Raw genomic sequence first — 56,952 nt, 5'->3', positions numbered from 1 at the left:
GGCCATTCCGTCCACCGCATCACCCGCCAGTTCGAGCGCAACTTCGTCGGTCGGCTCGTGCGCGCCTCCAGCCCGCAGGGCCGGTTCGCCGATGGTGCGGCCGACCTCGACGGGCGGCGGATGGTCGACGCCCGCGCCGTGGGCAAGCAGATGTTCCTCGGGTTCGAGGGCGACCGGTGGCTCAGGGTCCACCTCGGCATGTACGGCGCGTGGGACTTCGCGGGCGACATCCTGCTGGATGCCACGATCGCGTCGGCGAACGGACGCATGGGCCAGACCAACCAGACGGGCACCTTCCTCGAGGGCCCGAACCCCGACGCGGTCGTGTTCGACACCGCGGGCGAGAACTCGGTCACCTCGATCGGCGCGCCCCGCCGGACGAGGCTGCGCATGTCGGAGTCGGAGAAGGAGGGCTCGGCGCTCGAGACCTTCCCGCCCGAGCCCATCGGGCAGGTGCGCGTGCGCCTGCTCACCGACACCGTCGTCGCCGACCTCCGCGGCCCCACCGCCTGCGAGGTGCTCGACCCCACGCAGGTCGAGCAGGTGGTCGGCAAGCTCGGACCCGACCCGCTCCTCGACGCCGGCCCCGACGCCGAGGAGCGCTTCACGAGCGTCGTCCGCCGCAAGCCGACGCCCATCGGCCTGCTGCTCATGGACCAGAACGTCGTCTCCGGCATCGGCAACGTCTACCGCGCCGAGCTGCTGTTCCGCGCCCGCCTGAACCCGCACACGCCGGGCCGACTCGTGCCCGAGGAGACCGTCCGGGAGCTCTGGCACGACTGGGCCCGGCTCCTCCGCATCGGCGTCGAGACGGGCCAGATGATGACGATGGACGGCCTCGAGGGCTTGGCGTGGCGCGCCGCCATGGCCAACCGCGACGACCGCCACTGGGTGTACAAGCGCGAGGGCCTGCCCTGCCGCGTGTGCGGCACGAACATCGTGCTCGAGGAGATGGGCGCCCGGAAGCTGTACTGGTGCCCGAACTGCCAGGCGTAGGAGCGGAACCCGCATGAGACAGAACCCGAGCTTCACCCTCGCGAGCGAGGACGGCGTCAAGCGCCTCGTGCGCGAGCACCCGTGGGCGAGCATCGTGTCGATGACGGATGCCGCGGGGCTCGTCGCCTCCCACTACCCGGTGCTCCTCGACGAGACCGCAGAGGGCATCGTGCTGCTCACCCACGTCGGCCGCCCCGACGAGGTCGTCCACGAGCTCGGCCGGCACGAGGTGCTCGTCATCATCCAGGGGCCGCACGGGTACATCTCGCCCGGCTGGTACGACGCGAACCCGGCCGTGCCGACCTGGAACTTCGTCACCGCGCACCTGCACGGCACCCCCGAGCTGCTCGAGCCCGACGAGAACCTCCGCGTGCTCGACGCCCTCGTCGACCACTTCGAACAGCGCATGCCCGAGCCGCGCGGAATGCGATCGACCCCCGAGAACGCCGCGTACGCCGAGCGCATCGCCGCGGGCACGGTCGGCCTCCGCATTCCGATCACGCGGTTCGTCGCCAAGAACAAGATGAGCCAGAACCGGCCCGACGAGACCGTCGACCGCATCATCGCGGAGCTCGAGCACGACGGACCGTACGCGAGTCCCGCGCTCGCCGCGGAGATGCGGCGCACGCACGAGGTGCTTCGAGCGGCCCGCGCAGCGCGCGCCGATGCGTCGGGCGCCGACGCGTCGGCTTCCGCAGCGGGGGAGCGCGCATGACCGGGGCGGTTGCCGCGGCGCGCCGCTCCGCACCGGAGGCACTCGTGCTCGCCGGCGGACGCCTGCCCGGCGAGGCGCTGCCCGTCGACGTCCACCTGGACGGCGGCCTCGTTCGCACGGTCGCGCCTGCGGGCAGCATGGCGCCCGCGCCCGGAGCCCGGCGCCTCGAACTCGCCGGTCGCTGGGTCGTCCCCGGCCTGTGGGACCGTCACGTGCACCTCTCGCAGTGGGCGATGGTGTCGCGGCGGCTCGACCTCGGCGACGTCGGGTCGGCGGCCGAGGCGGTCGCGCGCGTCGCGGCATCCGTCACCGGCGGAGCCGACGAGGTCGTGGGCTTCGGCTACCGCGACGGGCTCTGGCCCGACGCGCCGACGATCGACGCGCTCGACGCGGTCTCGGGCGACGTGCCGGTCGTGCTCGTGTCGGCCGACCTGCACTCGTGCTGGGTGAACCGCGCCGCGGCGCGGCGGCACGGGCTCGCCGAGGCGGCGGGGGAGAGCGGGGTGCTCCGCGAGGACGACTGCTTCCGGCTGGTGCGCGAACTCGACGACCTCCCCGACGACGTGCTCGACGCGTGGGTCGATGAGGCGTCGCGCGCGGCCGCCGCGCGGGGCGTGGTCGGCGTGGTCGACCTCGAGATGCGCTGGAACAGCGACGACTGGGCTCGCCGCGCGGCGCGCGGCGCCGACGCCCTCCGTGTGCGGTTCGGCGTCTACACGCGCGACCTGGACCGCGCCGCGGCCGAGGGCCTCCGCACCGGCGACGAGGTCGCCGGAACCGCCGGGCTCGTCCGCGTCGGCCCGTACAAGGTGATCACCGACGGCTCGCTGAACACGCGCACCGCGTGGTGCGTCGACCCGTACCCCGGGCTCGGGCCCGACGAGCACCCGTACGGCCTCGTGAACGTGCCCTACGACGAGCTCGTCCCGCACCTGGGCCACGCCGATCGCATCGGGCTCGCACCCGCGGTCCACGCCATCGGCGACCGGGCGAACGAACGCGCGCTCGACGCGCTCGAGGCCGTGCGGCCCGGCGGATGGCGCGGGCGCGCGTCGATCGAGCACGCGCAGCTGCTCCGCCGCGACGACCTGGCCCGCTTCGCCGCGCTCGGCATCGTCGCGAGCGTGCAGCCCGAGCACGCGATGGACGACCGCGATGTCGCCGACGTCTACTGGGCCGGGCGCACCGACCGCGCCTTCATGCTGCGCGACCTCGCCGCGGCGGGCGTCGACCTCGCGCTCGGCTCCGACGCGCCCGTGGCACCCCTCGACCCGTGGATCGCGATCGCCGCCGCCGTCGGCCGCTCGCGCGCGGGGCGCGAGCCGTGGCATCCGGAGCAGGCCCTCGACGCGCGCGCCGCGCTCGCCGCCTCGACCGACGGCGTCGGCGCCGAGGTGCGCGAGGGCATGGTGGCCGACCTCGCCGTCGTCGAGCGCGATCCGCTCGCGGCATCCGTCGACGACCTGCGGGGGATGCCGGTGGCGCTCACGCTGCTCGGCGGACGCGCCACGCACGACGCGCTCTGACCCACCGGCGGGCGAGCCCGCCTCCGGTCCACCCCCGCGCAGGCGGGGGCGAACCCCCGTGCCGATCCGGGTGGCCGTCGGCTGGGGAGGGCGCGCGTCGCCCGCGAGGCTCGAAGCATGATCCACCGGACCGCCCACCATCCCCGACCGGACCGCGCACGATCGCGGCCGCGACGGCCGCGCGCGCTCGCCGTGACGGCCGCCTCGATCGTGGTCGGCGCGGGCGTCGCGCTCGCCTTCGCGGGCTGCGGGCTCGTCGGCCCGACCCCCGTCTCCACGATCGGGGAGGTCGACTTCGACACCCCGCTGCCCGTGCCGCCGATCGCCGAGTCGACCGTCGCCGCCGACGGCACGCGCGTGTTCTCGCTCGAGGCCCGCGCCGGCACGACCGAGTTCGCGCCCGGCGTGCCGAGCGAGACCTGGGGCTTCGACGGTGCGCACCTCGGTCCCACGATCATCGCCGAGCGCGGCGAGCGGATCCGCGTGGACGTCGCCAACGCGCTCGACGAGCCCACGACCGTGCACTGGCACGGCATGCACCTGCCCGCCGCGATGGACGGCGGACCGCACCAGATGGTCGACCCCGGCGAGACCTGGTCGCCCGAGTGGGAGGTCGACCAGGAGGCGGCGACGCTCTGGTACCACCCGCACCCGCACGGCGAGACGGAGCAGCACGTCGCACGCGGCCTCGCGGGCATGCTCCTCGTCCGCGACGACGTCGAGGCGGCGCTGCCGCTGCCGCGCGAGTACGGCGTCGACGACCTGCCCGTCATCGTGCAGGACGCCGCGTTCACCGATGACGGCCGGCTCGAGTCGTCCGCCCGCGGCTTCGCGGGCCGCATGGGCGACGAACTCGTCGTGAACGGCGCCCGCGCGCCGTTCACGGACGTCGACGACGAGCTCGTGCGGCTCCGCCTCCTCAACGCCTCGACCGCGCGCACGTACGCCTTCGGGTGGGAGGACGGGCGGACGATCGACGTCATCGCGACCGACGGCGGGCTGCTCGAGGCATCCGTCGCCCTCGACCGCGTCGTGCTCTCGCCCGGTGAGCGCGCCGAGGTGCTCGTGCGGATGACACCCGGCGAGGAGCTGCGACTGCACTCGGTGATGACCCCCGAGGCGGCAGGCCTGAAGCCGCCCATCGCCGCGATGAACGGCGCGACCGACGCGTTCGACGTGCTCGAACTGCGCGCGGCCGAGACGCTCGACCCCGCGCCCGACCTGCCCGAGCGGCTCCGCGAGCTGCCGGAGGTCGCCGAGGGCGACGTCGCGACGACGCGCACCTTCCGGCTCGACGGGTTCGAGATCAACGGCGGCACCATGCGCATGGACCACGTCGACGAGACCGTCACGGTCGACACCACCGAACGCTGGATCGTCGAGAACGCCGGCGAGATGCCGCACAGCTTCCACGTGCACGACGTGCAGTTCCGCATCGCGGCGATCGACGCCGCGCCGCCGCCCGCCGAGTTCGCCGGGTGGAAGGACACGATCCTCGCCCGTCCCGGGAGCCGCTACGAGCTGATCCTCCGGTTCGAGGACCACGCCGACCCGGACACGCCCTACATGTACCACTGCCACCTGCTGCAGCACGAAGACCAGGGGATGATGGGCCAGTTCGTGGTCGTCGCACCCGGTCAGCGTGCGACGATGACCGAGGAGACGAACGACCATGACCACGCTCACTGACCCCGCTGCGACCGGCCCCACCGTGCCGGCGACGACGACGGATGCCGCGCCGCGGCGCCGCGGATACGGCCGCCTCTGGGCGGGCCTGCCCCGCGAACTCGGCTACCTGCTCCTCGGATTCCCCGTCGCGCTCGTCGCCTTCGTGACGCTCGTGACCCTCTTCTCGACGGGCGTGAGCCTGCTCGTGGTCGTCGTCGGACTCGTCATCGTCGTCGCCTCGCTCTACACCGCCCGCGGGTTCGGCATGTTCGAACTCGTGCGCCTCGGCTGGGCGGGGCGGCCCGCCATCCGCCGCCCCCAATGGGACGCCGCTGCACCCGTCGGTGAGGGGCCGTGGCGGGCGTTCTTCGCCCCGTTCGTCGACGGCCACTACTGGCTGTACCTGCTGCACGGCATGGTCGTCGCGCCGATCGTGTCGCTCTTCAGCTGGGTCGTGACCGTCGTGTGGCTCTCGATCGCGCTCGGCGGCGTGACGTACTGGATCTGGGCCCTCTTCCTCCCGCAGGATTCGCGCGACGTGTGGCCGGTCGAGTGGTTCCTCGACCGGGTCTGGCCCGGCGGTTCCGCGGCGGTCGCCCTCGACCCGCTCGCGATCGAGGTCATCGCGCAGTTCGCGCTCGGCCTCGCGTTCCTGCTCACGCTGCCGCTCGTGACGGCCGGGCTCACGTGGATGCACGACGGCATCGGGCGGGGCATGCTCGGCGCATGGCGCTCGGAGGCGCTCGAACGCCAGGTGCAGCACCTCGCCGCCTCCCGCGGCGCCGCGGTGCAGGCCGAGGATGCCGCGCTCCGTCGCCTCGAGCGCGACATCCACGACGGCCCGCAGCAGCGGCTCGTGCGCCTGCAGATGGACCTCGCGGCCATCGAGCGCAAGCTCGACGCCGATCCCGATGCCGCGAAGGGCCTGCTGTCCGAGGCGCGCGACCAGGCCCGCGACACGCTCGACGAACTCCGGGCGCTCTCCCGCGGCTTCGCGCCGCCGCTGCTGCAGGACCGCGGGCTCGCGAGCGCACTCGAATCGCTCGCCGCACGCAGCCCGGTGCCGGTCGAATTCGAATGGCTGCTTCCGACGGATGCTGCCCTTCCGGCCGCCATCGAGCGCAACGCCTACTTCATCGCCGCCGAGCTCCTGACGAACGCGGCCAAGCACTCGGGCGCGAGCGCCATCCGGCTGCGCGTCTCCCAGCGCGACACGGGTGTGGCCGGGTTCTGGCTCGACCTCTGGGTGACCGACAACGGCCACGGGGGAGCGGTCGCACTGCCGGGCCATGGCCTGGCCGGCCTCGACGAGCGCGTGCGCGGGCTCGGCGGCGTGCTGGTCGTCGAGAGCCCGGCCGAGGGCCCCACGGTGATCGGCGCCCACTTCCCGTTCACGCCCGCCGATAGGGTGGGCGCGTGAGCGAGACCGCACCGCCCGCCCCGCCGATCCGCGTGGTCCTCGCGGAGGACTCGATGCTCCTCCGCGAGGGCCTCGTGCGGCTCTTCGACGAGGCGGGGTTCGAGACCGTCGGCGCCTACGGCGACGCCGAGGCGCTGCTCGACGACCTCGAAGCGGCGGCACCGGATGTCGCGGTGCTCGACGTGCGCATGCCGCCGACCTTCCGCGACGAGGGGGTGCGCGCGGCCATCGAGCTCCGTCGCCGTCGCCCGGGCACCGGGGTGCTGCTCCTCAGCCAGTACGTCGAGGGCACCTACGCGCACGAGCTCCTGTCGTCGGCCGACGGCGGCATGGGCTACCTGCTGAAGGACCGCGTCGCCTCGCTCGACGACCTGCAGGATGCGGTGCTCCGCATCCGCGACGGGGGCACGGTGCTCGACCCGCAGGTCGTGCGCGAGCTGCTCGCCCGTCGCGGCGATCCACTCGCCTCGCTCACGCCGCGCGAGCGCGAGGTGCTCGAACTCATGGCCGAGGGGCGCACGAACGCGGGCATCGCATCGCAGCTGTTCATCGGCGTGGGTGCCGTCGAGAAGAACGTCACCGCGATCTTCCAGAAGCTCGGCCTCGAGGACTCCGGCACCGATCACCGGCGCGTGCTCGCGGTGCTCGCCTGGCTGCGGCGCTGATCCATCGGGCGCCGACGCCCGTCATCCGCCGCCCGTCGTCCGCAGCGGCTCGTGGAGTTCGAAGAGCGCGCGGTACCCGCGGAAGCCGACCACCATCCAGATGATGAGCGACCCCGCCCCGGTGATCACCCCGAGCGTGATCGCCAGCCAGATCGCGCCGCCGAGGCCCAGGACGACCCCACCTGCGAACAGGCCCAGCACCGCGCCCTCGACCACGGAGATGATCATCGCCGAACTCGCCAGGATCTGCCCGGGACGCGGGCCGAATGCGTAGTACGTGCGGAGGCTGCCGGCCTCGTCGTCATCGGCCGAGGAGATGAAGTAGGGCGCGAGGCCGGGATCGAGGTCGAGGTACGCGCCACGCAGGCGATTCATCGCCACGACGTACATGAGGTCGTCGAGCGACGCGTTGAATGCGCGCTTCTGCGTGATGAGGCCGAGCAGCGCGAGCAGCAGCAGCACCCCGAGGGCGGCCACGCCGAACCAGCCGCGGAACTGCGTGGCGTTGCCGAGCACGCCGAGCGTCACCAGGCCCGCCGACACGAGCGTCAGGAAGATCGCGATGCGCGTGAGCACCTCGCTCTGCGTCGTGCTGCGGGAGGCCAGCAGGCTCCAGTGCTCGGTCGCGAGCATCTGCGCGCGGAGCGACTTCTGTGCGTCGGTCAACCCGGCCGTCGCCGGCGAGCCCGCCTCCGGCTCGGGAGACGGCTCGGGCCCGGGTGCGTCCGCCATGTCGGCATTCTGCACCCGGGCCCGTCATGCCGCTTTCCTTCGCGGCGGAGTTTCGGCGCTCGCGCGTCGCCTACTTCACGCTGACGTGCGCAGCCAGGAACCAGCGGTCCTTGTCGAGTCCCTGCCGGATGGCGATCGCCACGTCCTGGCTGGCCGGGTCGAGCTCCTCGAGCCCTTCGATCGCGGCGTTCACGCGTGCCGTGGCGACGTCGATCTGGGCGACGACGTCGGCGATCGTGTCGTCGGACTGCTTGAAGCCGGCCTTGGGATTCGTCGCCTCCGACTTCGAGGCGATCGTCGCCATGCGAGCGTCGATCGGCAGTCCGAGCGCGACGACGCGCTCCGCCGCGAGGTCGGCCCACTCCTGCGCGTGGTCGACGACCGTGTCGAGGAACTCGTGCACCTCGAGGAAGTCGCGGCCCCGCACGTTCCAGTGCGCCTGCTTGCCGTTGATCGCCAGCACGGTGAGCTCGTGCACGAGCGGGGTGAAGAACTGGGAGACGCCCGAGGCGACCTCGGGGTCGGCGCCGCTCATCGGCGCGGCGGACTTCGATGCGGTCTTCGAGTCGGTCATGTGGTCCCCTTCCACTGGTTCCATACGGATGCCACGGTAGGGCCAACACGCGCCGGTGTCGCGGGATTCCCCGCGGACTCGCAGGGGCTTGACTCGGAGGGGATGACGGGAATCGAACCCGCACCATCAGTTTGGAAGACTGAGGCTCTACCATTGAGCTACATCCCCGAGCGCCCGCACGCGGGCACCCGATCATCGTACACGTCGGCAGGCCCGAGGTCGTGCACGAGGGTCCTCGGCTGCGTCCGCCGGAGCCCCGGAACCGTCCGCCGATCAGCGCAGTGCGGCGATGCTCCGCAGCACGCCTCGGGCCAGGCGCATCTGCCGCTCGTACGTGGCGGCGATCGCGATCAGCAGTGCGCCGGCGATCCCGAGCCACAGCCACCACCAGACCGCCTCGTACAGGCGCGTGATCCAGGGCCAGAGCTGCGCCACGGCGTGGACGAGGAGCACGCCGCCGCCCAGGAGCAACGGCGCCTGGAGCCGGAGCACCGCGCCGGCGACGACGACCACGACCGCGGCCACCCCGAGCGCGACGAGGCGCCAGAGCACGGGATCGGTCCAGTCGGCGATGAGCGCGGGGACGAGCAGCACCGCAAGCCCCGGGCCGAGGGTCGACCAGCTGCCGTGGTCGGGCGAACGACGGAGTCGGATGGCCCCGGCGGTGACGAGGGTCGCGCCGATCGGCACGGTCACCAGGTCGAACGGATCGACCGCGCCGGATCCGATCGCGAGTCCGCCGGCCATGACGGCCACGGCCAGGCTGGTCCACCCGAGGACAGGTCCGGCGAACGGACGCGCTCGGACGGCCGTGCTGAGGACGTGCGCGGCCCCGATGATGACGAGAAGCACCAAGGCTCGCGCATCGGCATCGACGCCGCCGGCAATGGCCAGCGTGGTCGGCGCCGCCGCCGCCGCGAGGGACGCCGCGAGCGTCGCCTCGGCGACGACGGTCGGCTGGGTCCGGTCCCGGACCCACAGCAGGCTCGCCACGAGTCCGATGACCAGGGCGATCACCGGCCAGAACTCGACCGGCAGGTCGCCGGGGCGGCCGGTGGCGATCGCGGACCCTCGGACGAGCGCCGCGCCCGTCGCGGCAACCCATCCGGTGCCGACGACGAGGATGCGGATGGGGACGCCGCGCTCGAGGTCGGGGGTGAAGCTCCCGGCGATCACGAGCACGGCGCCCGTCGCGACGAGCACGAGCGTTCGCAGCTCGGACTCGCCCGCCAGGGCGACGCTCGGCAGCACGGCGACGGCTGCCGCTGCGGCGAGGAGCGCGGTCCGCCCCGCGGCGGTCGAGTCGGGGACGGAACGCCGCCAGATGAGCAGTCCCGCGGACACCAGCAGGCCTGCAGCGAGCGGGAGCGTGTACGACTCGACGTCCTCCATGCCGCGATCGCCCATCCACGCCCAGACGGTCCCGACGCCGAGCACGAGCGATCCCCACGACGCGTGCACCGCGGACGAACGGCCCGCGATCGGATCGCCGAACAGCGTGGCGATGAGCACCGGCACCGGGGTCAGCAGGAGGAGGACGAGCCAGGTCCCCTCGGATGGGACGGCGCCCGACACGCCGACGAGGGCCGCGATCAGCCCGAGTGCACCTGTGGAGGCGGCCCAGATCCACCTGACCAAGGCGACCCCGGGCAGCGTGACGAGCGCGACGCCGGCCGCCGCGATGACGGCGGCGGCGAGCCCGATGGCGACGTTCCCGCTCTCGAGCTCCACGCTGATGCCGGCGCCGGCGAACACCATGGCGAGGGGGACGCCGGCGGCGAACAGCGCGCTCATGGGGCGCAGCGCCGAGCGCACCCAGACGAGGCCGACGACGACGAGTGCGCTGGCGGGCGCCCAGCCCCACGGGGTGAAGAACGTCACGGCGAGCCAGCTCGTGCCGAGCATTGCGCCGGCGAACAACGCGGCGCCGGCGGTCAGGCGATCGTCGTCCGAGAGCCGGCGCGCGGCGGCGAGGCCCCCGAGCGCGAGCGTCGCGACGACGGCGACCAGGAACGCCGGTGCGTTCCACGGCGGCGGGATCACCAGGCCGGATGCCTCCGCCCAACTCGGCAACGCCACGGTGGCGATCAACGCCACGAGCGATGCGGCGATCACGTGCAGGACCCGGCTCGCCGATGCGGCCGCTCGTGCGATGCGGTCGGCGAGCACGCGCCCCGCGATCGAGAGCACGAGAACGGATGCCACGGCCCACCACCAGACGCCGGTCGAGGCGTGACCGACCAGCCACGCCGACGCGGCCGCCGGGATGCCACCGGCGGCGAGCACGACGATCGCGCCCGGCCGGCGCCGCACCGCGGGGGTCGCAGCCGCCGCGAGGGCGACCGCGGCGACCACCAGGAGGCCGAGCGTCGTCAGGGCGATGGTCGGCAAGACCACCGCAGCGGCGAGTGCGGTCGCGAGCCCGGATGCGATCGCCCACGCCCCGAAGCGGAACAGGCGCTCCGTCAGCGCGAGGACGACCACCAGCGCGAGGGTCGCGATCCCGAGCGCGAGCACCGCACCCCAGGCCTCGCCGGGCAGGTCCCGCGGCGCGGTGGCGCCCAGCTCCCACACCCCGACGACCTCGGCGCTCAGTCGACCGAGTCCGCTCAACGCGACGATGATCGCGGGGAGCGTCGCGACGACCCCGACCGCGGAAGCGGTGAAAAGTGCGGGGAATGCGTCGCGACGCACCGCGCGGATCCTCGTCGCTGCCGCGAGGGCGCAGGCGACGATCGCCACGAGCAGTGGCGCGAGCCAGACGGATGTCGCGGGCTCCCGGTCGAGGGCGACGCCGAGGACGAACGCGAGCGGCACGCTCAGGCCGATGGCGACGGAGGAGAGCACGCGCCATCCGCTGGGGCCGGCCTCGGACGCCGGCAGCGAAGCGAGGACGACGACCCAGACGCCGGCGACCGCGAGGAACGCCCACATCGTCCCGAACTGGACCGAGGGGAGCGCCCACGCGGCGGCCGCGAGGGCGATCCCACCGCCGGCGAAGCCGAAGGTGCGCACGATGGTCTGCTCGGCCTCGGGTCGGATGAACCGGGATGCCGCGCCGACCAGGGCGAGCGCCATCCCGCCGAGCCACAGTCCCGTGAGGACCTCGTCGTCGGGTGCGACGGCGAAGGCGCCGATGAACACGCCGGCCGGAGCGAGCGCCGACGCGGCGAGCCTCGGCAGACGCAGGCGACTGAGCACCCCGGCGCCGGCGAGGACCGCCGCGACGACGAGCAGCGCCACGCCCCAGTAGGCCGCGGCATCGACGCGGTCGGCCCCGAAGAGGCCGTTCGCCTGGATGATCCAGGCATCGAGGACGAGCAGGACCACGCCCACTGCCGACACGCCCTCGGCGGTACCCGGGAGCCGTCGCGCACGGAGGAACCACGCGAGGACCAGGACGATCACGCTCACCACCGCGGTGATGAGCGAGCGCATCTCGAGGTTTGCGACGACGAACGCGAAGAAGAGGAAGACCATCGCGGCGACCGAGAGCAGCACCACGCCGAGCGTGAGCAGCAGCAGCTGGACCCCGGAGCGGTGAGGAGCCGCCGGAGCCGTCGCGATCGGTTCCGGAGCGAGGTCAGAGCCGTCGGGAAGCGGGCTCGCAGGCGGCAGCGGCGGGGGTGTCGGCACCCCCGTCGGAGGGACCCCGGCCACGGACGGTCCGGCCGATGCCGCCGGGGCCACGCTCACCTGCGACGGCGCGGTCACCGGAGGCGGCGCGATCGGCACCTCGATCGAGGACACGGCGCCCGTCGCCAGGGTCGCCGCGGTCGGCACCGCCTGCTCCGCCCGCATCCGCGTGATGAGCGACTGCCGATCGGACTCCGCGTCGCGGACGCGCACGCCGGCGGCGAGCAGGTCGGCCGCCGCCGCGACGTCGAGCCGGAGCCCGCAGACGGAGCAGGTGGCGCCGAGGAGGCGCGAGAAGCAGGCGGGGCAGAGCGTCGTGTCGGTGAGCTGGCCGGGATCGCCCGGCCATCGACGCAGGTCGGGCGCGGCGGGGCGCGACGGGTCGGTCATGGGCACACTCTGGCACCGCGAGGGAACCGGGCACCATAGGGGAGGGCACTGAGCGTGTTCTCCACAGGTCTCTCGGGCGGGTCGGACCGACGCTTCGGGTGCACCACGGCTCGTGCAGTAGACTTTCCCGGGTCCAATCCGCGCTTCGTCGTGCTTCGGCGTGCCGACGCGCAGGACCGGCGAGTCAAGCCGGCGACTCGGGGCGTAGCTCAGCTTGGCTAGAGCGCCCGCTTTGGGAGCGGGAGGTCGCAGGTTCGAATCCTGTCGCCCCGACGAGTCGCATCGGCTCGACCACGTACTTCCACCAAACAGGAGAAACTTCCCCATGCCGACCACTTCGGTTGAGAAGCTGAGCCCGACGCGCGCCAAGCTCACCATCTCGGTGACGCCCGAGGAGCTGAAGCCCAGCATCGCCCACGCCTACGAGCACATCGCCGAGCAGATCAACGTTCCCGGCTTCCGGAAGGGCAAGGTCCCCGCGCCCGTCATCGACCAGCGCGTCGGCAAGGCCGCCGTCCTCGAGCACGCGGTCAACGAGGGTCTCGACAGCTTCTACCGCGCCGCCGTCACCGAGCACGAGCTGCGTCCGCTCGGCCGCCCCTCGGCCGACATCGTCGAGTGGCCGAACGAGAAGGACTTCTCGGGCGACCTGCTCCTGTCGATCGAGGTCGACGTCCGCCCCGAGATCGAGCTGCCCGAGTACGCGGGCCTCGAGCTGACCGTCGACTCGGTCGAGGTCGCCGACGACGAGGTCGCCGAGGAGCTCGAGCGCCTCCGCAGCCGCTTCGGCACCCTGATCACCGTCGACCGGCCGGCCAAGACGGGCGACTTCGTCACGCTCGACCTCGTCGCGAAGATCGACGAGGCCGAGGTCGACACGGCCAGCGGCGTGTCCTACGAACTCGGCTCGGGCGAACTGCTCGAGGGCATCGACGACGCGCTCGACTCGCTGACCGCGGGCGAGACCACCACCTTCTCGTCGAAGCTGCTCGGCGGCGACCACGAGGGCGAGACCGCCGAGATCACCGTCACCGTCACCGCGGTGAAGGAGCGCGAGCTCCCCGAGGCCGACGACGACTTCGCGCAGATCGCGAGTGAGTTCGACACGCTCGACGAGCTGACCGCCAGCCTCAAGGACCAGGTCGCGAAGAACAAGTCGTTCGGCCAGGGCACCCAGGCCCGCGACCTCCTCGTCGACAAGCTCCTCGAGCTCGTCGAGGTCCCGGTCGCCGACAGCGTCATCGAGGACGAGGTGCACCGCCACCTCGAGTCCGAGGGTCGCCTGGAGGACGACGAGCACCGCGCCGAGGTCACCGAGGCCAGCACCAAGGCCTTCAAGACCCAGATCGTCCTCGACGCGATCGCCGAGGCCGAGAAGGTCCAGGTCAGCCAGGAGGAGCTCACGCAGTACCTCGTCCAGGGCGCCGCGCAGTACGGCATGGACCCGAACGAGTTCGTGCAGATCCTGAGCCAGAACGGCCAGATCCCCGCCATGGTCGGCGAGGTCGCGCGCAACAAGGCGCTCGCGATCGCGCTCGGCAAGGCGAAGGTGGCGGATGCCTCGGGCAACGCGGTCGACCTGTCCGAGTTCACCGCGGTCGCGGGCGATGACGAGCCCGCCGAGGAGGCGCCCGCCGAGGAGGCGCCCGCCGAGGAGAAGAAGCCGGCGCGCAAGCGCACCACCAAGAAGGCCGACGCGGAGTAGTCGACGGCCGAGAGGAGCGGGGTCGGGCAGCCATGCCCGACCCCGTCGTCGTCTCCCGCGCGGGTCGGGGCGAGCGAGGGCACGAGGAGGGACGTTGGACGACTGGCAGCGCCGCGTCGACGAGATCTGGGACGCGGCATCCGAGCTGGGGGAGCACGAGGTGATCGTGCGGATCGACGCACTCGTCGCCGAGCTCCCCGATCACGACCCGCGGGGACCGTTCGAGGCCGCGGGCGCCCGCGACTCGGCTGGCCTCGAGGAGGAGGCCGAATCGCGCTACCGGCGCTCGCTCGAACTCGGGCTGTCGGGCCGCGCCCGTGTCGAGGCGCACATCCAGCTCGCCTCGACGATCCGCAACCTCGGCCGCCCGGGCGAGTCCCTCGCCCTGCTCGACGAGGTCGCCGGCGACGCGGGCGACCTCGTCGACGCGGTGGCCGCCTTCCGCGCCCTGGCGCTCGCATCGATCGGCGAAGCGGATGCCGCGGCATCCGTCGCCCTCGTCGCACTCGCGCCGCACCTGACGCAGTACCGTCGCGCGGTCGACGCCTACGCGCGCGAACTCGTGCCGCCGCCGGGCGACGCGCCGCGGACCGGCACCTGACGCACCTCGCCGCGGCGCGGCATCCGCCGACGGCGAACAGCCCGGTTCGCGCGTGTTGCACCGGATAGATTCGAGATCAACGAAGCAACGGAACGGAGCGAAATCCATGGCCGAACCGACACTGCAGCCCAGTGTGTTCGATCGACTGCTGAAGGACCGCATCATCTGGCTCGGCTCCGAGGTGCGCGACGACAACGCGAACGAGATCGCCGCGAAGCTGCTGCTCCTCGCCGCCGAGGACCCGAAGAAGGACATCTACCTCTACATCAACTCGCCCGGCGGCTCGATCACGGCGGGCATGGCGATCTACGACACCATGCAGTTCGTCCCGAACGACATCGTCACGGTCGGCATCGGCATGGCGGCCTCGATGGGGCAGCTGCTCCTCACGGCCGGAACGAAGGGCAAGCGCTACATCACCCCGAACGCGCGCGTGCTGCTGCACCAGCCGCACGGCGGCTTCGGCGGCACCGCGAGCGACATCCAGACGCAGGCGCAGCTCATCCTCGACATGAAGAAGCGGCTCGCCGAGATCACGGCGGCGCAGACCGGCAAGACCGTCGAGCAGATCAACCGCGACGGCGACCGCGACCGCTGGTTCAGTGCGCAGGAGGCGCTCGAGTACGGCTTCGTCGACCACATCCGCGAGTCGGCGCTCGACGTCTCGGGCGGCGGCGGGACCGACCAGGCTGCGTAGGAAGAGAGAGACAGTGAGCATGAACATCCCCGCCTTCGGCGGCACCGCCTTCTCGGGTGGCCGGCAGGCCCCGGGCTCGCGCTACATCCTGCCGAGCTTCGAGGAGCGCACGGCCTACGGCTACAAGCGCCAGGACCCCTACGCGAAGCTGTTCGAGGACCGCATCATCTTCCTCGGCGTGCAGGTCGACGACGCGTCGGCCGACGACATCATGGCGCAGCTGCTGGTGCTCGAGTCGATGGACCCCGACCGCGACATCATGATGTACATCAACTCGCCCGGCGGCTCCTTCACGGCCATGACGGCGATCTACGACACGATGCAGTACATCCGGCCGCAGATCCAGACCGTCGTACTCGGCCAGGCCGCCTCGGCCGCTGCCGTGATCGCCGCCGCCGGCACGCCGGGGCGTCGCCTCGCACTGCCGAACGCGCGCGTGCTGATCCACCAGCCGGCGATGGGCGAGGCCGGCCACGGCCAGGCGTCCGACATCGAGATCCAGGCGGCCGAGATCCTGCGCATGCGCACCTGGCTCGAGGAGACGCTGTCGCGTCACTCGAACCGCACTATGGAGCAGGTCAACTCCGACATCGACCGCGACAAGATCCTTTCGGCCGAAGAGGCCCGCGAGTACGGGCTCATCGACCAGGTGCTCTCGTCGCGGAAGACGCTGCCGGCGCTCAGCCGATAGCTCGGGATTGCTCACGAGGGGCGGGTGCACGACGCATCCGCCCCTCGTCATGTCGTTTCCGCCAAACCGCGGCGGATCGGCCCCGAGCGGCCCGCGTCGGGCTAGGCTCGGAACAGACTCGGTTCGAGGGAGGAAGCGATGGCACGCATCGGGGAGAGTGCTGACCTCTTGAAGTGCTCCTTCTGCGGGAAGAGCCAGAAGCAGGTGCAGCAGCTCATCGCCGGTCCGGGCGTGTACATCTGCGACGAGTGCGTCGAGCTCTGCAACGAGATCATCGAGGAGCGCCTCGCCGAGGCCGGTGAGCCCGAGTCCGGCGAGTTCGAGCTTCCGAAGCCGAAGGAGATCTTCGGCTTCCTCGAGGAGTACGTGATCGGGCAGGATGCCGCCAAGCGCGCCCTCGCCGTCGCCGTCTACAACCACTACAAGCGCGTTCGCGCGAAGGCGGCGATCACGCCCGCCGACCGCGCTCACGACGACGTCGAGATCGCGAAGTCGAACATACTGCTCATCGGCCCCACCGGCTGCGGCAAGACCTACCTCGCGCAGACGCTCGCGAAGCAGTTGAACGTGCCGTTCGCGGTGGCGGATGCCACGGCGCTCACCGAGGCCGGCTACGTCGGCGAGGACGTCGAGAACATCCTCCTGAAGCTCATCCAGGCCGCCGACTACGACGTCAAGCGCGCCGAGACCGGCATCATCTACATCGACGAGGTCGACAAGATCGCCCGCAAGGCCGAGAACCCGTCGATCACGCGCGACGTGTCGGGCGAGGGCGTGCAGCAGGCGCTCCTGAAGATCCTCGAGGGCACGGTCGCCTCCGTGCCGCCCCAGGGCGGGCGCAAGCATCCGCACCAGGAGTTCATCCAGATCGACACCACGAACGTCCTCTTCATCGTGGCGGGCGCATTCGCCGGCCTGGAGGAGATCATCTCCTCGCGCGCGGGCAAGCGCGGCATCGGCTTCGGCGCCCCGCTGCATTCCAAGCAAGACGAGGCCGAGCTCTTCAGCGAGGTCCTTCCCGAAGACCTGCACAAGTTCGGGCTCATCCCCGAGTTCATCGGCCGACTTCCCGTCGTCGCGACCGTGACGCCGCTCGACCGCGCGGCGCTCATGGAGATCCTCACCGAGCCGCGCAATGCGCTCGTCAAGCAGTACCAGCGCATGTTCGAGCTCGACGGCGTGCAGCTCGACTTCGACCACGCCGCGCTCGAGGCGATCGCCGACCTCGCGGTGCTCCGCCAGACGGGCGCGCGCGGCCTTCGCGCGATCATGGAGGAGGTGCTCGGGCCGATCATGTTCGAGGTGCCCTCCTCGACCGGCGTCGCCCGCGTGGTCGTGACCAAGGAGACCGTCATCGACAACGCCGCGCCGACGATCGTACCGTCGAAGCCGCGCAGGGCCGAGAAGTCGGCCTGATCGACGTTCCGCCGGCCCGGGCTGCCAGCCTCTCCGGCCGGGATTCTCGCCGTGTCGGCGCGACCCGGTTCAATCGAACACGCGCAGCACGTGCCAGTGCGAGCCGTCGTGGCCCACGTCGAACATGTGGGTCTCGCCGTCGGAACTCGTGGCCTGGAAGCGCCAGCCGGTGATCTCGAGCGGGGCGCGCCCCGGGCCGGCGTGGTCGCCCGCGAAGGGGAGCCACCAGTCGGCCGGACCCACGAGGGGCGTCGGCATGTCGTCGACGCGATAGCGCCGGGCCCGCCAGACGAGGCGCTCCGGTGCGCCCGAGGCGCCGGTCCACACTTCCACCGGTTCCACCGTCTGCGGCATCCCGACCTCCGAGATTCGAAACTCTGTTCGAATGCTACCAGCCTGCGGGGCATGGCGGAACGGGTGCGAGCGGCTCGCACGCAGGCACGGCAAGGTGTCGCGAACCGCGCTCGGTGTCCGCGCCCGGTGTCGCGCCGGTCTCGTGCGACTACGCCAGGTCGTCGTCGCTGCGGGCGCCGAAGACGATCTCGTCCCAGCTCGGCATCGCCGCGCGCCCCTTCTTCTGCCGGGCGGGCTGGCTCGGCTTGCCGCCGCCGCCCCACAGCGCCCTCGCGGCCGCCCCGGCTCGCTGCTGCGCCTCGTCGGCCTCGTCTGCGGCGTCGGCCCCGGTGGGTCGGTCGGGCGCGGGGGTCGAGGCGGAGGGCTCCTCCGGATGAGTCGGCGCCACCGGGGACGGTGTCGTCGCGACCCGCTCGGCACCCGGCCCCACCTCGCGCTCGCCGCGACGGCGACGCAGTGCCTCGAGCAGGTCGGCCGTCTCGCCCGTGGGCGGAGCCGGCTCGTCCGCACGCTTGATCGCCGCGCGCGCGACCGCCGGGCTCGACGCGGCGGCAGTCGACGACGCAGAGCCGTTCGGTGCGGCACCCGGCCGCGCGACCGCGAGTTCGGGCTGCGGAGCGGTGTCGTCGTCGGCCGTGTCGGCGACGTCGAAGGTGAACGCCCCGCTGTCGAAGCGGGCGGCGTCATCCGTTGCGGAGACCGCGCGCAGCCGCGGAATCATCCCCCCGCGGACCTCGCCGTGCTTCGACAGCGTCGTCGCGTCGGCGTTCTGGGGATGCAGCGCCTGCTTCCGAGGTTCGAACGACCACCGGGCGTCGTGGTCGATGCCGTCGGCCGTGAACTCGAGCTTGACCATCCATCCGCGCTCGTCGTCCTTCCAGCTGGCCCAGCGTTCGCCGTGCGCACCGAGCCCGGCGAGCCGCTCGCGCACCATCGTGCCGAACGACGTCGGCTCGTCGCCCTCCGCGACCTCGGCGTGGGTCGGGACGGCGAGCGCCGAGGTCACCATGTGTTCGCGCTCCGCGATCACGGGACCCTCGAAACGCCGGATGAATTCGACGGAGGCGCCCGTGAGCTCGGCGACCTCGTCGGCCGAGAGACCGGACCGGATGTGCGCCTGCACCTCCCGCGGGGAGAGCTTCGGCCCGGTGCGTGTCTCGGGGACGGCCTGGCGGATGCGCGACTGCAGCACCTCGTCGACTTCGATCCGGAATCGCGCGCCGTCGTCGGAGGCCGCGATGAGGGCGCCGCTCTCGACCCCGATCACCTTGAGTTCCTGCATGGCGAGAAGCCCTTCCGTGCCCTTGATCTCCGCCCAAGGATGCCACGGCGCCCCGGCCTGCGCTGGGAATACGCCGGGCGTGCCGTGAGTTGTGCATTCCACCGGTTCGGACGGCCGACGGATGGTTTGCTTACGCACTTGATTTCGTGCAGACTATGGCCGCCGAATCCTCGGCAATGGAAAAAGGATGGGAATGGCAACGGATTACGACGCGCCGCGGAAGACCGACGACGACTCCGAGTCGATCGAGGCCCTCAAGGAGCGCGTGCCCGACAAGATGTCGGGAAGCGTCGACGTCGAGGACGCCGACAACCCCGGCAGCTTCGACCTGGCGGGAGCCGACCTGTCCGACGTCGAACTCGACGTCGTCGTGCTGCCGCCGCAGGCGGATGAGTTCACCTGCGTCAGCTGCTTCCTCGTGAAGCACCGCTCGCAGATCGACCACGAGACCAAGCTCGGGCCGATCTGCCTGGAGTGCGCCGCCTAGGCAGGCTCCCCACCGACACGAGGCCGTCGCGATCCGTTGATCGCGGCGGCCATTTCGTGCGGATGCCGCGTCGAGAGCAGCCAGTACGGTGCCGGGTCGGCGGCATCCTCGATCGGAACCCGCACGACGTCGCGGATCCAGCCGCGGATCACGAGGAACGCGCGCGCGTCGAGGCCGGTGCCGCGCTCGGTCCGGGCGGCCTCGCCCTCGGCGGGGACCGCCTCACCCGTGAGCTCGAGCGGAACCTCGGCGCGACCCGCGCGGAGCCGGCCGTCGGCCACCTCGATCACCGGCGAGGTGAGCGTCAGCGACCCCGCGACCGCGACGTAGAGGATCACGCCCGTGACGATGCCGGCGGGCAGCGAGACCGGGGCGAGCACGAGGATGCTCGCCGGGACGAGCAGGAGGCTGGTGAGGTAGATCCAGGGCGTCGGCCAGAGCCGTTCGCGGTAGTCGGGCATGGACCTATCAGACCAGACTTCTGCACTACCCTCGAACGGTGACCGATTCCGTCGATGTGCTGATCACGGCCGACCACGTCCCCGCCTACGCCCATCCGGGCGACGCCGGGGCCGACCTCCAGGCCGCCGAGTCCGTGGTGCTCGAGCCGGGGGAGCGCGCCACCGTGGGCACCGGCGTGGCGATCGCACTGCCCGACGGCTACGTCGCCTTCGTGGTCCCGCGATCGGGCCTCGCGTTCAAGCACGGCATCACGATCGTGAACGCGCCTGGCACGGTGGACGCGGGCTACCGAGGCGAGATCAGGGTCGCACTGCTGAACACCGACGCCCGCGAGGCGTACCGGATCGAGGCCGGCGACCGGATCGCGCAGCTGGTGGTCATGCCGGTGAGCCGAGCGCGGTTCGTCGAGGTCGAGAAGCTGCCCGGGAGCCTTCGCGGCGAGGGAGGATTCGGATCCACCGGATTCGGGGCGAACCAGTCAGGAGCACACGCGTGAGCGACATCGAGAACATCGACGACATCCCCGTCGACCACCCCAAGTCCGCGCCGGAGGACCGGGCGACGAACGGCCCCCTGGACGAGTCCGAGGCCAACCCGGTCCGCCCGTACGTCGACCTCGGCGGCGTGAAGGTCCTTCCCCGCGAGGGGCTCCACCTCCGGCTCGAGGTCGAGGAGGGCACCAAGCGCGTGGTCGCGGTCGGCCTCGACTACGCCAACTCGACCCTGCAGGTCCAGCCGTTCTCGGCACCGAGGTCGAGCGGCCTCTGGCACGAGATCCGCGGCCAGATCGCCGACCAGATCGCGCGCCAGGGCGGCACCACGCAGGTGCGCGAGGGCACGTTCGGCCCCGAGCTGCTCGCCCAGATCCCCGTCACCACGGCCGACGGGCAGGCCGGCCAGATGCGACTCGCGCGCTTCATCGGCGTCGACGGTCCCCGCTGGTTCCTGCGCGGCGTGATCGCCGGCGAGGCGGCGGCCGACCCGACCGCCGCGGCGAAGGTGGAGGACCTGTTCCGCTCGATCGTCGTGGTGCGCGGCAACACGCCCATGCCGCCGCGCGACCTCATCCCGCTGCGCATGCCCGCACCGTCCTCGGGTGGTCCGTCCGCGTGAGCGACGACCACGCTGCCGATCGCACGGACCGGGATCGCGCCGGCGAGGTCGCCGGTGCCCCGAACGGCGACTCGGACGACGCGGCCGCCGAGTTCGGCCGCCAGGTCGCGGCGGCCGCCGAGAAGTCCGGCCTCGGGCGGATCGCGCGCGACGAGACGCTGACCCCCGCCGACCTCGTGGGGGCGCTGGGAGGCATCCGCGGTCTCGCGGAGGCGATCCTCCCCGGCCTCGTCTTCCTGGTCGTCTTCACGTTCACGCGCGAGCTCGGCTGGGCCCTCGGGGCCTCGCTCGGCCTCGCCGTGGTGTTCACCGCGCTGCGCCTGTTCACGCGAAGCCAGCCGACGCAGGCGATCGCCGGGCTCATCGGCGTCGCGGCATCCGCTGCGCTCTCGCTCTGGACGGGCCGGGCGGAAGACAACTACGTCATCGGCTTCTACACGAACGCGGCCTACGCCGTCGCGATCCTCTTCTCCCTCCTCGTCCGCTGGCCGCTCGTCGGGCTCGTCGTCGGCTTCCTCATGGGCGACGGGACCGCCTGGCGCCAGGATCGACGGAAGTACCGGGCGATGCAGTTCCTGACCGTCGTGTGGCTCGGCATGTTCGTCGCGCGCCTGCTGGTGCAGGTGCCGTTCTACTACGCGGGAAACGTCGAGGCGCTCGGTGCGACGCGACTGCTCATGGGCGTGCCGCTGTACGCGCTGCTGCTCGTGTTCTCGTGGCTGGTCGTGCGCGCGGTCTACCCCGCGAAGCGCGCCGCCGAGTGATACAGTTATCTCGACATCAAGATAAATCACGGGTGCGGCCGGCGACCTGTCGGCCGGTGACGCGGTTGGGCTAGCCTTGCTGGGGCGGCTCCCGGCGACGCATGTCGGGTGGCGCCTGGAACGGCCGGAACCGCGGCATCCGCGAAGGAGAGGACATCGTGTCTGCAGTGAACAGTTTCGGGGCGAAGGACACGCTCCAGGTCGGGGACACCTCCTATGAGATCTTCCGGATCGACACCGTCCCCGGGTACGAGAAGCTCCCGTTCAGCCTGAAGGTGCTCCTCGAGAACCTGCTCCGCACCGAGGACGGCGCGAACGTCACGAAGGAGCAGATCGAGGCGCTCGGCTCGTGGGTCCCGACCGCCGAGCCCGACACCGAGATCCAGTTCACGCCGGCACGCGTGGTCATGCAGGACTTCACGGGCGTGCCCTGCATCGTCGACCTCGCCACCATGCGCGAGGCGGTCACCGCCCTCGGCGGCGACCCGAACCGGATCAACCCGCTCTCGCCCGCCGAGATGGTCATCGACCACTCGGTCATCGCCGACCTCTTCGGCACCGAGAACGCGCTCGAGCGCAACGTCGAGATCGAGTACGAGCGCAACGGCGAGCGCTACCAGTTCCTCCGCTGGGGGCAGACCGCGTTCGACGACTTCAAGGTCGTCCCGCCCGGCACCGGCATCGTGCACCAGGTCAACATCGAGCACCTCGCCAAGGTCATCTACGACCGCACCGTCGACGGCGTGCTCCGCGCGTACCCCGACACGTGCGTCGGCACCGACTCGCACACCACGATGGTCAACGGCCTCGGCGTGCTCGGCTGGGGCGTCGGCGGCATCGAGGCCGAGGCCGCGATGCTCGGCCAGCCCGTGTCGATGCTCATCCCGCGGGTCGTCGGCTTCAAGCTGAGCGGCGAGATCCCCGCCGGCGTCACGGCGACCGACGTCGTGCTGACGATCACCGACATGCTCCGCAAGCACGGCGTCGTCGGCAAGTTCGTCGAGTTCTACGGCGAGGGCGTCGCATCCGTCCCGCTCGCGAACCGCGCCACCATCGGCAACATGAGCCCCGAGTTCGGCTCGACCGCGGCGATCTTCCCGATCGACGACGTGACGCTGGAGTACCTCCGACTCACCGGTCGCGACGAGCAGACCGTCGCGCTCGTGGAGCAGTACGCGAAGCTCCAGTCGCTCTGGCACGACGCGGCGAACGAGCCGTCGTACAGCGAGTACCTCGAGCTCGACCTCTCGACCGTCGTCCCGTCGATCGCCGGCCCGAAGCGTCCGCAGGACCGCATCCTCCTCTCCAACGCGAAGGAGCAGTTCAACGCCGACCTCACGAACTACGCCGACGCCGACCACGACCTCGTCGACCTGACGATCTCCGAGTCCTTCCCGGCATCCGACCCGCCCGGCTTCACCCCCGAAGACGAGCACAGCCACCACGAGCACCACCACCACTCGCACGCGCCGCACACGGTCTCGAAGCCCACGCCGGTGACCCTGGCCGACGGCCCGACGTTCACGCTGAACCACGGCTCGGTCGCGCTCGCGGCGATCACCTCGTGCACCAACACCTCGAACCCGTCGGTCATGATCGCGGCCGGCCTCCTCGCGAAGAACGCGCTCGACAAGGGCCTGAAGTCGAAGCCGTGGGTCAAGACCACGCTCGGCCCGGGCTCGAAGGTCGTCACCGACTACTACGAGAAGTCGGGCCTCGACAAGGCGCTCGAGGGCCTCGGCTTCTACACCGTCGGCTACGGCTGCACGATCTGCATCGGCAACTCGGGTCCGCTGATCGAGGAGGTCTCCTCGGCGATCAACGAGAACGACCTCGCCGTCACGGCGGTCCTCTCGGGCAACCGCAACTTCGAGGGTCGCATCAGCCCCGACGTGAAGATGAACTACCTGGCCTCCCCGCCGCTCGTCGTGGCGTACGCGCTGGCCGGTTCGATGAACTTCGACTTCGAGTCCGACCCCCTCGGCACCGACGCGGACGGCAACGACGTGTTCCTGAAGGACGTCTGGCCCGCCCCGGAGAAGGTCCAGGAGATCATCGACTCGTCGATCTCGCGCGAGCAGTTCATCAAGCAGTACGCGACCGTGTTCGACGGCGACGAGCGCTGGAAGAGCCTGCCGACCCCGGCCGGTCCGGTCTTCGAGTGGGACGCCTCGTCGACGTACGTGCGCAAGGCGCCCTACTTCGACGGCATGTCGATGGACCTCACCCCCGTAGCCGACATCACGGGTGCGCGCGTCATGGCCACGCTCGGCGATTCGGTCACCACCGACCACATCAGCCCGGCGGGCAACATCAAGGCCGGCACCCCGGCCGCCCAGTACCTCACCGAGCACGGCGTGGCGCAGAAGGACTTCAACTCGTACGGCTCGCGCCGTGGCAACCACGAGGTGATGATCCGCGGTACGTTCGCGAACATCCGCCTGAAGAACGAGCTCGTCGCGGCGGTCAACGACGGCCAGGTCGTCGAGGGCGGCTTCACGCGCGACTTCACGCAGGAGGGCGGCCCGCAGTCGTACATCTACGACGCGTGCATGAACTACCAGGCGCAGGGCACCCCGCTCGTCGTGTTCGGCGGCAAGGAGTACGGCTCGGGCTCGTCGCGCGACTGGGCGGCCAAGGGCACCAACCTGCTCGGCGTGAAGGCCGTCATCACCGAGAGCTTCGAGCGCATCCATCGCTCGAACCTCATCGGCATGGGCGTCGTCCCGCTGCAGTTCCCGGCCGGCGAGAGCTGGAAGTCGCTCGGCCTCGACGGCACCGAGATCGTCTCGATCACGGGCCTCGAGCAGCTGAACGAGGGCGTCACGCCGAAGACGGTGCGCGTCACCGCCGAGCCGAGCGAGTTCTCGCCCGAGGGCAAGCAGACGGTCGAGTTCGACGCGGTCGTCCGCATCGACACGCCCGGTGAGGCCGACTACTACCGCAACGGCGGCATCCTGCAGTACGTGCTCCGCAGCCTCGTCTGACGACGGCACGCGACGGGGGCGGCGGGCTTCGGCTCGCCGCCCCCGATCTCTGCCCGGGCTCTCAGGTCGCCCGGCGTACACTCGAACGAAACCGGGCGCACGGCGCCCCTCGCACCCGGAGGCACGACGGATGAGGCTGCTCGACACGATCCGCGGACCGCGCGACCTCGATGCGCTGTCCGACGAGCAGGTGGAGGAACTCGCCCGCGAGATCCGCGAGGTGCTCGTGGCCGACGTATCGAAGACGGGCGGGCACCTCGGCCCGAACCTCGGCGTCGTCGAGCTCACGCTCGCCATCCACCGCGTGTTCGATTCGCCCCGCGACCCGATCATCTTCGACACCGGTCACCAGTCGTACGTGCACAAGCTCCTCACCGGGCGGAAGGACTTCTCGACGCTGCGCCAGACGGGCGGGCTCGCCGGGTATCCGCAGCGCTCCGAGTCCGAGCACGACGTCGTCGAGAGCTCGCACGCGTCGAGCTCGCTGTCGTGGGCCGACGGCATCTCGAAGGCCTTCGAGATGACCGGGCAGGGCGACCGCCACGTCGTCGCCGTCGTCGGCGACGGCGCGCTCACCGGCGGCATGACGTGGGAGGCGCTGAACAACATCTCCGACGACAACACCCGCAACCTCGTGGTCGTCGTGAACGACAACGGCCGTTCCTACGCCCCGACGATCGGCGGCATGGCGCGGTTCCTCAACTCGGTGCGCACGAAGCAGTCGTACCGCTCGCTCCACCTGAAGAGCCGCAGCGCGTTCGACCGGCTCGGCTCGCCGGGCCGCGCGATCTACCGCGGGGTCCGAGGCGGCCTGCACGGCTTCCTCAGTCGGGTCAGCGGCAACGAGGCGCTGTACTCGAACCTCGACATCAAGTACATCGGGCCGATCGACGGCCACGACGAGCGCGCCCTCGAGGAGGCGCTGCGCCAGGCCAAGGACTACGGCGCGCCGGTCATCGTGCACACGATCACCGAGAAGGGGCGCGGCTACGAGCCCGCGCGGCGCGACGCCGCCGACCAGTTCCACGCCGTCGGCCAGATCGACCCCGAGACCGGCGAGTCGCTCGAGACCGCGTCGGCGCCGTCGTGGACGAGCGTGTTCGCGGACGAGCTCGTGACGCTCGCCGAGCGCGACGAACGTCTCGTGGGCATCACCGCCGCGATGCTCCGCCCGACGGGCCTCCACCGCATGGCCGAGCGCTTCCCGAACCGGGTGTTCGACGTCGGGATCGCCGAGCAGCACGCCGTGACCTCGGCCGCGGGCCTCGCCTTCGGCGGCCTGCACCCGGTCGTCGCCGTGTACGCGACCTTCATCAACCGGGCGTTCGACCAGGTGCTCATGGATGTCGCCCTGCACCGGGCGGGCGTGACGTTCGTGCTCGACCGAGCGGGCGTCACCGGACCCGACGGCCCGAGCCATCACGGCGTGTGGGACCTGTCGATCCTGCAGGTCGTGCCCGGAATCCGCCTGGCGGCGCCGCGCGACTCCGTCCGACTCGCCGAGGAGCTCGCCGAGGCCGTCCGCGTCGACGACGCTCCCACGGTCCTCCGCTTCCCGAAGGGGACGGTCGGCACCGAGTACGAGGCGATCCGCCGTACGCACGACGGCGTCGATGTCCTCGCGGAGTCCGAGCGTCGCGACGTGCTGATCGTGACGGTCGGTCCGATGGCCGGGATCGGCCTCGAGGTGGCACGCAAGCTCGAGGCGCAGGGGATCGGGGCGACCGTCGTCGATCCGCGCTGGGTCGTCCCCGTGCCCGACAGCGTCGTGTCGCTCGCCGGGGAGTACCGCATCGTCGTCAGCGTCGAGGACGGCATCCGCGTCGGCGGCATCGGCACCCGCATCCGGCAGGACCTGCGGGAGGCGGGCGTCGACACGGCCGTCACCGAGGTCGGGCTGCCCGACGAGTTCCTCGATCACGGCTCGCGCGCCGACATCCTGGAGCGCGTCGGCCTCACGCCGCAGCACATCGCGCGCGACGTCACCGCGATGGTGCTCGGCAGCAAGCTCCCGCACGCCCGCAACGCGGGCATCGAGATCCCGGCGGACACTGGCGCGCAGCCGCGCGTCTGAGGTCGTGCGCCGTGGGGCCGCGCTCGGTCAGCCGACGCGGTAGACGTGCTCGACCGCGTCGCCGAGCCGCGTCACCCCGGTGAGGCTGAGCACCGGCGTGACGTCGGAGACCGGCAGAAGCGGCCGCCCGCGCCCGAGCGCGACCGGCATGTAGGTCACGAGCAGCTCGTCGAGCCGCCCCGCGGCGAGGAACTGCGCCGCGACGGGGCCGCCGCCCACGACCCACACGTTCCGATCGCCGGCGGCCGCCACCGCGGCATCCGCAATCGCCCCGACGTCGCCGGATGCCAAGCGGATGTCGGCGCCCTCGGGTGCCTCGAGCGCTCGGTGGGTGAGCACCCAGGTCGGCAGCCCGCCGTACGGCCACCCGCCGCCCTCGCGGAGCACCCACTCGTACGTCGTCGCGCCGAGCACGAGGGCCCCGACGGAGGCGAAGAAGCGCTCGTAGTGATCGGTGAAGTCGGCCATGCCGAACTGCAGGAGCCATTCGAGCCCGTCGTGCTCGTCGGCGATGAAGCCGTCGAGCGACGAGGCCACGTAGTACTGGATGCGCGTCACGACCCCGAACATACGACCGGCCCCCGACATCGCGTCGGCGGCCGGTCGAGCGGTCGTGAAGGGGGGGTCAGCCCTCGACGCCCCGCACGGGCGGGTGGTGGAACGTGTCGCCGAACACGCGCTCGGACGCGCCGACGCGGTCGAGGTAGGGCGTCAGGCCGCCCATCTGGAACGGGAAGCCGGCACCGAGGACCATGCAGAGGTCGATGTCCTCGGCCGCCGCGACGACCTCGCCGTCGAGCATCAGCTTCGTCTCGCGAGCCAGTCCGTCCTGCAGGCGGGTGAGGATCTCCTCGGGGCTCGACGGGTTCGTGCCGCCGGCCACGATCTTCAGGGCGCCCTTGTCGAAGCCCTTGACCTTGCCCTTGTCGTCCTTGTCGAGCAGCGTGCCGTACTCGGCGAGCGCGTGCAGGTTCTCGGAACGGTAGAACCGGTCGGGGAACGCCGCGTGGTGGGTGTCGAGCACGTGCGCGCCGACCTTGAGGCCGACCAGGTCGAGCAGCGCCGACGGCGCCATCGGGAGGCCGAGCGGCGCCATGGCCTGATCGACGGTCTCGAACGACGTGCCCTCGTCGACCGCGCGCATCGCCTCGCCGAGGAGCACGGCGAGCAGGCGGTTCACGACGAAGCCGGGGGTGTCGGCCGTGATGACGGCGTTCTTCTTGAGCTTCGCAGCGGTGACCATCGCGGTCGAGAGCGTCGCGTCATCCGTCTTCGTCGTCTTCACGACCTCGATGAGGGGCATGACCGCGACGGGCGTGAAGAAGTGGAAGCCGACGACGCGCTCCGGGTGCTCGAGCTTCGCGCCGATCTCCTCGACCGACAGCGACGAGGTGTTCGTGGCGAGCACGGCCTCGGGGGAGACGACCTTCTCGATCTCGGCGAACACGTCCTGCTTGATCGTGAGCTCCTCGAAGACGGCCTCGATCACCCAGTCGCAATCGGCGAACTCCGACTTGTCCGTCGTGCCGTGCACGAGCGCCTTCAGCCGGTTGGCCTCGTCGGGCGAGATGCGACCCTTGCCGAGCAGGGCGTCGATCTCGCCGGTGATGTGGGCCACGCCCTTGTCGACCCGCTCCTGGTCGAGATCCGTGATGATCACCGGCACCTGCAGGCGGCGGAGGAAGAGCAGGGCGAACTGGCTGGCCATGTACCCGGCGCCGAGCACGCCGACCTTGGTCACGGGCTTCGCGAGGGCCTTGTCGGGCGCGCCGGCGGGCTTCTTCGCGCGCTTCTGCACGAGGTTGAAGGCGTACATCGAGGCGTGGAACTGGTCGCCCGACACGAGGTCGGCGAGCATCTCGTCCTCACGCTCGAAGCCCTCGGCACGGGTGCCGGACTTCGCGGCCTTCAGCAGCTCCAGCGCCGCGTACGGCGCCTTCGGCACGGTGCCGATGCGGCTCTGCAGCATCTTCTTCGCGATGGCGATGGCGGCGTCCCACTTGACCATGCGCTCGAGCTTCCCGGGCTCGTTCGCGCGCTTGACCTTCACGCGGCCCGAGATCACGTCGTCGGCCCAGCGGATCGAGTCCTCGAGGTAGTTCACCGACGGGAACATCGCGTCGGCGATGCCCAGCTCGAGCACCTCGGGCGCCTTGATGGTCCGGTTCTGCTTGAGCGGGTTCTCGACCACGATCTTCAGCGCGTTCTCGATGCCGATGAGGTTCGGCAGCAGCGTCGCGCCGCCCCAGCCGGGGATCATGCCGAGGAAGACCTCGGGCAGGGCGAGGGCGGGCAGTGAGGAGTCGACCGTGCGGTAGTCGGCGTGCAGGCCGATCTCGACGCCGCCGCCGAGCGCGAGCCCGTTGATGAAGGCGAACGAGGGCACGCCCACCGTCGCGAGCTTGCCGAGCGCGTGGTGGCCGAGCTGCGCGATCCGCAGGCCGGCCTCGCGGTTCGGCAGCTGGGACACCTTCGAGAGGTCGGCGCCCGCGGCGAGGATGAACGGCTTGCCCGTCACGGCGACGGCGTGGATCTCGCCGGCGGCGGCGCGGGCGGTCAGCCCGTCGAGCGCCGCGGCGTACTCGAGGAGCGTGTTCGGCCCGAGCGTGTTCGGGCGCGTGTGGTCGCGGCCGTTGTCGAGCGTGACGAGCGCGAGGGTGCGGCCCTCGGAGAGGGGGATGTCGCGCACGTACGAGTGCGTGACGACCTCGTCGTCGAACATGCCCGCGAGCTCGGTGAAGTCGATCTGCGTGTAGTCGGTCATCGTCGTCGTCCTCAGGCCTTCTTCGCGGCCTTGCGCGAGTAGTTCGGGTTCTCCCAGACCATCGTCCCGCCCTGGCCGAGGCCGACGCACATGGTCGTGATGCCGTAGCGCACGTCGGGGCGCTCGGCGAACTGGCTGGCGAGCTGGTTCATCAGGCGCACGCCGGAGGAGGCGAGCGGGTGGCCGACGGCGATCGCGCCGCCCCAGGGGTTCACGCGCGGGTCGTCGTCGTCGATGCCGTAGTGGTCGAGGAGCGAGAGCACCTGCACGGCGAACGCCTCGTTGACCTCGAGGATGCCGATGTCGTCCATCTTCAGGCCGGCGATGCGGAGCGCCTTCTCGGTCGCGGGGACCGGGCCGATGCCCATGATGGCCGGGTCGACGCCGGCGAAGGCGTAGCTCACGAGCTTCATCCTGACGTTCAGGCCGTACTCCTTCGCGGCGTCGCCGCTCGCGAGCAGTGCAGCGGTGGCGCCGTCGTTCAGGCCCGACGCGTTGCCCGCGGTGACCCGGCCGTGCGGTCGGAACGGGGTCTTCAGGGTCGCGAGGCCCTCGAGCGTCGTCTCGGGACGCATGACCTCGTCGCGCGTGGCCAGGCCCCAGCCCTCTCCGGTGCGGATGGCGACCGGGACGAGGTCCTGCTGGATCTTGCCCGCCTCGTAGGCGGCCGCGGTCTTCTGCTGGCTGCCCAGCGCGTAGCGGTCGGCGCGCTCCTTGGTGAGGTGCGGGAAGCGGTCGTGGATGCGCTCCGCGGTGGCGCCCATGACGAGCGCGTCCTCCGAGACCATCTTCTCGGCGACGAAGCGGGGGTTCGGGTCGACGCCCGAGCCCATCGGGTGGTGGCCCATGTGCTCGACGCCGCCGCCGATCGCGAGGCGGTACTGGCCGTAGCCGATGGACCCGGCGAGCATCGCCACCGAGGTCATCGCTCCGGCGCACATGCGGTCGATCGCGAAGCCGGGGACCGACTTCGGCAGGCCCGCGAGGATCGCGGCGCTCCGGCCGATGGTGAGTCCCTGGTCGCCGGTCTGGGTGGTGGCCGCGATGGCCACGTCGTCGATCTGGTCCTTCGGCGCGTTCGGGTTGCGCTCGAGGAGCCCGACGATCGCCTTCACCACCAGGTCGTCGGCCCGGGTGTTCCAGTACATGCCCTTTTCGCCGGCCTTGCCGAAGGGGGTACGGACCCCGTCGACGAACACGACGTCAGCTCGTTCAGCCACGCTGCAGCTCCCTTTCGAATGGAGGATCACCCGATCCTAGGAAGGCCGTCAGCGCGCCTCGGAATCGGTTGCCGGTTCCTACGAAGCGTCGTGTGCGGCGTCTTCGAGCGATTGTGCCGCGTGCACAAACGCCTCGGCGATTATCTGTGAGGTAGCCTCAATCTGCCAGGCCCGTGCGCCGAGTTCGTCGAGCGCATCGGCGATCGCCTCCGACGTCGCATCGGCGGGCGGATGCCACGCCACGCGCCGCAGGTGGTCGGGCGTCAGCAGGTTCTCGACGGGCATGCCGTACTCGTCGGCCACGTCGCCGACCGCCGCCTTGGCGAGCCGGAGGCGCGCGTCGGCCTCGGGGTTGCGCGACGCCCAGGCCCGAGGAGGCGGGGGAGCGTCGCTCGGCACGCGCGACGCGGGCGGGTCGGCCGTCCGTGCGTCCTCGATGGCGGCCCACCAGCGGTCGATCTCGGTGCGGCTCGCGCGACCGTTGAACGCCTTGAGGTCCACGAGCGCGCGCTTGGACTCGGGGAGGGTCTTCGCGACGGCGAGGATCGAGGCATCCGGAACGAGGCGTCCCGGAGCGACATCCGTCTCGGACGCCAGGTCGTCGCGCGCATGCCAGAGCGCCCGCGCGACCGCGAGGTTGCGGGGCGATCGCAGCGCGTGGATGCCGCTCAGCCGCCGCCACGGTTCCGCCGCGGGGGGCTTCGCGGCGCGATGCACGGTCGCGTCGAACTCCTGCCGCGCGATCTCCTCCTTGGCGGCGTCGACGAGGCGTTCGGCGAGCCGGTCGCGCACGTCGACGAGGAGCTCGACGTCGAGCGCGGCGTACCGCAGCCAGGACTGGGGGAGCGGGCGCGTCGACCAGTCGGCCGCCGAGTGCTCCTTGGCGAGGCGGATGCCGAGGAGCTCCTCGACCACGGACGCGAGGCCGACCCGGGGCATGCCGAGCAGGCGCGCCGCGAGTTCGGTGTCGAAGATGCCGCTCGGGTCGAGCCCGACCTCGCGGAGGCACGCCAGGTCCTGGCTGGCCGCGTGAAGCACCCACTCCTCGTCGCGGATCGCCTCCTGCAGGCTCGTGAAGTCGCCGATCATCGTCGGGTCGAACAGGAACGTGCCGGCATCGCGGCGGAACAGCTGGATCAGGTAGGCGCGCTGCGAGTAGCGGAACCCGCTCGCCCGCTCGGCGTCGACGGCGACCGGACCCACGCCCCCCGCGATCGACTCGACGGCATCGTCGTACGCCTCGCGGGAGTCGATCACGTGGAACTCGTCAGCCACGTCTCCTCCTCCGTGTGGGAAGGGCCGTCACCCCCTCCGAGCTCGGAGGCAGGCCGGCCAGCATGCACAGCAACTCACTCCACCCTTCCACATGCGGCGCGATCACGGCATCGAGCGGCGTCCACGACGCACGCAGCTCGAGCTCGGCGCCGTCGCCCTGCCGGGCGAGTTCGCCGTACCCCGTCGAGAGGATCTTCGTCACGGTTCCGGACGCGGCGACGTAGCGCGCGCCGTGCGCGTCGAGCGCGTCGACGAGCCAGGACCACGCGACGTCGGCCAGGAACGGATCGACGCCGATGTCGGTCTCGAGCGGGGCCTGCGCGAAGCAGACGACGCGGAAGCGTCCGCCCCACGACTCGGGCTCGGACGGATCGTGGAGCAGCACGAATCGGCCGGTGCCGAGCTCGGAGTCCTCCGCGTGCCGCCCGGGGATCAGGTCGGCCGAGAGCGCGACCGCCCATGGGGCGAGCGAGGAGGGCGCGGCGATCTCCGACACGCGCAGTTCGGCTCGCGGTGTCGCGGACCGCAGCGATTCCAGCGCTGCGGCGAACTCAGGGGGAGGCGTGGTCGCCGAGTCGGACACGTGTGCAGACTAGAGTCTCGATCACGGGGCCGGGTGGCGGCGCGCCGCGAGACGGCCTGTACCCCGTCCGGACGGACGGCGGCGACGGAGACTGGAGGCGGGATGTCGAGGCTCGAGCGCACGGTGGTGGGGCCGATCGGCGCGGTGCTCGGCGGAATCGCGATCGTGGGCGCGGCGTTCGCGGCGGCGACCGCGGCGACCGCGATCGTGTTCGCGCGGCGCGTCGTGACGCCCGAGCTCGAGCGCGAGGACGACCTGCGCATCGAACGCGTCGACCTCGCGGCCGGCGAAGTGGTGCTCTCAGGTTCCGAGGATGCACGGATGCGCGGGCGGTACGGCCTCTGGTTCGAGCACGACTCGGGCTACGCGCGCGTCGGCGACGTGCTCCACGACGACGGGCACCGGGTCCGGCGCGTGATCGAGTCGGTCGAGTTCGGCCGACTGGACCGGGCCGCGCGCGGGCGCATCAGCGGGTGGGTGCACCTCGGTCCGTGGGAGGTCGCCGAGCGCTACGAGAACGTGCTCGTGCCGACCCCGCTGGGGCCCGCCCCGGCGTGGTTCGTCCCGGCGACGGATGCCGCGGGCGCGCCGTCCGCGGACTGGCTCGTCGTCGTGCACGGCCGCGGCGCCAAGCGCCACGAGGGCCTGCGCGCGGTGGAGCCCGCGACCCGGGCGGGGTGGTCGTCGCTGCTCGTCTCGTACCGCAACGACGGCGAGGCGCCGGCGAGCGAGGACCGCCGGTACGGGCTCGGCGGCACCGAGTGGGAGGACGTGGTCGCGGCGGTCCGGTTCGCCGTCGATCGCGGCGCGCGGCGCATCGTGCTCATGGGCTGGTCGATGGGCGGCTCGATCGCGCTGCAGACCGTGCTGAGGTCGGAGGAGGTCCGCGAGCACCTCGTCGGCGTCGTGCTCGAGTCGCCGGCGGTGGACTGGCCCGACATCCTGCGGTTCCAGGGTCGCGCCCTCGGCCTGCCGGCCGAGCTCGGCGGTGCGGTCGCCCGCGTGCTCAGCGCGCCGATCGCGGGGACGCTGACCGGCCTGGCCGCGCCGATCGACCTCGAGGCGCTCGACGCGGTGGCCCGGGCCGACGAGCTGCACGTGCCGATCCTGCTCATGCACAGCGAGGACGACGGATTCGTGCCGATCGACGGGTCGCGCCGGCTCGCCGAGGTGCGCTCCGACCTCGTGCAGTTCGAGGTGTTCGAGGGGGCGCGTCACACGAAGCTCTGGAACCACGATCCGTCGCGATGGACGATGCTCCTGCACGATTGGCTCGCGGAACGCTGACCAGGGATCGGCGGGCTCGCCCGTCGGGCTGGCGGCGGGCTACGCCGCGAGCCGCTCCGCGAGCTGGCGCTTCGCGCGGGCGAGCATACCCGACATGCCGCGCACGCGGAGCGGGGAGACGGCCTCGTTCAGGCCGAGCGACTGCGGGTAGTCCGCGGGGATCGCGAGCACCTCGTCGGGCGTGAGCCCGTCGAGCCCCTGCGCGAGGATCGACGCGAACCCGCGGGTGGTGGGCGCCTCCGCCGGTGCGGTCGCGTGCATGTGCACGAGCCCGTCGGCATCGAGCTCGACGAAGATGTAGACGGGCGACTGGCACTCCTCGACGCGCTCGAGCAGGTCGGGGTGGTCGCGGTAGCTCTCCGGCAACTCCGGGAGTTCGTTGGAGAAGTCGAGCAGCAGCGTCAGCCGGTCCTTCACGCCGAGCGACAGGAAGTCGTCGCGCGTCTCGGCGAGCGCAGCGGGGAGGGTCGTGGCATCCATCCCCCCCATTCTCCCACCCCCGGCTGGGCCGACGCCTACCGGCCGGGCGCCTCGCCCCGCTCGGGACCCGTGGTGATCGGCACGCGCACCGCGCTGCCCCACTCGGTCCACGACCCGTCGTAGTTGCGGACGCCCTCGAACCCGAGCAGGTGCGTCAGCACGAACCAGGTGTGGCTCGAGCGCTCGCCGATCCGGCAGTAGGCGATGACGTCGTCGCCGTCCTCCAGCCCGACCTCGTCGCGGTAGATCGCGTCGAGCTCGGCGCGCGTGCGGAACGTGCCGTCCTCCGCGGCGGCGCGAGCCCAGGGGACGGATGCCGCGGTCGGGATGTGGCCGCCGCGCAGCGCCCCCTCCTCGGGGTAGGCCGGCATGTGTGTGCGCTCGCCCGTGTACTCCTCGGGCGAGCGGACGTCGATGAGCGGGTTGCCGAAGTGTTCGAGCACGTCCTCCTTGAAGGCGCGGATGGCGGTGTCGTCGCGTTCCACGACGGGGTACTCGACGGGCTCGCGGGCGGGTGCCTCGGTGGTCAGCGGCCGGCCCTCGGCGATCCACTTGTCGCGGCCGCCGTCGAGGAGGCGCACGTCCTCGTGGCCGAAGAGCGTGAAGACCCAGAGGGCGTACGCGGCCCACCAGTTGTTCTTGTCGCCGTAGATGACGACGGTGTCGTCGCGGGCGATGCCCTTGCCGCCGAGGAGTTCGGCGAACTGCTCGCCCGAGAGGTAGTCCCGCACGACCGGGTCGTTGAGCTCGGTGTGCCAGTCGACCTTCACGGCGCCCGGGATGTGGCCGACCTCGTAGAGCAGGACGTCCTCGTCGGATTCCACCACCACGAGTCCCGGCTGCCCGAGCCGTTCGGCGAGCCAGTCCGTGGTGACGAGCCGCTCGGGGTGGGCGTACTCGGCCAGCTTTGCGGCGGGGTCGAATTCGACGGACATGGGGAACCTCCAGTGGTCGCCCGGTCGGGCGAGGCGGATCGGGGAGCGGACTAGGCTGGTGACCCGTCCACCACCGAATCTACGCGGCATGCCGGTCGTCGTCACCGCACATGTCACGAGGTGCAACAGGAGATCCCACGCCGATGACCACTGCCGCGGCATCCGCTCTCGAGCGACTCGTCGACCGCCACCCGTCGATCACCGGAGCCGAGATCGCCTCCGAGCTCGTCCCGCCGCCGCAGTTCGAGCACGCCTCGTTCGAGTCGTACCGGCCCGACCACGACTTCCCGTCGCAGCAGGCCGCCCTCGACCGGCTGAACGCCTTCGCCGGCGCGTGGCGGGCCGCGCAGCGGCCGGGCGGGTTCTTCTCGCGCAAGCGCCCGGCCCGCATCGAGCTTCCCGGCGTCTACCTCGACGGCGGCTTCGGCGTCGGCAAGACGCACCTGCTCGCCGCGCTCTGGCACGTCGCGCACGGCCCGAAGTACTTCGGCACGTTCATCGAGTACACGGCCCTCGTCGGGGCGCTCGGCTACGCGCAGGCGGTCGAGCTGCTGCGCGGCGCGCGCCTGGTCTGCATCGACGAGTTCGAGCTCGACGACCCGGGCGACACCATGCTCATGACCCGGTTCCTCGGCGAGCTCATGGCCGGCGGCACGCGTGTGGCGGCGACCAGCAACACGCCGCCCAACGCGCTCGGCGAGGGGCGCTTCGCCGCCGCCGACTTCCTCCGCGAGATCCACGCGCTGTCGTCGAACTTCGAGACGCTGCGGATCGACGGCCTCGACTACCGGCGCCGCGACACCGAGGGGCACGCCGAGGCGCTCGTCGACGACGCGGCCGTCGAGCACGCGGCGGCGACGCTCGCCGGGCGCGGGCACCGCGTCTCGCTCGACGGGTTCGACGAACTCCTCTCGCACCTCTCCACCGTGCATCCGTCGAAGTACATCAAGCTCATCGACGGGCTCGAGTTCATCGCGCTGACCGGCGTCCGCGAGCTCACCGACCAGAACGCCGCGCTCCGGCTCGTCGCCTTCATCGACCGCGTCTACGACGCCGAGGTCCCGATCCTCGCCAGCGGCCGCCCGCTGGATGAGGTCTTCGGCGGCGACATGCTCTCCGGCGGGTACCGGAAGAAGTACCTGCGCTCGATGTCGCGCATGATCGCCCTCACGACGGGCGAGCTCCCACCGCACGACTGAGCCGTCCGCGCGGGCCGGGCACAAGCCCTCGGCAGCGATTTCGGAGGCTCGTCGCGGCATCCGGAAACATGCTCGTTACATCACGCGCGATTCCGTAACCGTTGCGAAACGCAGCGTGCCCCGTGGTCGAAACGTTCCCGCACCATTCTGAACGTCGTACCTCGAGACGAGCCCCAGTCTCATCCCCCTCGCGGTACGTCCCCTGCAAACCGAGAGGTGTGAGGATTACCTATGGATAGCGGCAACATCGCGTGGGCCGTGACGGCATCCGCGCTCGTGCTCTTCATGACGCCGGGCGTCGCGTTCTTCTACGGCGGCCTGGTCAAGGCGAAGAGCGTCGTCAGCATGATGATGATGAGCTTCGGCGCAATGGGACTGATCAGCGTCCTGTGGGTGCTGTACGGCTTCAACATGAGCGCGGTCGGCAGCGCCTGGGAGTTCTCGGGCAACCCCTTCGCCGACTTCGGCCTCGCGAGCCTCGCCAGCGGTGAGTCGGCCAACGCCGACCTCCTCGGCGTCATCTTCGGCGCGACGTTCGCCATCATCACGGTCGCGCTCATCTCGGGCGCCATCGCCGACCGTGCCAAGTTCGGCGCGTGGATGATCTTCGCGGGCATCTGGGCCACCCTCGTCTACTTCCCGGTCGCGGCCTGGGTCTGGGGCGGCGGCTGGATCCTCTCGCTCGGCGACACGCTCGGCCTCCCGGGCGTCATCGACTACGCGGGTGGAACCGCGGTGCACATCAACGCCGGTGCGGCGGCCCTCGCCCTCGCGCTCGTCCTCGGCAAGCGCGTCGGATTCCAGAAGGGCATGGACAAGCCGCACAACGTGCCGCTGACCCTGCTCGGCGCCTCGATCCTCTGGTTCGGCTGGTTCGGCTTCAACGCCGGCGCGGAGTTCCTCGCCGAGGGCATGCCCGGCGTCGGCCTCATCGCCGTCAACACGCTCGTCGCCACCGCCGCGGCGATCCTCGCCTGGATGGTCGTCGAGAAGATCAAGGACGGCAAGCCGACCTCGGTCGGTGCCGCTTCGGGCGCCGTCGCGGGCCTCGTCGCGATCACCCCGGCCTGTGCCAACCTGACCCCGGGTTGGGCCACGGTCCTCGGTGTCGTCGCGGGTGCGGTCTGCGCCATCGCCGTCGAGCTGAAGTTCAAGTGGGGCTTCGACGACTCGCTCGACGTGGTGGGCATCCACCTCGTCGGCGGCCTCATCGGTACCCTCTACCTCGGCTTCTTCGCGACCGGCACCGGCCTCTTCGTCGGTGGCGACGCCGGCCAGCTGGCCGTGCAGGCGATCGCCGCCGTCGGCGTCCTCCTCTACTCCTTCATCGTGGCCTTCGTGGTCGGCTTCGCGATCGAGAAGACCATCGGCTTCCGCGTGAAGAACGAGGACGAGCTGGCGGGCATCGACACGATCGTCCACGGCGAAGAGGGCTACAAGCTCGAGTCCGTCTGATCCTGCGATCACCGCGAGGGCGGTGAGGGTAGTGTGCGGGTGTGCCTGACACCCGCCGCTTCCTCACCGCCCTCGGGCGTGTCATCCGCTCGATCTCCGGCTCGCAGACCGTGCGACCGGCGGCTCCGGCCTCGGTGGCGACGGATGCCGCGCCGCGGCCCCGCACGGACGACGAGGAGTGGCCCGGGCGCGTCGGGCCGACGGCGACGGTCGAGCTGGACCCCGCCGGCATCCGCCGGGTCCGATTCGCGTACACGCCGGAGCGCGATGGAGAACCCGACCCCGGTGAGGTCGTCTGGACCTGGGTGCCGTACGAGGAACGCGACGGACGCGGCAAGGACCGCCCGGTCGTCGTCGTGGCGGCGGGGACCGAGGGGCGCTTCCTGGCGGTGCAGCTCACGAGCAAGCCGCAGGACGGCGATCGCGACGCGGTCGCGCTGGGTTCCGGCGCCTGGGACGGCGAGGGACGCCCGAGCTGGGCGAGGATCGACCGGGTGTTCCTCGTGCACGCCGACGGGATGCGCCGCGAGGCGTCGTCGCTCGACGCCGAGCGGTACGGACGCGTCACGCGGGCGCTCGCCGAGCGATACGGGTGGGGATGAGCCTCGCGCCCGACCGAAGCGACGAACGCCCCCGCGGATGCGGGGGCGTTCGTGATGGTGGGCGATGCCGGGCTCGAACCGACGACCTCTTCCGTGTGAAGGAAGCGCGCTACCAGCTGCGCCAATCGCCCAAGTGTGATTCGCGGACCCGATCGGATCGCGACCGCGGACTCGATACTAGCCCACGCGGCGGGTCGAATGCACATCGGCGCGCTGGGCCGGGGCGAGTGCGCTCGAGCGCCGGATCCGCTCATGGCGCCCGCGTTCGGATGTCGCCCCGACGCGGATCCGCGGGACCGCGACACGCCCGGGTTGCGCGGTTCGATTGGCCCCCTGATCGGCCGGAATCACCGGGCCATGGGCGTCGGTTTGTCATTCGTTCACATCATCGGTTAGAGTCTCTCTGTCGCCGAAACAGCGACAACGCGGATGTGGCGCAGTTGGTAGCGCATCACCTTGCCAAGGTGAGGGTCGCGAGTTCGAGTCTCGTCATCCGCTCTGACCAAGCCGGCGAAAGCCGGTTTGTTCTTTGGTGGTGAACCCAAGCAACGGTGGATTGGCCGAGAGGCGAGGCAGCGGCCTGCAAAGCCGTATACACGGGTTCGAATCCCGTATCCACCTCGAGACGGGCTCCTGGAGCTCACTCACACCCCGGGCGATTGGCGCAGCGGTAGCGCGCTTCCCTGACACGGAAGAGGTCACTGGTTCGATCCCAGTATCGCCCACCAGTACGAAGGCCCCGGCAGCAGCCGGGGCCTTCGTCGTCTCTCCGATGCGGGCTCAGGGGTTGCCGCCGAACCCGCAGATCACCACGGGGTCGCACGGCGAGTGGGCGAGCACCTCGACCTTCGCGTTCGCACTCGTCCTCGTGAGGCGGAACTTCACCCACGTGAAGTTGTTGGTCTCGTCGGACTCGATCCAGTGGTCGTCCGGGTCGGCGAGGTGGGTGAGGTAGTACTCGCCGTCCGGGATGTCGGTCACGTCGAGTTCCTGCAGCGGCGTCGACTGGTGGTACGAGTCGGCCCACCACGACGCGAGACCCTGGAGGTCGCCGTTGCACTCGAAGTAGGTGCGCGGCTTGTCCTTCTTCTGTGCTCCGGTCGTGCCGATGAACTCGATGTCCACGAAGCAGAAGGTGATCTTCACCCCCTCCGTCCAGATCATGCTCATGTTCGCCGGGTCGTCGGGGTCGTCGCCTGGACCTGGGCTCCGGATGTCGAAGAGGGCCACCGACGACTGGTGCCAGTGGTTGTGCTCGGGGTGGTAGACGGCGGCGCCGGCATCGTGCGTGGCGACGATCTGGCCGTTGGAATCGAGGATCTCCTGCGTCGCGATCGTGCACTCCGCGTACACCTGGCCGTCGATCTCGCACGGCTCGACCTGGCCGCCGCCGCGGATCTGGAGGTTGCCCGCGCCGACGTTGATGTGCGTCGTGGAGAACCGGAGCGACTCACGTTGCTGCGTGTTCTGGATCTGCAGGTGGTGAGGGACCTCCTCGATGACGTCCGGCAGGAGTGCCCCGGCGGGAAGGTCGGGGACCTCGAGGTCCTGCGCCTGGGCAGCGGCTCCGCCCACGACGACCAGGAGCGCCGCGAGGGTCGCGGCGGAGAGGACGGATGTTCGCCTCATTACTCGCTCCGTTCTGAGGAAACCTCGACTCGCCTCCTCGGGTGGAGCGTGGCAGTCGCGGCATCCGCACCGCAAGGTCCCGTTCGGGGGAGGCCCGGCGGCGGCGGTACGCTGCACGGAGCCGGCCCGCCAGCGGTGCCGCGACGGGAGGGTGCGCATGAGGTCGATGCGGCGTGGTGCAGCCATCGCAGCCGGCGCGGCGGCGGTCCTCGCGCTCACCGGATGCCTCGGACCGGGAAGTCCGGGCGGGGAACCCGCCGGGACCGACGGCCGATCGATCACCTTCACCGCGTCGGGGGATATCGGCATGACCGACGAATCGGCCGCGACGCTCGCCGACGTCGGCCGGCTCGATCCCGATGCGCACTTCGCCCTCGGCGACCTGTCGTACGGGGAGCCCGGTGCGGAGGGGGAGTGGTGCGACTTCGTCACGGGCCACGTCGGCGACGCCGTGCCCGTCGAGCTCCTCGCCGGGAACCACGAGTCGGACGGCCTGAACGGCGACATCGCCGCATTCGCCGAATGCCTCCCGAACCGGCTCGACGGGCTCTTCGGCGACTACGCCCGCCAGTACGCCGTCGACCTGCCGGCCGATGCGCCCCTCGTCAGGCTCGTGATGATCTCGCCCGGGATCACCTTCCCCGACGGCACGTGGACCTACGACCGCGGCTCAGAGCGGTACGACTGGACGCTGCAGGCGATCGAGGACGCCCGCAGCGCGGGGATCCCGTGGGTGGTCGTCGGCATGCACAAGCCGTGCCTCTCGGTCGGGAACTACGACTGCGACCCCGGTCCCGAGCTCGTGGACATGCTGGTCGAGAGCGGCGTCGACCTCGTCATCGGCGGACACGAGCACCTCTACCAGAGGACGGCGCAGCTCGCCGTCGGCGAGGAATGCCCGTCGGTCGCGCCGGAGGACATCACGGCCGCGTGCGTGGCCGATGGCGGCGATGACCTCGTGCAGGGCGACGGAACGGTGTTCGTGACGGTGGGGACGGGCGGCACGACGCTTCGAGACATCCGTTCGGACGACACCGACGCGCCGTACTTCGCGGCGTGGTCGGGGGCGAACGCCGACCCCTCGTGGGGGAACCTCGAGGTCCGGGTGTCGGAGGAGGCGCTCGACCTCGACTTCCGCGCCGCGGTCGGCTCGTTCACCGACCACGTGGAGATCCGCGCTGCCGGGTGACCCGACGTGTCCACGCCGCTCGAGTCGCCGCCGCCGCGGTCGATGACCTCGAACTCCGCGCTCGCCGCGCGCGACTACAGTTGAGGGGTTGCGTCTCACACTGCAGGGGAGTGGATCCACTTGGCCGACGGCTTCGAGCTCTTCACCGATCGATCCGTTGTCGCGATGCGCGTCAACGGCGAGCTCACGGACCTCGCGAGGACGGTGACCGACGCCGACGTCGTCGAGCCGGTCACGATCGACTCGCCCGACGGGCTGGCGATCCTGCGCCACTCGACCGCGCATGTCCTCGCCCAGGCCGTGCAGAAGGTCAACCCCGACGCGAAGCTCGGCATCGGCCCGCCCGTCACCGACGGCTTCTACTACGACTTCGACGTCGCCGAGCCGTTCACCCCGGAGGACCTGAAGGTGCTCGACAAGGAGATGGCGCGGATCATCCGCTCGGGCCAGCGCTTCGTGCGCCGCGTCGTCACCGACGACGAGGCGCGCGCCGAGCTCGCCGCCGAGCCGTACAAGCTCGAGCTCATCGGGCTGAAGGGCCACCCGACGGGTGGAGAGGGCGGGCAGGACGACAACGAGTCGGTCGAGGTCGGCGGCGCCGAGCTCACCATCTACGACAACGTCGACCCGAAGACCGGCGAGGTCGCCTGGAAGGACCTCTGCCGCGGGCCGCACCTGCCGAACACTCGCATGATCGGCAACGGCTGGGCGCTCATGCGCGTCGCGGCCGCCTACTGGCGCGGGTCGGAGAAGAACCCGCAGTTGCAGCGGATCTACGGCACCGCGTGGCCCACCAAGGACGAACTGCGCGCCTACCAGCACCGCCTCGAGGAGGCGCAGCGCCGCGACCACCGCAAGCTCGGCGTCGAGCTCGACCTGTTCAGCTTCCCCGACGAGATCGGGTCGGGCCTTCCCGTGTTCCACCCCAAGGGCGGGGTGATCAAGCGCGAGATGGAGGACTACGTCCGCCGGCGCCACATCGAGGAGGGCTTCCAGTACGTCTCGACGCCGCACATCACGAAGGCGCACGTCTTCGAGCTGTCGGGCCACCTGCCGTACTACAAGGACACGATGTTCCCGCCGATGGAGCTCGAGAACAGCGAGTACTACCTCAAGGCGATGAACTGCCCGATGCAGAACCTCATCTACCGCTCGCGCGGGCGCTCGTACCGCGAACTCCCGCTGCGGTTCTTCGAGTTCGGCACCGTCTACCGCTACGAGAAGTCGGGCGTCGTGCAGGGCCTGACGCGCGTGCGAGGGCTCACCCAGGACGACTCGCACAGCTACGTGACGCCAGAACAGGCGCCCGCCGAGATCGAGCACCTGCTGAATTTCGTGCTCGGGCTGCTGCGCGACTTCGGCCTCGACGACTTCTACCTCGAGCTCTCCACGCGCGACGCGGACTCCGACAAGTTCAAGGGCACCGACGAGCAGTGGGAGGTCGCGACGAACGTCCTGCGCGACGTCGCCGAGCGGTCGGGCCTCGAGCTCGTGCCCGACCCTGGCGGCGCCGCCTTCTACGGGCCGAAGATCTCGGTGCAGGCGCGCGACGCGATCGGCCGGACCTGGCAGATGTCGACCATCCAGTACGACTTCAACCAGCCCGAGGGCTTCGGCCTCGAGTACACCGCGGCCGACGGCACCCACCAGCAACCCGTCATGATCCACTCGGCGAAGTTCGGGTCGATCGAGCGGTTCTTCGGCGTGCTCACCGAGCACTACGCCGGCGCGTTCCCGCTCTGGCTCTCGCCGGTGCAGGTCGTCGGCATCCCCGTCGCCGACGAGTACGCGCCCTACCTCGGCGGCATCCTCACGCAGCTCGCCGGGTCGGCCGTGCGAACGGAGCTCGACACGAGCGACGACCGCATGCAGAAGAAGATCCGCACCCACACGACCCAGAAGGTGCCGATCCAGCTCATCGCGGGCGAGAACGACCGCACCGCCGAGACCGTGAGCTTCCGGTTCCGCGACGGCACCCAGGAGAACGGCGTGCCGATCGCCGACGCCGAGCGCCGCATCCTCGAGGCGATCGCCGATCGCCGACAGGTGACCACCAGGGACGACCTGTTCGCATGACCTCGTACCATTCCGACGAGTTCGACGGCGTGCCGACGGATGCCGCGGCCGACCTGGCCGGCGTGCCCGACGCGTTCCAGCGGCTCTGGACCCCGCACCGCCTCGTCTACATCCAGCACGGGCAGCAGCCCGACGAGCACGCCTGCCCGTTCTGCCGAGCACCGCAGCTGAGCGACGAGCAATCGCTCATCGTGGCGCGCGGGGAGCACGCCTACGTGCTGCTGAACCTCTACCCCTACAACAGCGGGCACCTGCTCGTCTGCCCGTACCGCCACATCGCCACGTACGACGAGGCCACCGCCGACGAGGTCGCCGAGATCGGCGAACTCACGCAGGTCGCGATGCGCACCGTGAAAGAGGTCTCGCGCTGCGACGGATTCAACATCGGAATGAACCAGGGGCGCATCGCGGGTGCCGGGATCGCCGAGCACCTGCACCAGCACATCGTGCCGCGCTGGGCGCTCGACTCGAACTTCTTCCCGATCATCGCGGGCACGAAGGCGCTGCCGCGCCTGCTCGGCGAGGTGCGCGAGGAGATCGCGGAGGCCTGGCCGCGCTGAGCGGCGTCCCTTCGGTGGTCGACCTCGTGCATTGCCTCGATACGGCGCTGCGCGCCGAGTCGACCACCGTGCGGGTGGGTCAGCGGACCTGACGGACCTCGAACTGCATGCGCGGATTCGCGTACGACTCCTGAGACTCGACGAGCCGCAGCTCGCGCTCACCCGACTCGTGGGTGTTCGCGAGCAGGTCGAAGACGCTCGACGCGGTGCGTGCGAGCGCGGCGGAGGCGTCGCCGGTGCGGCGGTGGTGCGCCGTGAAGAGTGCGGCCGTGACATCCCCCGACCCGTTCGCCTTCATCGGCAGGCGCGGCGTCTCCACGATCCATGCACCGTCGTCGTCGACCGCGAGCATCTCGATGGTGCCGTTCCCGCGGTCGGAACGCTCGACGCTCGTGACGAGCACGGCTCGCGGGCCCATGGCCCGCGCGAGGTTGACGGACTCGAGCGTCGACTCGAGCGAGTCGGGCTCGGTGCCCGTGAGGTAGCCGAGCTCGAACTGGTTCGGCGTGATGAGGTCGGCGGCCGGCACCACGCGATCGCGGAGCAGCACCGGGATCGCCGGCGCGACGAAGCATCCGCTCTTCGCATTGCCCATGACCGGGTCGCACGAGTAGATGGCGGCGGGGTTCGCGGCCTTGATGCGGGCGACGGCGTCGAGGATGACGTCGGCGATGCCCTCGGAGCCCTGGTACCCGGAGAGGACGACGTCGATGTCGGGGAAGGCCCCGCGGTCCTCGATGCCGGAGATGACGTCGGCGACGTCGTTCGGTGCGATCAGCGGACCCCGCCATGCGCCGTAGCCGGTGTGGTTCGAGAAGTTGACCGTGTAGACGGGCATGACCTCGACGCCGATGCGCTGGAGCGGGAACACGGCCGCGGAGTTGCCGACGTGGCCGTAGGCCACGGCGGACTGGATCGAGAGGACCTTCACCCCTCGATCATTCCATCCCGGGCGGAGCGAGCCGTCCGCCCGCGGCACGGACGGCGGCGGCGATGTCGGCGGCGAGCCGCTCGGCCTCGGCGTCGGCGAGGTCGTGCACCGTCAGTCGCAGGCGGCGCGCGGCCGGGGCATCCGACAGCACGAACTCGTCGCCGGCTCGCACGAGCCAGCCGCGGCGCATGAGCTGCTCGGAGACGTCGCGGGCGGGCATCGGCAGGGCGACCCAGAGGTTGAGTCCGTCGCCGGCCGTCGCGGGCAGTCCGAGCGCGGTGAGCCGTGCGGCGAACGCCTCGTTCCGTTCGGCGTAGTGCGCGCCGGCGGCCTCGATGCCGGCGACGATGTCGGGGTCGGTCACGAGCGCGAGCGCGAGACGCTGGAGCAGGTGGCTCACCCAGGTGGTGCCGGGCGTGAGCCGCATCGCGAGCCGATCGGCCGTCTCGGGGTCGGACGCGGTGACCGCGAGGCACATGTCGGGCCCGAGGAACTTCGAGACCGAGCGAACGAGCGCCCAGCGGCGGTGGGCGGGGCCGATGAGCGAGCGGTACGGACTCCGGGAGAGCATCGAGAAGTGGTCGTCCTCGATGACGAGGACGTACGGGTGATCGGCGAGCACCTCGCGCAGGTCGGCGGCGCGGCGATCGGAGAGGCTCGCGCCGGTCGGGTTCTGCGCGCGGGGCGTGCAGACCACGGCGCGAACGCCCTGCTCGAGCGCCGAGCGCAGCCCGTCGACGGTCATGCCCTCGTCGTCGACCGGGATCGGGACGGGGCGGTAGCCGCCCACCCGGACCGTGTGGATGCTCGTGAGGAAGCACGGATCCTCGAGCGCGACCGCGTCGTCGCGCACGAGCGCCTGGGCGAGCAGTCGGTCGACCGCATCGGCCGCGCCGCTCGTGATCGTGAGCCGCACGTCGGACGGAGCGAGGTCGGCGCCCACCCACTTCGCCGCCCAGCGTTCGAGGTCGGGGTCGATGACGGGCTCGCCGTAGAGCACCGGCCGGCCCGCCATGCCCGCGAGGGCGCGGGACGGGTCGGGGATGAGGTCGGGGTCGGGGTTGCCCGTCGCGACGTCGCGGAGCACGCTGTCGGCGGCGAACCCCTCCTGCGCGACGGGCGACCGGTCGGCGACGCGCGTGCCGCCGCGGCCGCGGGTGACGACCATGCCGGCCGTGGTGAGTTGCCGGTAGGCCGCGACGGCCGTGTTGCGGTTGACGCCGAGGTCGTCGGCGAGGCCGCGCACCGGCGGGAGCGGGTCGCCCGGCAGCAGGACGCCGCGCTCGATGAGCGCGCGGACGCTCGCGGCGATGTCGGCGGCCGAGCGGCCGGTGATCTCGAGGGTCATGTCACGATCCATCACTGTTCCGAAGGGAGGGCTCGGCCCATGCTATCTTTTGGCCTAGGCCAAGCCAACGTCTTGTCCGCGAAGTTGCGCGAGCGCGCGCCATCCGTCGAAGGGAACCACCCATGAGCACGTCCGAGACCGGCTCGAGCCGCGTGAAGCGCGGCCTCGCCGAGATGCTGAAGGGCGGCGTCATCATGGACGTCGTCACGCCCGAGCAGGCGCGCATCGCCGAGGACGCCGGCGCCGTCGCCGTCATGGCGCTCGAGCGGGTTCCCGCCGACATCCGCGCCCAGGGCGGCGTCGCCCGCATGAGCGATCCCGACCTCATCGAGGCGATCATCGCCGAGGTGTCGATCCCGGTCATGGCGAAGGCCCGCATCGGCCACTTCGTCGAGGCGCAGGTGCTCCAGGCGCTCGACGTCGACTACATCGACGAGTCCGAGGTGCTCTCGCCGGCCGATTACGTCAACCACATCGACAAGTGGGGCTTCACCACGCCCTTCGTCTGCGGTGCCACCAACCTCGGCGAGGCGCTGCGCCGCATCAACGAGGGCGCGGCCATGATCCGCTCCAAGGGCGAGGCCGGCACCGGCGACGTCTCCGAGGCGACCAAGCACATCCGCAAGATCACCTCCGAGATCAACCAGCTGAAGTCGATGACGCGCGACGAGGTCTACGTCGCCGCGAAGGAGCTGCAGGCGCCGTACGACCTCGTGCTCGAGGTCGCCGAGACCGGCAAGCTCCCCGTCGTCCTCTTCACCGCGGGCGGCGTGGCCACTCCGGCGGATGCCGCGATGATGATGCAGCTCGGCGCCGACGGCGTGTTCGTGGGCTCCGGCATCTTCAAGTCGGGCAACCCCGAGCAGCGCGCGGCCGCGATCGTCAAGGCGACCACGTTCTACGACGACCCGAAGGTGGTCGCCGAGGTGTCGCGCGGTCTCGGCGAGGCCATGGTCGGCATCAACGTCGGCGACCTGCCCGCCCCGCACCGGCTCGCCGAGCGCGGATGGTGAGTCTCCGCGACGAGTCCGTGGGGGCGACGGATGCCGCGGGGCCGACCGTCGGCGTCCTCGCCCTCCAGGGCGACTTCCGCGAGCACGCGCGCGTGCTCGGCGAGCTCGGCGCGCGCGTCGTGCTCGTCCGCCGGCCCGAGGACGTCGAGGGCATCGACGGGCTCGTGATCCCCGGCGGCGAGTCGACCGTCATGGACAAGCTCTCGCGGGCCTTCGGCGTCGCCGAACCGCTGAAGCGCCGCATCGCCGAGGGGATGCCGGTCTACGGCACGTGCGCCGGGCTCATCATGATCGCCGACACGCTGCTCGGCGCGATCGACGGCCAGCAGAACCTCGGCGGGCTCGACGTCGTCGTGCGCCGCAACGCGTTCGGGTCGCAGAACGAGTCGTTCGAGACCGAGCTCGACGTGCCGGCGCTCGGCGACGCGCCCGTGCACGCCGTGTTCATCCGCGGTCCCGTCGTGGAGTCGGTGGGGGAGAAGGCGCGGCCTCTCGCGGCGCTCGCCGACGGTCGGGTCGTCGCCGTCGAGCAGGGGAACCTGATCGGCACCAGCTTCCACCCGGAGATCGAGGGCGATCACCGGTTCCACGAGTACTTCCTGTCGAAGGTGCGCTCGGCGGTCGCCGCGGCGGCGTAGCGGACGCCGCTCGGGGCCCGCCCGCGCGCGCGCCGGGGGGACGTGGGCGCGCTGGCCTAGAATGTCGGGGTACTGATCACCGTTACGGGAGACGCATGTCCGGGCATTCCAAGTGGGCGACGACCAAGCACAAGAAGGCCGTCATCGACGCGCGCCGCGCGAAGTCGTTCGCCAAGCTCATCAAGAACATCGAGGTCGCTGCGAAGCTCGGCGGTGCCGACTTGAACGGCAACCCGACCCTGTACGACGCGGTGCAGAAGGCCAAGAAGACCTCGGTGCCGAACGACAACATCGATCGCGCCATCAAGCGCGGCGCCGGCATCGGCGGCGAGGCGGTCGAGTACCAGAACATCACGTACGAGGCGTACGGCCCGAACGGCGTCGCGCTCATGATCGAGGTGCTCACCGACAACAAGAACCGCGCCGCCGCCGAGGTCCGCACGGGGCTCAGCCGCAACGGCGGCACGCTCGCCGACCCGGGTTCGGTCGCCTACAACTTCTCCCGCAAGGGCGTCATCGTCGTCACGGGCGAGGGAACGACCGAGGACGACGTCATGATGGCGGCCCTCGAGGCCGGCGCCGAGGAGATCGAGCCGCACGCGCAGGGCTTCGAGGTCATCACCGACCCGTCGTCAATGGTCGACACCCGCAAGGCGCTGCAGGAGGCCGGCCTCGACTACGAGTCGGCCGACATCGAGTTCGTGCCGAACCTCAAGGTCGAGATCGACGCCGACACGGCGCGCAAGGTGTTCCGCCTGATCGACGCGCTGGAGGACAGCGACGACGTGCAGAACGTCTACAGCAACTTCGACCTGACCCCCGAGGTGCAGGCCGAGCTCCAGGCCGAGGACTAGGCCGATCGCCGTGCGCGTGCTCGGCATCGACCCGGGACTCACGCGCTGCGGCGTGGGCGTGGTCGATGTCGAGCCGAACCGCACGGCGACGCTCGTCGACGTCGTCGTGCTGCGCTCGCCCGCCGACCTCGACACGCCACGCCGCCTCGCCCGGATCGCCGACGGACTCGAGGCGATCGTGGAGGAGCATCGGCCGCAGGCCGTCGCGCTCGAGCGGGTGTTCGCGCGATCCGACGTCTCGACGATCATGGGCACCGCGCAGATCTCGGGCGTCGCGATGCTCATCGCCGCGCGTCGCGCGCTGCCGGTGGCGCTGCACACGCCGAGCGAGGTCAAGGCCGCGATCACCGGGTACGGCCGTGCCGACAAGGCGCAGGTCGGCGCGATGGTCGCACGTATTCTCGGCCTCGATGCGGTTCCGAAGCCGGCGGATGCCGCGGACGCGCTCGCGCTGGCCATCTGCCACGCCTGGCGGACCGGGGGAGCGGCGGGCGCCGCGATCGCCGACGCGGAGGCCGGAGCCGGTGCTGCGGCGCGCTCGGGGCGCGATGCGGCGGGGAACGCGCTCACGCCGGCGCAGCGGGCATGGCTCGCCGCGGAGCGCGCCGCGGCCGTGTCGGGGGCTGCCCGTAGGGTGAAGGAGTGATCTCCTCCCTCCGCGGCCACGTGCTCCAGGCCTCCGGCAGTTCGCTCGTCGTCGAGGTGTCCGGGGTCGGCTACCTCGTGAACGCCACGCCGGCGTTCGTGCTCGCGAGCCGGGTCGGCGACGAGGTGCTCGTGCACACCTCCCTCGTCGTCCGCGAGGACTCGCTGACGCTCTTCGGCTTCGCCACGCGAGACGAGCTCGAGGTCTTCGAGCTCCTCATCGGCGTGACCGGCGTCGGGCCGAAGTCCGGGCTCGGCGTGCTCTCGGCGATGTCCGCGACCGACGTCGCCCGCGCCGTCCAGTCGGAGGACGACGCCGCGTTCCGACGCGTCAGCGGCATCGGTCCGAAGACCGCGAAGCTCATCACGCTCTCGCTCGCCGGCAAGGTGATCGCCCCGGCGGCCGCCGCGAGCGGCGCGCCCGTCGCGACGGGCGGGGTCGCCGACGACGTGCTGGCGGCGCTCACCGGGCTCGGCTGGTCCGAGAAGCTGGCCGGTGAGGCGCTCGCCGAGACGCTCGAGACGGCGGATGACGCGGCCGCCGCCTCCGTGCCCGTGCTGCTGCGGTTGACGCTCGCCCGGCTCGGCCCGGCGCAGCAGGGGGCGCGGGCCCGATGAGCGACGACGACCTCGACCTGACCGATCCCGAACTCGCCTCCGAGGCCGAGCTCGCGTTCGAGGGCGCGCTGCGACCGAGGAGCCTCGAGGAGTTCGTCGGGCAGACCCGCGTGCGCGGCCAGCTGCAACTGCTCCTGTCCGCGGCCGCTATGCAGCAGCGGACCCCCGACCACATCCTGCTCGCGGGGCCACCGGGCCTCGGCAAGACCACGCTCGCGATGATCGTCGCGCACGAGGGCGGGCGCCCGCTGCGCATGTCGAGCGGTCCAGCCATCCAGCACGCCGGCGACCTCGCCGCCATCCTGTCCTCGCTCGTGCCGGGCGAAGTGCTCTTCATCGACGAGATCCACCGCATGGCCCGCTCCGCAGAGGAGATGCTGTACCTGGCGATGGAGGACTTCCGGATCGACATCATGGTCGGCAAGGGGGCTGGAGCGACATCCGTGCCCCTCGACCTCGCGCCGTTCACGCTCGTCGGGGCGACCACGCGCGCCGGTCTCCTGCCGAACCCGCTCCGCGACCGGTTCGGGTTCACCGCGCACCTCGAGTTCTACGACGAGGCCGAGCTCGAACAGGTGCTCGGCCGGGCGGCCCTGATGCTGGGGCTCGACATCGACCGGGCGGCGATCGCCGAGATCGCCGGGCGATGCCGAGGAACGCCGCGCATCGCGAACCGGCTGCTCCGGCGCGTCCGCGACTACGCGCTCGTGCACGGCGGGCGCGCCGACGTCGACGCCGTGCGCGCGGCGCTCGAACTGTACGACGTCGACCCCCTCGGGCTCGATCGCCTCGACCGTGCCGTCATGATGACGATCCTCACGAGGTTCGGCGGCGGCCCCGTCGGCCTCAACACGCTCGCCGTCTCGGTGGGCGAGGAAGCGGAGACCATCGAAGCGGTCGTCGAGCCCTTCCTCGTGCGCATCGGCCTCATCACCCGGACTCCGCGCGGCCGGATGGCGACTCCCACCGCGTGGCGGCACTTCGGACTCGTCCGCGAGGCCGAGGGCACCGGGGTGGCGCTGCCGATCGATGACCTATAATCCTTTGAGGCTCCGGCCACCCCGCCCCTGATCGTGCGCATGGCGCGCACACCGGAAGGTTCCCACCCCATGGTCCTTGATCCGCTGACTCTCATCATGCTCGCCGTCCTGGCGGTGCTGATCTTCTTCATGTTCCGGAACTCGCGGAAGCGCCAGGCGGAGCAGCGCGAACTGCAGACGAAGGTCGTGCCGGGCGCGACGGTGATGACGAACTTCGGGGTGTTCGGCACCATCCTCTCGATCGACGAGGAGGAGAACCGCGTCGAGCTCGAGTCGTCGCCGGGCACGGTCCTCACGGTGCACCGCCAGACCATCGCCCGTGTGGTGGAGCCGGTCGAGGCGCCCGCCGAGGCTGCCGCCGCGATCGAGGGTGAGCCCGAGTTCGGCGAGCGCGTCGACGAGTCGCCGAACGACGAGACGCCCGACACCAAGAAGTCGGACGACTGAGGCCCACCCCATAGCTCTGCCCGCGCGATGCTGCGCGGGCTCCCTGCAGAGAAGGCACAACCGTGGCTGCACCATCCAAGCGGTCCTCGCGACCGACGCCCGTCCGGAAGGCCGTGCGATCACTGACCTGGCTCGGCGTCCTCATCGTCGCGCTGTTCGGCATCAACGCGGCCGGCGTCATCTGGGGCGGCGGCTCCTGGACGCCGAAGCTCGCGCTCGACCTCGAGGGCGGCACGCAGATCATCCTGGCGCCGCAGGTCGCCGAGGGTGAGTCCGTGTCTCAGGAGCAGCTCGACCAGGCGGTCTCGATCATCCGCCAGCGCGTCGACGCCTCGGGCGTCTCCGAGGCCGACATCACGACGCAGGGCGGCCAGAACGTCGTCGTCGCGATCCCGGGCGAGCTCGATGAGCAGACGCGCAACCGGATCGAGTCGTCGGCGAAGCTCGAGCTCCGGCCGGTGCTGCTCGCGGACGCCGCGACCAACCAGTCGATCGACCCGAGCGAGAGCCCCGAGCCGACCGACGGCGCCGAAGAGGAGCTCTCCGCGACGCCGAGCGTCGAGCCGACGGATGCGAGCGACCCGAACTGGGTGACGCCCGCACTGCAGGACGAGTTCGACACGTTCGACTGCGCGACCCTCGACGACAGCGGGGCGAACGTCGCCCCGTCCGACGAGCCGCTCGTCACGTGCGACTCCACGCGCACCATCAAGTACCTGCTCGGTCCGGTCGAGGTCAGCGGCGAGGACATCGTCGACGCGACCAACGGCATGGTCCAGACGCAGACCGGCGCGACGACGGGCCAGTGGGCCGTCAACATCGTCTTCAACGAACGCGGCACCGAGGCGTTCGCCGAGGTCAGCCAGCGACTCTTCGCGCTGAACGGCCAGACGCCGCGCGACCAGTTCGCGTTCGTGCTCGACGGCGCCGTGCTGTCGGCGCCGCAGATGAACGGCGTCATCACCGACGGCCGGCCGCAGGTCACCGGCAACTTCACGCAGGAGTCCTCGAAGGCCCTCGCCGACCAGCTCAAGTTCGGCGCGCTGCCGATCAGCTTCGAGGTGCAGTCCTCCGACACCATCTCCGCAACGCTCGGCACCTCGCAGCTGCAGTCCGGCCTCATCGCGGGCATCATCGGCCTGATCCTCGTGGTGATCTACACGCTGTTCCAGTACCGCGCGCTCGGCTCGGTCACGATCGCCTCGCTCATCATCGCGGGTGTGATCACCTACCTGATGATCACGATCCTCGGCTGGTACCAGGGCTACCGCCTGTCGCTGGCCGGCATCGCGGGCCTGATCGTCGCGATCGGTTTCACCGCCGACTCGTTCATCGTGTACTTCGAACGCGTCCGTGACGAGCTGCGCGACGGACGGCCGCTGGTCGGCGCCGTCGAGGCCGGCTGGAAGCGCGCGCTGCGCACTGTGCTGTCGTCGAAGTCGATGAACCTGCTCGCGGCGGTCGTCCTGTACATCCTCGCCGTCGGCAGCGTTCGCGGTTTCGCGTTCACGCTCGGTCTGACCACGATCATCGACGTCATCGTCGTGATCCTCTTCACGCACCCGATGCTGCAGCTGCTCGCCCAGACGCGCTTCTTCTCCAGCGGGCACTCGTGGTCTGGCCTCGACCCGCAGGCGCTCGGCGCGGTCTACCGCGGGCGCGCGGAGTTCCGCAAGCCGGTCGCCGTCCCGGCGAAGAAGGCGGCATCCAGCTCGCGCGAGGCGCAGAAGCGCCAGACCATCGCCGAGCGCAAGGCGGCGCAGGCCGACGCCACCGTCGGCGCCGGCGAGAGCAAGGAGTCCTGATGGCCAACCGACTCACCACGTTCGGCAACGACCTCTACACGGGCAAGCGCTCGTTCAACTTCGTCGGCGGGCGCAAGAAGTGGTACGCCATCGCGGCGGTGCTCATCATCCTGTCCGTGCTGATCCCGGTCGTGCGCGGCTTCAACTTCGGCATCGAGTTCCGCGGCGGTTCGCAGTTCCAGATCGCCGGAGTCGAGAACGCGACCGAGCAGCCGGCCATCGACGCGGTCGCCGAGGTCGTTCCCGGTGCGGTCGCGCGCGTGACGATCGTCGGCGACGACGGCGTGCGCGTGCAGACCGACCAGCTCGAACAGGCGGAGTCGCGTGAGCTCACCACCGCCCTCGCCGAGGCCTACGGCGTGCCCGAATCCGAGGTGACCTCCTCGTTCATCGGCGCGAGCTGGGGTGCGGACATCACGAGGCAGGCCCTCCTCGGCCTCCTGGCGTTCCTCCTCCTCGCCGCCGTCATCATGGCGTTGTACTTCCGCACCTGGAAGATGTCGCTCGCGGCGATCCTGTCGCTGCTCGGCGACCTCGTCGTGACCGCCGGACTCTACGCGGCGGTCGGCTTCGAGGTGACCCCTGCAGCGGTCATCGGCATCCTGACGATCCTCAGCTACTCGCTCTACGACACCGTCGTGGTGTTCGACAAGATCCGCGAGAACACGTCGGAGGACGGGCAGGAGTCGCGTCGCACGTTCGCCGAGTCCGTCAACCTCGCCGTCAACCAGACGCTGGTGCGTTCGATCAACACGAGCGTGGTGGCCGCACTTCCCGTCGCCGCGATCCTGTTCATCGGCGCCGGAGTGCTCGGTGCCGACACGCTCCGCGACATCTCCCTCGCGCTGCTCATCGGCATCCTCGTGGGCACGTGGTCGACCGTCTTCATCGCCGCACCGCTCTACTCGCAGCTGCGAGAGGGCGAGCCCGCGATCAAGCGTCACGACCAGAAGGTCCTCAAGGAGCGGGAGCGCGCGGGCGGGTCGACGGCCGAGGCCCTGCCGGTCGCCTGAGGCGTCCTCCGGACCTCGATGGCGCCCGACCGTTTCGGATGCGGTGATAATTGAGGTCTGGAGGTGCGGGGCTCATGACCGATACCGGTGTCAACTCGACGGCGTCACTGCGTCGACTCGTGCCACGGATCTTCTCCAAGGCGCTCCCGGCCGGGGCGGTCGACAATGTCATGCGGACGGTGCGGATGCACCATCCGAAGGCCGACCTGTCGGTCATCGAACGTGCCTACACGGTCGCCGAGCGCGCCCACGAGGGACAGAAGCGACGCAGCGGCGAGCCGTACATCACGCATCCGATCGCGGTCGCCCAGATCCTCGCCGACCTGGGTATCGGCTCCAAGGCCGTCGCCGCGGCACTGCTCCACGACACCGTCGAGGACACCGCGTACACGCTCGACCAGCTGCGAGCCGACTTCGGTGACGAGATCGCGATGCTCGTCGACGGCGTCACGAAGCTCGACAAGGTCAAGTACGGCGACTCCACGCAGGCCGAGACCGTCCGCAAGATGATCGTCGCGATGTCGAAGGACATCCGCGTGCTGATCATCAAGCTCGCCGACCGGCTGCACAACGCGCGGACCTGGGGCTTCGTCCCGGCCGCGTCGGCGTCGCGCAAGGCCACCGAGACGCTCGAGATCTACGCGCCGCTCGCACACCGCCTCGGAATCCAGACCATCAAGTGGGAGCTCGAGGACCTCTCGTTCGCGGTGCTGTACCCGAAGCTCTACGCCGAGATCGAGAGCCTGGTCAAGCAGCGCACCCCCCAGCGCGAGGAGTACGTCCAGTCGGTGATCGACCTCGTCTCCGACGACCTCAAGGCCGCGCGCATCCGCGGCAAGGTCGTCGGCCGGCCGAAGCAGTACTACTCGATCTACCAGAAGATGATCGTGCGCGGTCGCGACTTCGACGACATCTACGACCTCGTCGGCATCCGGATCCTCGTGAACTCGGTGCGGGACTGCTACGCCGTGCTCGGCTCCATCCACGCGCGATGGACGCCGGTGCCAGGCAGGTTCAAGGACTACATCGCGACGCCGAAGTTCAACCTGTACCAGTCCCTGCACACGACGGTGATCGGCCCGAAGGGTCGTCCCGTCGAGATCCAGATCCGCACGCACGACATGCACCAGCGCGCCGAGTACGGTGTCGCCGCGCACTGGAAGTACAAGGAGCGGATGGCCGCTGGTCACACGGACGGCGGCACGACGCGCGGCGACGCCGACATGGCCTGGCTCGCGCACATCTCGGACTGGCAGGCGGAGACGGCCGACCCCGGCGAGTTCCTCGACTCACTGCGGTTCGAGATCGGCGCGAAGGAGGTCTACGTCTTCACGCCGAAGGGCCGGGTGATCGGCCTGCCCGCCGGCGCGACCCCGGTCGACTTCGCGTACGCGGTGCACACCGAGGTCGGGCACCGCACCATGGGCGCGAAGGTCAACGGGCGGCTCGTGCCGCTCGAGAGCGAGCTCGTGAGTGGAGACGTCGTCGAGGTCTTCACCTCGAAGAACCCCGACTCCGGTCCCAGCAAGGACTGGCTGAACTTCGTCAAGAGCCCCCGTGCGCGCAGCAAGATCCGGCAGTGGTTCACGAAGGAGCGGCGCGACGAGGCCATCGAGCACGGACGTGACGCGATCGCCCGCGCGATGCGCAAGCAGAACCTCCCGCTGCAGAAGCTCATGAGCCAGGAGTCGTTCGCCGAGGTGGCCGCGCAGCTGCGCTACGACGACGTCTCGGCGCTGTACGCCGCCGTCGGCGAGGGGCATGTGTCGACGCAGTCCGTCATCGAGAAGGTCATCGCCCTCGTGCGCGACGTCGACGATGCGGACGAGCCGGAGCTGCCGGCGATCCCCGTCAGGTCGCGTCCGCTCCCGCGGACGAGCGACTCCGGGGTGCTCGTGCGGGGCGCGCCCGACATCCTCGTGAAGATCGCGCGGTGCTGCACGCCGGTTCCCGGCGACGACATCGTCGGGTTCATCACGCGCGGGTCGGGCGTGTCGGTGCACCAGGCGTCGTGCCACAACGTGCAGTCGCTGCTCCGCGAGCCCGACCGCATGATCGACGTCGAGTGGGCGCCGAGCTCGAAGAGCGTGTTCCTGGTGCAGATCCAGATCGAGGCGCTCGACCGCGCGGGGCTGCTCTCCGACGTCACCCGCGTGCTCAGCGAGCACCACGTCAACATCCTCTCCGCGAACGTCTCGACCTCGTCGGACCGGCTCGCCATCAGCCGCTTCGTGTTCGAGATGGGCGACACGACGCACCTCGACCGGGTGCTGAACGCCGTGCGCCGCATCGACGCCGTCTACGACGTCTACCGGGTGAGCGACGGCTGAGCCGCGGCGGACGGCGGTGACGCCGCAACGACCTCGGCCTCGGTGAGGCGCGCGAGCGCGG

51 protein-coding genes and 6 tRNA genes (2 of these 57 only partly in view) are annotated in these 56,952 nt (G+C 71.0%); 38 read left to right on the top strand and 19 right to left on the bottom strand.

The genetic code is table 11. The features are described 5' to 3' along the window. From GJ743_RS12205 to GJ743_RS12180, 6 genes are all read left to right on the top strand, one after another. A protein-coding gene (locus GJ743_RS12205) for an Fpg/Nei family DNA glycosylase (RefSeq protein WP_328289136.1) crosses the window boundary here: on the top strand, positions 1-996 show its 3' portion. Its footprint begins 9 nt before the window's first position; 996 of the gene's 1,005 nt are visible here — the last part of the coding sequence; its start codon lies beyond the left edge, outside the window; its stop codon occupies positions 994-996. A gap of 13 nt (positions 997-1,009) precedes the next feature. Continuing rightward, positions 1,010-1,711: an FMN-binding negative transcriptional regulator gene (locus GJ743_RS12200; protein ID WP_155052168.1), complete on the top strand. Its 702-nt coding sequence runs from the start codon at positions 1,010-1,012 to the stop codon at positions 1,709-1,711. Next, on the top strand, positions 1,708-3,237 hold the full coding sequence (locus GJ743_RS12195; RefSeq protein ID WP_155052167.1) for an amidohydrolase family protein: 1,530 nt from the start codon (positions 1,708-1,710) through the stop codon (positions 3,235-3,237). The genes GJ743_RS12200 and GJ743_RS12195 overlap by 4 nt, the downstream gene beginning before the upstream one ends. A gap of 117 nt (positions 3,238-3,354) precedes the next feature. After that, complete coding sequence (locus GJ743_RS12190; RefSeq protein WP_155052166.1) at positions 3,355-4,926, top strand: multicopper oxidase family protein; 1,572 nt, start codon at positions 3,355-3,357, stop codon at positions 4,924-4,926. After that, on the top strand, positions 4,910-6,325 hold the full coding sequence (locus GJ743_RS12185) for a sensor histidine kinase (RefSeq protein WP_155052165.1): 1,416 nt from the start codon (positions 4,910-4,912) through the stop codon (positions 6,323-6,325). Before GJ743_RS12190 ends, GJ743_RS12185 begins: the two co-directional genes overlap by 17 nt. Continuing rightward, positions 6,322-6,990 carry a response regulator transcription factor gene (locus GJ743_RS12180; protein ID WP_328289135.1) on the top strand — a complete coding sequence of 223 codons (669 nt, stop codon included), beginning with the start codon at positions 6,322-6,324 and terminating at the stop codon, positions 6,988-6,990. The genes GJ743_RS12185 and GJ743_RS12180 overlap by 4 nt, the downstream gene beginning before the upstream one ends. 21 nt (positions 6,991-7,011) lie before the next feature. On the opposite strand, the gene GJ743_RS12175 is transcribed toward GJ743_RS12180, so the two are convergent. The 4 genes from GJ743_RS12175 to GJ743_RS12160 form a co-directional block, all read right to left on the bottom strand. Further along, positions 7,012-7,722 carry a hypothetical protein gene (locus GJ743_RS12175; protein ID WP_230386746.1) on the bottom strand — a complete coding sequence of 237 codons (711 nt, stop codon included), beginning with the start codon at positions 7,720-7,722 and terminating at the stop codon, positions 7,012-7,014. 70 nt (positions 7,723-7,792) lie between these two features. After that, the gene (locus tag GJ743_RS12170; protein WP_155052164.1) at positions 7,793-8,296 is read right to left on the bottom strand and encodes a Dps family protein; all 504 of its coding nucleotides are present in this window, start codon (positions 8,294-8,296) and stop codon (positions 7,793-7,795) included. 97 nt (positions 8,297-8,393) lie between these two features. After that, positions 8,394-8,464: transfer RNA gene (locus GJ743_RS12165), tRNA-Gly, on the bottom strand. A gap of 105 nt (positions 8,465-8,569) precedes the next feature. After that, a complete protein-coding gene (locus GJ743_RS12160) occupies positions 8,570-12,322 on the bottom strand; it encodes an SCO7613 C-terminal domain-containing membrane protein (RefSeq protein ID WP_155052163.1) in 3,753 nt (1,250 codons plus the stop codon). 198 nt (positions 12,323-12,520) lie between these two features. Here GJ743_RS12160 and GJ743_RS12155 point away from each other — a divergent pair. The 6 genes from GJ743_RS12155 to clpX all read left to right on the top strand — a co-directional run bounded on the left by GJ743_RS12155 (position 12,521) and on the right by clpX (position 17,432). After that, positions 12,521-12,595: transfer RNA gene (locus GJ743_RS12155), tRNA-Pro, on the top strand. A gap of 52 nt (positions 12,596-12,647) precedes the next feature. Further along, complete coding sequence (gene tig, locus GJ743_RS12150) at positions 12,648-14,027, top strand: trigger factor (RefSeq protein ID WP_155052162.1); 1,380 nt, start codon at positions 12,648-12,650, stop codon at positions 14,025-14,027. Positions 14,028-14,121: 94 nt separating this feature from the next. After that, the gene (locus GJ743_RS12145; RefSeq protein WP_155052161.1) at positions 14,122-14,628 is read left to right on the top strand and encodes a tetratricopeptide repeat protein; all 507 of its coding nucleotides are present in this window, start codon (positions 14,122-14,124) and stop codon (positions 14,626-14,628) included. 64 nt (positions 14,629-14,692) lie between these two features. Next, complete coding sequence (locus GJ743_RS12140; protein WP_328289163.1) at positions 14,693-15,325, top strand: ATP-dependent Clp protease proteolytic subunit; 633 nt, start codon at positions 14,693-14,695, stop codon at positions 15,323-15,325. Positions 15,326-15,344: 19 nt separating this feature from the next. Further along, positions 15,345-16,016 (top strand): ATP-dependent Clp protease proteolytic subunit, encoded by a 672-nt coding sequence (locus GJ743_RS12135; protein ID WP_155052159.1) that lies wholly within the window; start codon positions 15,345-15,347, stop codon positions 16,014-16,016. A gap of 138 nt (positions 16,017-16,154) precedes the next feature. Next, a complete protein-coding gene (gene clpX / locus GJ743_RS12130) occupies positions 16,155-17,432 on the top strand; it encodes an ATP-dependent Clp protease ATP-binding subunit ClpX (protein WP_155052158.1) in 1,278 nt (425 codons plus the stop codon). A gap of 69 nt (positions 17,433-17,501) precedes the next feature. Here the strand turns inward: clpX and GJ743_RS12125 are convergent, their stop codons facing one another. After that, on the bottom strand, positions 17,502-17,786 hold the full coding sequence (locus GJ743_RS12125) for a hypothetical protein (RefSeq protein ID WP_155052157.1): 285 nt from the start codon (positions 17,784-17,786) through the stop codon (positions 17,502-17,504). 148 nt (positions 17,787-17,934) lie between these two features. Continuing rightward, on the bottom strand, positions 17,935-19,068 hold the full coding sequence (sepH, locus tag GJ743_RS12120) for a septation protein SepH (protein ID WP_155052156.1): 1,134 nt from the start codon (positions 19,066-19,068) through the stop codon (positions 17,935-17,937). A gap of 193 nt (positions 19,069-19,261) precedes the next feature. Between sepH and GJ743_RS12115 the strand changes: the two genes are divergently transcribed. Further along, positions 19,262-19,555 (top strand): DUF4193 domain-containing protein, encoded by a 294-nt coding sequence (locus GJ743_RS12115; RefSeq protein ID WP_155052155.1) that lies wholly within the window; start codon positions 19,262-19,264, stop codon positions 19,553-19,555. Here GJ743_RS12115 and GJ743_RS12110 read toward each other — a convergent pair. Next, the gene (locus GJ743_RS12110; protein WP_155052154.1) at positions 19,552-20,016 is read right to left on the bottom strand and encodes a DUF3093 domain-containing protein; all 465 of its coding nucleotides are present in this window, start codon (positions 20,014-20,016) and stop codon (positions 19,552-19,554) included. The two genes, GJ743_RS12115 and GJ743_RS12110, sit on opposite strands and share 4 nt — an antisense overlap. Positions 20,017-20,054: 38 nt before the next feature. Here GJ743_RS12110 and dut point away from each other — a divergent pair, with 38 nt between their 5' ends. The 5 genes from dut to dxs all read left to right on the top strand — a co-directional run bounded on the left by dut (position 20,055) and on the right by dxs (position 26,955). After that, entirely contained in the window at positions 20,055-20,513 is a 459-nt protein-coding gene (gene dut / locus GJ743_RS12105) for a dUTP diphosphatase (protein ID WP_328289134.1), read from the top strand. Then, positions 20,510-21,130: a DUF3710 domain-containing protein gene (locus tag GJ743_RS12100; protein WP_328289133.1), complete on the top strand. Its 621-nt coding sequence runs from the start codon at positions 20,510-20,512 to the stop codon at positions 21,128-21,130. The genes dut and GJ743_RS12100 overlap by 4 nt, the downstream gene beginning before the upstream one ends. After that, complete coding sequence (locus GJ743_RS12095; protein ID WP_328289132.1) at positions 21,127-21,894, top strand: DUF3159 domain-containing protein; 768 nt, start codon at positions 21,127-21,129, stop codon at positions 21,892-21,894. The genes GJ743_RS12100 and GJ743_RS12095 overlap by 4 nt, the downstream gene beginning before the upstream one ends. A 158-nt stretch (positions 21,895-22,052) precedes the next feature. Then, the gene (locus tag GJ743_RS12090) at positions 22,053-24,881 is read left to right on the top strand and encodes an aconitate hydratase (protein WP_328289131.1); all 2,829 of its coding nucleotides are present in this window, start codon (positions 22,053-22,055) and stop codon (positions 24,879-24,881) included. Positions 24,882-25,011: 130 nt separating this feature from the next. Further along, complete coding sequence (dxs, locus tag GJ743_RS12085) at positions 25,012-26,955, top strand: 1-deoxy-D-xylulose-5-phosphate synthase (protein ID WP_155052151.1); 1,944 nt, start codon at positions 25,012-25,014, stop codon at positions 26,953-26,955. Between the two features lie 27 nt (positions 26,956-26,982). Here dxs and GJ743_RS12080 read toward each other — a convergent pair whose 3' ends face one another. The 5 genes from GJ743_RS12080 to GJ743_RS12060 form a co-directional block, all read right to left on the bottom strand. After that, positions 26,983-27,513 (bottom strand): dihydrofolate reductase family protein, encoded by a 531-nt coding sequence (locus tag GJ743_RS12080; RefSeq protein ID WP_328289130.1) that lies wholly within the window; start codon positions 27,511-27,513, stop codon positions 26,983-26,985. Positions 27,514-27,580: 67 nt separating this feature from the next. Next, a complete protein-coding gene (locus tag GJ743_RS12075) occupies positions 27,581-29,719 on the bottom strand; it encodes a 3-hydroxyacyl-CoA dehydrogenase NAD-binding domain-containing protein (protein ID WP_155052149.1) in 2,139 nt (712 codons plus the stop codon). 11 nt (positions 29,720-29,730) lie between these two features. Beyond that, the gene (locus tag GJ743_RS12070) at positions 29,731-30,939 is read right to left on the bottom strand and encodes a thiolase family protein (RefSeq protein WP_328289129.1); all 1,209 of its coding nucleotides are present in this window, start codon (positions 30,937-30,939) and stop codon (positions 29,731-29,733) included. A gap of 78 nt (positions 30,940-31,017) precedes the next feature. Next, positions 31,018-32,214 (bottom strand): ribonuclease D, encoded by a 1,197-nt coding sequence (locus tag GJ743_RS12065; protein ID WP_328289128.1) that lies wholly within the window; start codon positions 32,212-32,214, stop codon positions 31,018-31,020. Beyond that, on the bottom strand, positions 32,207-32,797 hold the full coding sequence (locus GJ743_RS12060) for a DUF3000 domain-containing protein (protein WP_328289127.1): 591 nt from the start codon (positions 32,795-32,797) through the stop codon (positions 32,207-32,209). The genes GJ743_RS12065 and GJ743_RS12060 overlap by 8 nt, the downstream gene beginning before the upstream one ends. A 102-nt stretch (positions 32,798-32,899) precedes the next feature. On the opposite strand from GJ743_RS12060, the gene GJ743_RS12055 reads away from it, so the two are divergent. After that, complete coding sequence (locus tag GJ743_RS12055) at positions 32,900-34,084, top strand: alpha/beta hydrolase family protein (protein ID WP_155052148.1); 1,185 nt, start codon at positions 32,900-32,902, stop codon at positions 34,082-34,084. 39 nt (positions 34,085-34,123) lie between these two features. On the opposite strand, the gene GJ743_RS12050 is transcribed toward GJ743_RS12055, so the two are convergent. Together GJ743_RS12050 and GJ743_RS12045 are read right to left on the bottom strand one after the other, a co-directional pair. Next, the gene (locus GJ743_RS12050) at positions 34,124-34,564 is read right to left on the bottom strand and encodes a SufE family protein (protein ID WP_155052147.1); all 441 of its coding nucleotides are present in this window, start codon (positions 34,562-34,564) and stop codon (positions 34,124-34,126) included. Between the two features lie 35 nt (positions 34,565-34,599). Further along, the gene (locus GJ743_RS12045; protein ID WP_155052146.1) at positions 34,600-35,499 is read right to left on the bottom strand and encodes a sulfurtransferase; all 900 of its coding nucleotides are present in this window, start codon (positions 35,497-35,499) and stop codon (positions 34,600-34,602) included. 143 nt (positions 35,500-35,642) lie between these two features. Here GJ743_RS12045 and zapE point away from each other — a divergent pair, with 143 nt between their 5' ends. The 3 genes from zapE to GJ743_RS12030 all read left to right on the top strand — a co-directional run bounded on the left by zapE (position 35,643) and on the right by GJ743_RS12030 (position 38,755). Continuing rightward, entirely contained in the window at positions 35,643-36,698 is a 1,056-nt protein-coding gene (gene zapE / locus GJ743_RS12040) for a cell division protein ZapE (protein WP_155052145.1), read from the top strand. 231 nt (positions 36,699-36,929) lie between these two features. After that, the gene (locus tag GJ743_RS12035; RefSeq protein ID WP_155052144.1) at positions 36,930-38,153 is read left to right on the top strand and encodes an ammonium transporter; all 1,224 of its coding nucleotides are present in this window, start codon (positions 36,930-36,932) and stop codon (positions 38,151-38,153) included. Positions 38,154-38,194: 41 nt separating this feature from the next. Next, a complete protein-coding gene (locus GJ743_RS12030; RefSeq protein WP_328289126.1) occupies positions 38,195-38,755 on the top strand; it encodes a type II toxin-antitoxin system PemK/MazF family toxin in 561 nt (186 codons plus the stop codon). 55 nt (positions 38,756-38,810) lie between these two features. Here GJ743_RS12030 and GJ743_RS12025 read toward each other — a convergent pair. After that, positions 38,811-38,886, bottom strand: a tRNA-Val gene (locus GJ743_RS12025). Positions 38,887-39,180: 294 nt separating this feature from the next. Between GJ743_RS12025 and GJ743_RS12020 the strand changes: the two genes are divergently transcribed. The 3 genes from GJ743_RS12020 to GJ743_RS12010 all read left to right on the top strand — a co-directional run bounded on the left by GJ743_RS12020 (position 39,181) and on the right by GJ743_RS12010 (position 39,483). Next, positions 39,181-39,253 (top strand) — tRNA-Gly (locus GJ743_RS12020). Between the two features lie 52 nt (positions 39,254-39,305). Beyond that, a tRNA-Cys gene (locus GJ743_RS12015) sits at positions 39,306-39,376 on the top strand. A 32-nt stretch (positions 39,377-39,408) separates the two neighbouring features. Next, positions 39,409-39,483, top strand: a tRNA-Val gene (locus GJ743_RS12010). Between the two features lie 52 nt (positions 39,484-39,535). Here the strand turns inward: GJ743_RS12010 and GJ743_RS12005 are convergent. After that, positions 39,536-40,384 (bottom strand): lysyl oxidase family protein, encoded by an 849-nt coding sequence (locus GJ743_RS12005; protein ID WP_196216990.1) that lies wholly within the window; start codon positions 40,382-40,384, stop codon positions 39,536-39,538. Between the two features lie 157 nt (positions 40,385-40,541). On the opposite strand from GJ743_RS12005, the gene GJ743_RS12000 reads away from it, so the two are divergent. The 3 genes from GJ743_RS12000 (at position 40,542) to GJ743_RS11990 (ending at position 44,209) form a co-directional block, all read left to right on the top strand. Beyond that, entirely contained in the window at positions 40,542-41,573 is a 1,032-nt protein-coding gene (locus tag GJ743_RS12000) for a metallophosphoesterase (protein ID WP_328289125.1), read from the top strand. A gap of 165 nt (positions 41,574-41,738) precedes the next feature. Then, on the top strand, positions 41,739-43,649 hold the full coding sequence (gene thrS / locus GJ743_RS11995; RefSeq protein WP_230386756.1) for a threonine--tRNA ligase: 1,911 nt from the start codon (positions 41,739-41,741) through the stop codon (positions 43,647-43,649). Continuing rightward, positions 43,646-44,209: an HIT family protein gene (locus GJ743_RS11990; RefSeq protein ID WP_155052140.1), complete on the top strand. Its 564-nt coding sequence runs from the start codon at positions 43,646-43,648 to the stop codon at positions 44,207-44,209. Before thrS ends, GJ743_RS11990 begins: the two co-directional genes overlap by 4 nt. Before the next feature lie 79 nt (positions 44,210-44,288). Here the strand turns inward: GJ743_RS11990 and pdxY are convergent, their stop codons facing one another. Then, positions 44,289-45,140: a pyridoxal kinase PdxY gene (gene pdxY, locus GJ743_RS11985; RefSeq protein ID WP_328289124.1), complete on the bottom strand. Its 852-nt coding sequence runs from the start codon at positions 45,138-45,140 to the stop codon at positions 44,289-44,291. Positions 45,141-45,147: 7 nt separating this feature from the next. Continuing rightward, positions 45,148-46,488 carry an aminotransferase class I/II-fold pyridoxal phosphate-dependent enzyme gene (locus GJ743_RS11980; RefSeq protein ID WP_230386743.1) on the bottom strand — a complete coding sequence of 447 codons (1,341 nt, stop codon included), beginning with the start codon at positions 46,486-46,488 and terminating at the stop codon, positions 45,148-45,150. Positions 46,489-46,610: 122 nt separating this feature from the next. Between GJ743_RS11980 and pdxS the strand changes: the two genes are divergently transcribed. The 10 genes from pdxS (at position 46,611) to GJ743_RS11930 (ending at position 56,891) form a co-directional block, all read left to right on the top strand. Continuing rightward, positions 46,611-47,501 (top strand): pyridoxal 5'-phosphate synthase lyase subunit PdxS, encoded by an 891-nt coding sequence (gene pdxS / locus GJ743_RS11975; RefSeq protein WP_155052138.1) that lies wholly within the window; start codon positions 46,611-46,613, stop codon positions 47,499-47,501. Then, positions 47,495-48,139 (top strand): pyridoxal 5'-phosphate synthase glutaminase subunit PdxT, encoded by a 645-nt coding sequence (pdxT, locus tag GJ743_RS11970; RefSeq protein ID WP_155052137.1) that lies wholly within the window; start codon positions 47,495-47,497, stop codon positions 48,137-48,139. The genes pdxS and pdxT overlap by 7 nt, the downstream gene beginning before the upstream one ends. Positions 48,140-48,234: 95 nt before the next feature. Further along, entirely contained in the window at positions 48,235-48,993 is a 759-nt protein-coding gene (locus tag GJ743_RS11965) for a YebC/PmpR family DNA-binding transcriptional regulator (RefSeq protein ID WP_155052136.1), read from the top strand. Between the two features lie 10 nt (positions 48,994-49,003). Then, positions 49,004-49,639 carry a crossover junction endodeoxyribonuclease RuvC gene (gene ruvC, locus GJ743_RS11960; protein ID WP_328289123.1) on the top strand — a complete coding sequence of 212 codons (636 nt, stop codon included), beginning with the start codon at positions 49,004-49,006 and terminating at the stop codon, positions 49,637-49,639. Beyond that, positions 49,636-50,256 carry a Holliday junction branch migration protein RuvA gene (gene ruvA / locus GJ743_RS11955; protein ID WP_328289122.1) on the top strand — a complete coding sequence of 207 codons (621 nt, stop codon included), beginning with the start codon at positions 49,636-49,638 and terminating at the stop codon, positions 50,254-50,256. The genes ruvC and ruvA overlap by 4 nt, the downstream gene beginning before the upstream one ends. Then, positions 50,253-51,296, top strand: coding sequence for a Holliday junction branch migration DNA helicase RuvB (ruvB, locus tag GJ743_RS11950; protein ID WP_155052135.1), 1,044 nt, complete (start codon positions 50,253-50,255; stop codon positions 51,294-51,296). Before ruvA ends, ruvB begins: the two co-directional genes overlap by 4 nt. Before the next feature lie 96 nt (positions 51,297-51,392). Next, complete coding sequence (gene yajC, locus GJ743_RS11945; protein WP_230386742.1) at positions 51,393-51,743, top strand: preprotein translocase subunit YajC; 351 nt, start codon at positions 51,393-51,395, stop codon at positions 51,741-51,743. Between the two features lie 62 nt (positions 51,744-51,805). Next, entirely contained in the window at positions 51,806-53,548 is a 1,743-nt protein-coding gene (gene secD, locus GJ743_RS11940) for a protein translocase subunit SecD (RefSeq protein WP_328289121.1), read from the top strand. Further along, positions 53,548-54,561: a protein translocase subunit SecF gene (gene secF, locus GJ743_RS11935; RefSeq protein WP_155052133.1), complete on the top strand. Its 1,014-nt coding sequence runs from the start codon at positions 53,548-53,550 to the stop codon at positions 54,559-54,561. The genes secD and secF overlap by 1 nt, the downstream gene beginning before the upstream one ends. Positions 54,562-54,635: 74 nt before the next feature. Beyond that, the gene (locus GJ743_RS11930) at positions 54,636-56,891 is read left to right on the top strand and encodes a RelA/SpoT family protein (protein ID WP_155052132.1); all 2,256 of its coding nucleotides are present in this window, start codon (positions 54,636-54,638) and stop codon (positions 56,889-56,891) included. Here the strand turns inward: GJ743_RS11930 and GJ743_RS11925 are convergent. Continuing rightward, positions 56,870-56,952, bottom strand: the 3' end of a protein-coding gene (locus tag GJ743_RS11925) for a hypothetical protein (RefSeq protein WP_155052131.1). It continues 511 nt past the right edge of the window; only the last 83 of its 594 coding nucleotides appear in the window; its start codon lies beyond the right edge, outside the window; its stop codon occupies positions 56,870-56,872. The two genes, GJ743_RS11930 and GJ743_RS11925, sit on opposite strands and share 22 nt — an antisense overlap.

Source organism: Agromyces bracchium (assembly GCF_009709675.1).
Lineage (GTDB): Bacteria > Actinomycetota > Actinomycetes > Actinomycetales > Microbacteriaceae > Agromyces > Agromyces bracchium.
Note: the sequence above shows the minus strand (reverse complement) of the source record. Positions and strands in the feature narration are given on the sequence as shown.

Bases quoted from the DNA above. Each gene is read 5' to 3' on its own strand.
- GJ743_RS12200 (WP_155052168.1), top strand. From the start codon at position 1,010: ATGAGACAGAACCCGAGCTTCACCCTCGCGAGCGAGGACGGCGTCAAG.
- GJ743_RS12195 (WP_155052167.1), top strand. From the start codon at position 1,708: ATGACCGGGGCGGTTGCCGCGGCGCGCCGCTCCGCACCGGAGGCACTC.
- GJ743_RS12190 (WP_155052166.1), top strand. From the start codon at position 3,355: ATGATCCACCGGACCGCCCACCATCCCCGACCGGACCGCGCACGATCG.
- GJ743_RS12185 (WP_155052165.1), top strand. From the start codon at position 4,910: ATGACCACGCTCACTGACCCCGCTGCGACCGGCCCCACCGTGCCGGCG.
- GJ743_RS12175 (WP_230386746.1), bottom strand. From the start codon at position 7,722: ATGGCGGACGCACCCGGGCCCGAGCCGTCTCCCGAGCCGGAGGCGGGC.
- GJ743_RS12170 (WP_155052164.1), bottom strand. From the start codon at position 8,296: ATGACCGACTCGAAGACCGCATCGAAGTCCGCCGCGCCGATGAGCGGC.
- GJ743_RS12160 (WP_155052163.1), bottom strand. From the start codon at position 12,322: ATGACCGACCCGTCGCGCCCCGCCGCGCCCGACCTGCGTCGATGGCCG.
- tig (WP_155052162.1), top strand. From the start codon at position 12,648: ATGCCGACCACTTCGGTTGAGAAGCTGAGCCCGACGCGCGCCAAGCTC.
- GJ743_RS12135 (WP_155052159.1), top strand. From the start codon at position 15,345: ATGAACATCCCCGCCTTCGGCGGCACCGCCTTCTCGGGTGGCCGGCAG.
- clpX (WP_155052158.1), top strand. From the start codon at position 16,155: ATGGCACGCATCGGGGAGAGTGCTGACCTCTTGAAGTGCTCCTTCTGC.
- GJ743_RS12125 (WP_155052157.1), bottom strand. From the start codon at position 17,786: ATGCCGCAGACGGTGGAACCGGTGGAAGTGTGGACCGGCGCCTCGGGC.
- sepH (WP_155052156.1), bottom strand. From the start codon at position 19,068: ATGCAGGAACTCAAGGTGATCGGGGTCGAGAGCGGCGCCCTCATCGCG.
- GJ743_RS12115 (WP_155052155.1), top strand. From the start codon at position 19,262: ATGGCAACGGATTACGACGCGCCGCGGAAGACCGACGACGACTCCGAG.
- GJ743_RS12110 (WP_155052154.1), bottom strand. From the start codon at position 20,016: ATGCCCGACTACCGCGAACGGCTCTGGCCGACGCCCTGGATCTACCTC.
- dxs (WP_155052151.1), top strand. From the start codon at position 25,012: ATGAGGCTGCTCGACACGATCCGCGGACCGCGCGACCTCGATGCGCTG.
- GJ743_RS12075 (WP_155052149.1), bottom strand. From the start codon at position 29,719: ATGACCGACTACACGCAGATCGACTTCACCGAGCTCGCGGGCATGTTC.
- GJ743_RS12055 (WP_155052148.1), top strand. From the start codon at position 32,900: ATGTCGAGGCTCGAGCGCACGGTGGTGGGGCCGATCGGCGCGGTGCTC.
- GJ743_RS12050 (WP_155052147.1), bottom strand. From the start codon at position 34,564: ATGGATGCCACGACCCTCCCCGCTGCGCTCGCCGAGACGCGCGACGAC.
- GJ743_RS12045 (WP_155052146.1), bottom strand. From the start codon at position 35,499: ATGTCCGTCGAATTCGACCCCGCCGCAAAGCTGGCCGAGTACGCCCAC.
- zapE (WP_155052145.1), top strand. From the start codon at position 35,643: ATGACCACTGCCGCGGCATCCGCTCTCGAGCGACTCGTCGACCGCCAC.
- GJ743_RS12035 (WP_155052144.1), top strand. From the start codon at position 36,930: ATGGATAGCGGCAACATCGCGTGGGCCGTGACGGCATCCGCGCTCGTG.
- GJ743_RS12005 (WP_196216990.1), bottom strand. From the start codon at position 40,384: ATGAGGCGAACATCCGTCCTCTCCGCCGCGACCCTCGCGGCGCTCCTG.
- GJ743_RS12000 (WP_328289125.1), top strand. From the start codon at position 40,542: ATGAGGTCGATGCGGCGTGGTGCAGCCATCGCAGCCGGCGCGGCGGCG.
- thrS (WP_230386756.1), top strand. From the start codon at position 41,739: ATGCGCGTCAACGGCGAGCTCACGGACCTCGCGAGGACGGTGACCGAC.
- GJ743_RS11990 (WP_155052140.1), top strand. From the start codon at position 43,646: ATGACCTCGTACCATTCCGACGAGTTCGACGGCGTGCCGACGGATGCC.
- GJ743_RS11980 (WP_230386743.1), bottom strand. From the start codon at position 46,488: ATGACCCTCGAGATCACCGGCCGCTCGGCCGCCGACATCGCCGCGAGC.
- pdxS (WP_155052138.1), top strand. From the start codon at position 46,611: ATGAGCACGTCCGAGACCGGCTCGAGCCGCGTGAAGCGCGGCCTCGCC.
- pdxT (WP_155052137.1), top strand. From the start codon at position 47,495: ATGGTGAGTCTCCGCGACGAGTCCGTGGGGGCGACGGATGCCGCGGGG.
- GJ743_RS11965 (WP_155052136.1), top strand. From the start codon at position 48,235: ATGTCCGGGCATTCCAAGTGGGCGACGACCAAGCACAAGAAGGCCGTC.
- ruvB (WP_155052135.1), top strand. From the start codon at position 50,253: ATGAGCGACGACGACCTCGACCTGACCGATCCCGAACTCGCCTCCGAG.
- yajC (WP_230386742.1), top strand. From the start codon at position 51,393: ATGCTCGCCGTCCTGGCGGTGCTGATCTTCTTCATGTTCCGGAACTCG.
- secF (WP_155052133.1), top strand. From the start codon at position 53,548: ATGGCCAACCGACTCACCACGTTCGGCAACGACCTCTACACGGGCAAG.
- GJ743_RS11930 (WP_155052132.1), top strand. From the start codon at position 54,636: ATGACCGATACCGGTGTCAACTCGACGGCGTCACTGCGTCGACTCGTG.